Source organism: Salinivibrio sp. AR640 (assembly GCF_001995405.1).
In the GTDB taxonomy this organism is placed as follows: domain Bacteria; phylum Pseudomonadota; class Gammaproteobacteria; order Enterobacterales; family Vibrionaceae; genus Salinivibrio; species Salinivibrio costicola.
Genome location: NZ_MUFD01000006.1, coordinates 57,465 through 114,357, shown reverse-complemented (window position 1 = coordinate 114,357; position 56,893 = coordinate 57,465). Strand labels below are relative to the sequence as shown.

Here is a 56,893-nt window from a genome sequence, read left to right as displayed (position 1 = left end):
TATTAGTGCCGGGTCTGATTATTTTATGGTCACCGAAAGGTAAGCAATGGCATGCCAAAGTGGTAAAAAGCTAAATAATCAATAAAACAACGTCTCAGTTGGCAAACAATAATAAGACGTGCAAAACGCAGGGGTCTCGACAACCCATCATCCTTTTGCGCTGGCCTCGGCCAGCGTTTTTTTATTTTGCTAAACGTGCGTGGTTCAGAGTATATTTACTAAGCAAATCGAATTAACGCTCATTCCTTTTCGTTTTATATCCAAAGGTCAGTTATACACTATGTCATTATCGACAATCGAAATGGCGCGCGTCCTTGAACAACTTGAGGAATCGCCGGAAAAAATCATGTTTGGTAAATTATTGGTAGAGCTAGGCAGCCAAAGTGAAGAGCGTGTCCGTAGCGCCGCCCATCAAGTGCCGCTCAAATATTTACGCGAGCTGGTTTATCAATTTAATCACGTGATTGAAGATCGTCGTGCTGAGCGTATCGAGGAAATCACCCAAGGTTTGGAGCAAGATGGCCTGTCGGCTGACGAGCTATACCAATATATGATCCAGCGTAAGATGGGTTAATGCCGATTGACGCCGTGCAACGGGCGCCGTGCAACGGGCGCCGATCATTGTGAGCGGCATTGGCAACCCTTAAGCAATACAGATTACGCGCTCGCGGCAGGTTGTTTGCGCTTTTTCGGGGTACGCTGTTGGATCAGTAACCCCACTACAATAAAACTTAGCCCAACCAAGGTACTGATATGAATTGTCTCGCCAATAATGGTGGCCAGTAACACCAAGGAGATAAAAGGCGAAATAAAAATCAGATTACTGATCCGAGAGGTGTTCTGGGTATATTTCATCGCGTTCAGCCACAGCATAAAGGTTATTCCCATTTCGAATAGCCCGACATAACCGACTGCCAGCCATCCTTGCCAAGGGATCCCTTCCCAAGTACTTGTTAATCCTGCTAATAGCAAAGATACAGGCAGTGACAGAATAAAACAGAGCAAAATGCCGAGCACAGGATCAGCGCGATTTTTAGTATTAAGGACCCAAAAACCTGCCCACAATAACGTTGAGAGTAACGCCAAACCAATGCCAAGCGGGCTATCGAACTGGAGCGATAAAAGCTGGCCTTTGGTAGCGATCACAACCACGCCAAAATAGCCCAACGCCGCCGCAATCCAATCTTGACGACGAATCGTTTGGCCTAAAAACAATGCCGCCAATAATGTCAGAGTGATAGCCCAGCTGTAATTTAAAGGCTGGGCTAATGAAGCGGGTAACAGATCGTAAGCTTTAAAAAGCACCAAGTAGTAAATGAATGGATTAATCATCCCCAACACGCAATAGTAACCAGGCCGACGCCGAAAAGTCGGCCACAGCGCGTGAAGCTTTCCTTGCACGGCGGCAATCACGGTTAAAATTACTACCGACACTAAGCTGGCCGCTGCCAGCATTTGAATCGGTGTCATGTAGCTCAGGGTGATTTTGAATGCGGTTGCAACCGTTGACCATAGCAGTACAGCAGACAAGGCAAAGATCAGTGCCTTACGTTCGTTATGCATGTTGCCTCCTTGCCAATATGCCTGTCGTTCCAGGCAGTCTACGCCATTGTAACTAACTGAGATAGACTGGACATCTATCCAGTATCCCATTAGCCTTTGCTGATACCAATGACCGCACAATAGAGAACGTTTTATGCTTGATGGCTTGTCATTTTCCGCTTTACCTATTCTCACGTTTTGTTTTGGCGCTGTCAGTGCCTTTGGACTCGGTTATGGCCTACACCGACGTGTCGTTGCGCAATACCAGCAATGGTATGAAACGCAATATGCGCAGCAACAAGCCAGTGCTGACATGCAACACCAACAACTGCAGCAGCAGCTTGATCAGCAACAGCACGAGTTAGATAGCTTAGATGTCGAGCGCGATCGTCTGACGCAAGAGTTACGCCAGTATTATGGAAAGTTGACGTCGGCGAGCGAGAAACTGCGCCAATTGGAACAATTACGCCAAGACAATCATGCACTGTCAGATAAACTCGATACGGTACGTGAGGAAAAGTCTGAACTGTTGGCAGAGTTGCGAGAAGTCAAAGCCAGCGCGGAGCAGCAGTTAAACGCGGCGAAGGAAAAACACGCACTGCTAGAAAACGCGGAGGAGCGATTACGCACCCAGTTTGAGCAACTTGCCAATCAAGTATTTGAGCAAAAAGTCCACTCGGTCGATGAGCAAAATAAAATGAGCTTAGAAAGCCTGCTTGGACCGCTTAAATCGCAGTTGGAAGGATTTAAGAAGCAGGTGACCGATAGCTTTGGCGAGCAAGCCAAAGAGCGCCATACCTTGATTCATGAAATCAAAAATCTACAACAATTAAACGCGGACATGACCCGTGAGGCCCATAACCTGACTCAGGCGCTAAAAGGCGATAATAAGCAACAAGGTAATTGGGGCGAAGTGGTCCTCGCGCGCATTTTAGAAGAGTCTGGCTTGCGAGAGGGGCGTGAGTACCAAACCCAAGTCAGCTTTGAAAATGAACAGGGCAAGCGCTATCAGCCGGATGTGGTGGTTAAGTTGCCACAAGAAAAAGATGTCGTCGTTGATGCCAAAATGGCCTTGGTCGCGTATGAACGCTATTACAACGCTGAGACACTGGCCGAACAAGATGCCGCGCTTAAAGAGCACGTCCAGGCAATTCGTCAGCATATTCGTGGTTTGGGTCGCAAAGATTATCATCAACTCCATGGAGTACGCTCACTGGATTACGTACTGATGTTTATTCCTGTTGAGCCGGCTTTTCAGGTCGCGGTTGAGGCGGATGCCAGCCTGATTCGGGACGCCATGGACAACAACATCATGCTGGTGAGCCCGACCACCTTGTTAGTGGCTCTCAGAACAATCAATAATTTATGGCGCTATGAATATCAAAATCAAAACGCCAAACAAATCGCCGAGAAGGCCAGCAAGCTTTATGACAAGGTGCGACTTTTTGTTAGCGATATGGAAGGGCTGGGCAGCGCGCTAGGTAAAGCCAGTGACAGTTATCAAGGAGCGATGAACAAACTTAGCCAAGGGCGCGGCAATATCTTGCGCCAAGCGGAGAGCTTTAAAGCCCTAGGTGTCGAGGTTAAACGCGATATAAGTCCGGCGCTGGCCAGTGTGGCCACGGAACCTGGACCGGGAGAGTCGGTCAATGTCATGCAGACGGACCCAGGCACCACCACGCAAGAATGAGAATAAACTGGGTTGCGCGCTTGGAGTCAGGATGGGCGATAAAGTAAACTGGAGCCAATATGTTAGGGGAATACAATGACAGAGAAAAATTCGCACCAGGACCAAGAAACGATTGATTTTGGCTACCAGAAAGTCAAACGCCAAGAAAAAGAAAGCCTCGTGGCTGATGTATTTCATTCGGTCGCTGCTAAATACGATCTGATGAATGATGTGATGTCGATGGGCATTCATCGGGTATGGAAGCGCTTCACCATTGACTGTAGTGGTGTACGCCCCGGACAAAAAGTGTTGGATTTAGCCGGCGGCACCGGTGATCTGACCGCCAAGTTTTCTCGCATCGTCGGTGAGCAAGGTGAGGTGGTACTCGCGGATATCAATAACTCGATGCTGAAAGTGGGTCGCGATAAGTTGCGCGATAAGGGTATTGTTGGCAACGTGAGCTATGTGCAGGCGAATGCCGAGCAGCTACCTTTTCCTGACGATCACTTTGACTGTATTACCATCGCGTTTGGGCTTCGTAATGTCACCGATAAAGATGCGGCGCTGCGCTCGATGTTTCGTGTACTCAAACCGGGAGGGCGCCTTCTGGTCCTAGAGTTTTCTAAACCGGTGGCGAAGCCGTTATCGAAAGTATACGACGCCTATTCGTTCCACATTTTACCTAAGATGGGGCAGCTCATTGTCAATGACCCAGATAGCTATCGTTATCTTGCTGAATCAATTCGTATGCACCCTGATCAAGAAACCTTGAAAGGCATGATGGAACAAGCCGGCTTTGAACAAGCCAGCTATTATAATCTCACCGGTGGCATTGTCGCGCTGCACCGTGGGTATAAATTCTAAGGAGCCGGTATGGCGTTTGACTCACTCGTGTGTGCAGGACTCGAGACCGCCTTAAATGGCGTGATTAATAAAGATGCAGATAGCCAGCGCCGTTTAGCGCGACTAAAAGGGCGCAGTATTGGCGTCACGCTGCAAGAATATAATCGACAGTGGGTCTTTGTTTTTGGCCAGCAGATCGTTGTACTGAGCCATTACGAGGGAGAGCTTGATTGTGCACTATCCCTCTCGCTTTCTGCGTTGCCGCAATTGCAGCAAAAAGCCAATCTTACTGCGTTAATAAAAGCCGATAAGCTGACACTTGATGGTGATATGGACGTGGCCCAGCAGTTTTCTCAATTGTTGAGCGGCATTCAGTTTGATGTCGCCGAATGGTTATCGCCTTATACCGGAGATGTGGTTGCCCATACCCTCGTCACTCAGGCACAGCAGCGTTGGCAGCAATTACAACAACTGGCTCAGCGTCAGCAGCGCTATGCTGGGGAAGTGATCACCGAAGAGTGGCGCTTGGCGCCGGGGCCGTTAGAAGTGGCGGCATACAGTGATCAAGTGGATGAATTGCGCAGTGACGCGGCGCGGTTGGAAGCCAAGGTTAAGCAGTTAGTAGAACGGATGGAGTCCGCATGACACTCAGTGAGATTCGTCGCCTGTATTTTATTATTCGTACTTTGTTATTGTACGGTGTTGATGCCCTACTACCCAGGCAACCGCTGACTCGACTCGCCCATCTTGGGCGTAAATCGCTGTTTTGGCTTAAAAACCAACACCCAGACAAGCCTGTGGGTGAGCGCTTGCGTTTAGCGATGCAAAGTTTGGGGCCGGTATGGGTAAAGCTCGGGCAAATGATGTCGACCCGCCGCGATCTTTTTCCTGCTCATATCGCCAATGAACTCGCCCAGTTGCAAGATAAAGTCGCACCCTTTGATGGCCACAAAGCAAAAACGCAAATTGAAGCGTCACTGGGTGGGCCTCTGGAAACTTGGTTCAGTGATTTTGAGCCCAACCCATTAGCCTCTGCATCCATCGCACAAGTCCACACCGCGACATTAAAAGAAAATGGCCGTGAAGTGGTGATTAAGGTGATCCGTCCCGATATCTTGCCGGTTATTCAGGCCGACTTGCGTCTGATGTATCGCGTGGCACGGCTGGTGGCGCGTTTTCTCCCTGATGCACGTCGCTTAAAGCCGGTAGAAGTGATTCGCGAATATGAAAAAACCTTGCTTGATGAACTGGATTTAATGCGCGAAGCGGCGAATACCATTCAATTGCGTCGCAACTTTGAAAACGATCAAGCCTTGTATGTGCCCGAAGTGTTTAGTGACTATTGCCGCAAAGACGTGATGGTGTCTGAGCGCATTTACGGTATTCAAGTGTCAGATATCGACGCGCTTGAGGCGAACGGTACAGATATGAAGCTGCTCGCCGAGCGGGGGGTTGAAGTCTTTTTCACCCAGGTCTTCCGCGATAGTTTTTTCCATGCGGACATGCACCCAGGCAACGTATTTGTGTCGTATGAACACCCGCACGACCCGCAGTGGATTGGGCTTGATTGCGGTATTGTTGGTACGTTAAACCGCGATGATAAACGCTATCTAGCGGAAAACTTTATTGCCTTCTTTAACCGTGATTATCGCAAGGTCGCTGAGCTTCATGTCGATTCAGGTTGGGTGCCGCATGACACCAATGTCGACGATTTCGAATTTGCTATTCGTACCGTATGCGAGCCGATTTTCGAAAAGCCGCTGTGTGAAATTTCGTTCGGTAATGTGTTATTAAACCTCTTCAACACCGCGCGCCGCTTTAATATGGAAGTGCAGCCACAGCTGGTCTTACTGCAAAAAACATTGCTCTATATTGAAGGGCTTGGACGTCAGCTTTATCCGCAACTTGATTTGTGGACCACAGCAAAGCCGTTTTTAGAGTCGTGGATGAAACAGCAAGTCGGACCGCAAGCGGTATGGGCGGCGGTCAAAGAGAAGGCACCGTTTTGGGCCGAAAAGCTGCCAGAAATCCCCGAGCTAATCTACGATGGCCTCCGCCAGGGGCGGCAAGTCAATCAGCGGTTAGACACCTACTATCAAAGCTATTTACAGACCAAACAGCGCCACTCGCGCGCCACATATCTACTGGGTATTGGTGCCACCTTACTACTGACTGCGACTATCTTGTATGCCAACCGGATCGATACACTACCGAGTGTTGCGACAGCGGGGGCGGTCGTTTTCTGGTTGTGTGGCTGGCGACTTTGTAATAAAACCTGTAACAAATAGCAGTTACACTGCTGCGCACATAACATTAACCAAGCGGAATAAAGGGAACCGGTATGGGTGGAATTAGTATTTGGCAGCTGCTGATCATTGCAGTCATCGTGGTGTTATTGTTTGGCACCAAGAAGTTACGCAATATGGGTGGTGATTTGGGCTCTGCGGTAAAAGGGTTCAAAAAAGCGATGCATGATGACGAGGGTAAGCGCGCTGATCAAGATGCTGACTTCGAGCCAACGTCGCTTAATGCGCGTGCTGAACCGTCGAAAAGCGAAAAAACGCAAAAAGACAAAGAGCAGGTATAAGCCGTGTTTGATATTGGTTTCTGGGAGCTGGTACTGATTGCCGTCATTGGCCTTGTGGTGCTTGGCCCAGAGCGGCTGCCCATTGCGATACGTAATGTGTCACGTTGGGTGGGCGCGGCCAAGCGTATGGCAGGTTCGGTCCGTGACGAGCTCGAGCAAGAGCTCAAGATCAAAGAGTTGCAAGATAATTTGCACAAAGCCGAGCAAGCAGGGATGAAAAATCTCTCCCCTGAACTGCAAGAGTCGGTGGAGACGCTGCGACAGCGAGCCGCCGATGTGCAGCATCCTTATGCGTCTTCGTCAACATCAACCTCTGCAGCGCATGATACCGAGAGTGCGGACACGGCCACCAGTCCCTCGTCCACCTCGTCGACCGATAAGTGATAACGAGCGACGCCTTATGTCTCTGATGAAAAAACCACTATGTCTTCTGTAAACGATTCTCAGCCACTCATCAGTCATCTGATGGAGCTCCGTAACCGCCTGCTTCGCGCCATCGTTGCCATCTTAGTGGTCTTTGCCGGGTTAGTGTATTTTGCCAACGACATTTATAGCTTGGTCGCTCAGCCACTGATTGACAAGCTGCCTGAAGGGGCGAGCATGATTGCCACCGATGTGGCGTCGCCCTTTTTCACCCCCATCAAACTGACGCTGGTTATCTCGGTATTTGTTGCCATCCCCGTGGTGCTTTATCAAATTTGGGCCTTTGTTGCCCCTGGCCTGTATAAGCATGAGCAGCGCTTGGTGATGCCGCTTTTGGTATCGAGCTCGTTGTTGTTTTACGCGGGCGTGGCGTTTGCCTACTGGGTGGTATTGCCCTTGGTGTTTGGCTTTTTTACCTCGATTGCGCCAGAAGGGGTACAGGTGGCAACGGATATTGCCAGTTATCTCGATTTCATTTTGGCTTTATTTCTAGCATTTGGTATTGCTTTTGAAATCCCTATTGCGATTATACTGCTGGTCTGGACGGGCGCGACAACCGCGAAAAGCTTGACCAGCAAGCGTCCGTATGTCGTGGTGGCGGCCTTTGTCGTTGGCATGATGTTGACCCCGCCCGATATGATTTCGCAAACCTTGCTCGCCATTCCTATGTGTTTGCTGTTCGAGCTGGGTGTGTTGCTGTCACGTTTTTATGTCCCGCGCGACGCATCGGCATCTGAAGAGGCCAATGAATGATTGATATTGGTGTCAATCTCACCAGCTCACGATTTGATAAAGACAGAGACGAGGTTGTTGCTCATGCGCAGCAAGCCGGCGTCTCTGGGATGATTTTTACCGGCACCAACGTTGAAGAAAGCCAAGCAGCGGCGGATTTAGCGGCGCGGTACCCTGGCTACGCCTATGCCACTGCCGGGGTGCATCCGCACGATGCCAAATCTGTCGATCCAGCCAATTTAACCATGATTCGGCAACTGGCGCAGCGCGCCGAGGTGGTGGCGATAGGGGAATGTGGCCTCGACTTTAACCGTGACTTTTCGCCGCGCCCGCAACAAGAAGCGGTCTTTGAGGCGCAACTCGCATTAGCCGCTGAGCAGTCAATGCCGGTATTTATGCATTGTCGAGAGGCTCATGACCGTTGGCTGGCGATATTGCGTCCTTGGTTAGACAAGTTGCCGGCGGCGGTACTGCACTGTTTTACCGGTGAGGATCAGGCACTGCGAGATTGCTTGGATGCCGGGTTATACATAGGTGTCACCGGTTGGCTCTGCGACGAACGGCGCGGACAGCAGCTTCAGCAACAGGTAAGCTGGCTGCCCGATGATCGCTTGATGATTGAAACGGATGCCCCGTATTTGCAGCCGCGCGATCTGCGCCCGCGGCCCAAACGTAGCCGTAATGAGCCCAAGTACTTACCGCATATTGCACAGGCGGTGGCGCAACTTCGCCAACAGCCTGTTGAACAGATTATTGATTGTACAATAAAAAATACCCAGCGCTGTTTCTCGATACAGTGAGGGGTGCATAACGATAGCGAGGCAGTACGCTGCCCCAAAGCCCAGGTCTGCAACATTAAGGAGGATACCGTGGCCGTATCCATTCAAAGCGCCTTTCCTGCACGACGCCTGCGTCGTACACGCAAAACTGATTTTAGCCGCCGCTTGGTGGCAGAACATACACTCTCTGCCAATGATTTAATTTATCCGGTCTTCGTCCTGATGGGCAAAAACCGTCGCGAGCCAGTGGCTTCAATGCCAGGTATTGAACGACTGTCTATCGACTTGCTGTTACATGAAGCGGACTACCTTGCCAAATTGGGAGTGCCCGCGATCGCCCTGTTTCCGGTGATCCCCAAAGATGCTAAAACGCTCTGTGCATCGGAAGCCTTTAACCCGGAAGGGTTAGTGCCTCGTGCTGTGCGCCTGCTCAAAGAGCATGTGCCACAAATGGGCGTGATTACTGATGTGGCGCTTGACCCTTATACCATTCATGGTCAAGACGGTATTATCGACGACGACGGCTATGTGATGAATGAGCCAACCACTGAGGTACTGATCAAGCAAGCCCTGTCTCATGCCGAAGCTGGTGTCGATATTGTCGCCCCGTCGGATATGATGGACGGGCGAATTGGACGTATTCGCGAAGCGTTGGAAGCAAACGGCTATATTAATACCCAAATCATGGCATATTCAGCCAAGTATGCTTCCAACTACTACGGGCCTTTCCGTGATGCACTTGGTTCAGCCGCTAACCTTAAAGGCGGTAACAAAGCCAACTACCAAATGGATCCGGCCAATAGTGACGAAGCCCTCCATGAGGTTGCAATGGACATTGCTGAAGGTGCCGATACCGTGATGGTGAAGCCTGGAATGCCGTATTTGGACGTGGTGCGCCGAGTGAAAAGTGAGCTCAATGTGCCAACGTTTGCCTACCAAGTGTCTGGTGAGTATGCCATGCATAAAGTAGCGTTTGATAACGGTTGGCTGAAAGAGCGGGAAACGGTAATGGAATCACTTCTGTGCTTTAAGCGAGCGGGTGCGGATGGCATTTTAACCTACTTTGCCAAGCAAGTTGCCGAGTGGTTAGCCGAAGACGCGGGCGCGCCATTACCACCGCGGCCGGAAGATACCGTCGGCTAAATGACCACACAGTGTCTCTACGCCCTTGCCATTGGCAGGGGCGTTTTTTTAGTAAGGGCATGAATTACCCCACAAAATTCAAGGGATAACATTGCGGTTAATCGGGTTCTGTAGTGAGATCAGTGTCTCTGTCGATTGGACCTCATCGATGGCCTGCAGTTTATCAATCAATACAAACTGTAACTCCTCGATAGAGCGACACATCAGCTTCACGAAGATGTTATAGGCCCCTGTCGTATAGTAAGCTTCGACTACCTCATCGAGTTGGTTCAGCTTTTCTAGCGCGGAGTGGTAATCGCGCGCCGCTTTCAGATTGATACCAATAAAGCAGCATACGTCATAGCCTAGCTTTTTAGTATTTACCAATATCTCGGTGCCTTCGATAATGCCAGCGGCTTTCATCTTTTCGACACGAACGTGCACGGTGGCAGGGCTGACATTAAATCGCTTTGCCATTTCTGCGTAAGGAACGCGTGCATCATCCAGTAAGGTAGAAAGAATTCGACGATCAAGGTCATCCAGTTTCGGCAATTCGTTCATTGTTTTCGTCTTTTTGTTATAGCGAGGTCTTGTTTTTCGTTAACACGATTGCTTGACCGTTCGGTTAACACCTAATGTAGGGTATCGCGTTGTTTAGTGCGATACCAATCAACCAACAGGAAGTAGATGTGGGGATCAAATACCTTTTAGGCGGTTTACTGTTCTGGGTAGCATTGAGTGTCAGCGCCGCACAAAAAAACGTGCTGGTGGTGCATTCCTATCATCCCAACTTCTTTTGGAACCAAGCTCTGGTCGAAGGACTCGATACTGCCACCGCGGGAGAAGACATTGCGTTTCAACATACTTATCTAGAAATTAAACGTTATCAGTCAGAGGCGTATCGAGAGCAACTCAAAAAACTCTATATCCAAAAGCTCGGGAACCATCAATTCGATGCGATCTTAACCACGGATAATGCCGCACTTTGGTTAATCCATCAGTTGCATGAATATGTTGGTGAAACGCCAGTTGTTTACGCGGGCCTGAATAACTTTGGTCGCCAGCATTATCCGTTGCTCCCTAAGCTAACCGGCGTCAAAGAGGAAGTGGATCTACCGCGCAACTTGGCGTTAATGAAGCGGTTGCACCCTGGTTTAGAGCGCGTTTATGTGTTGCTCGATAATACCTTCTCGAGTCGTCAATACTGGAATGTCGTGCAAGCGCAACTGGCCAGAAACGGTGATTCTGGCATCGACGTCGTGCGCCTTTCTAGTCTCACCTTTTCGGGACTACGCGATAGAATTCAAGCCATGCATGACGGTGAGGCGGTGTTTTATCTTTCCTATTTTAGGGATAGCAACGGACAATTTCTCGATAAACTCAGTGGTATCCGAACGCTCACTCACAATACGCCCGTGCCCATCTATGGTGCCATGAGTTTTATGCTCGGTCAGGGTGTGGTCGGCGGCGTGGTGATAGATGGTAAAAATCAAGGCTACCATCAAGGGAAGCTCCTTCTTAAGACCCTGAGTGGTCAGCTACCCGCCGAACGTGATGGGACCAATATCACCATGTTTGATTACCCGGCACTCAAGCGCTGGCAGTTAGATATTAGCGCGTTTGATGATGTGACGATCACCAATCAACCCGAACCAATATGGCAAACTCATCCGGTGGCTGTGCAAGCGGTCGCCTTGGCTGTTTTGGTACTGGGCAGCGTGATTGTCATGCTAGCCGCGAATATTCGTCAGCTTCGACGCAGTGAGGCATCGTTGATGCGTCACCGGGCGATGCTCAAAGGGGTGTTTGATCAAAGTAATCAACTGATCGCGTTGTTGGATCAAAATGGCATCGTCGTTTCAGGCAACACCAGCTTTTATCAGCTGATCACCGACAGGCAGGCGTATGAAGAGCGTCCTTTATGGCTGTGGCCAATTTGGCGTAATCCGGCAAGTTTGGAGCAACACCTAAAACAGATTGGAACCACCCAGCCAAAGCGGTTTGAATTATGTTTAAGCGAAGCCCACCGTGAAGTGATCTTGGACGTGGCAGTGAAAAGCTTTCCCGGTGAACGAGGCCAGCCACGCGTATTACTTGAAGCGCGAGATGTCACCCAACGCAAACAAACTGAAGAGAAGCTACAGCGCAGCGAAATTGAATATCGCATGCTCTATGAGCAACAACCCGTTATTTTGTTAACGGTGGACTACCAGGCGCGCATCCAGTCACTGAACCAATACGCCGCAGATTTATTCGGCCATGAAAAATCGTGCTTACTGGGCCATAAAATCACTGAGCTGTATGTGAGCGACCAGGCGCCACCCCATCGGATGATTAAACGGGATCAGCATAACCAAGAGCAAGTCTGGCGCCGTGAGATTCCGTATCGAGCCGGCAATGGACACACCTTATGGGTTCGAGAAACCATCCGCGCTATGCACAATCAAACCCAGCTAATGGTCGTGGGTGAAGATATTACCGCGCACCGAGAAATGGAAAACCAGCTGACCTATCAAGCGCATCATGACTATTTGACCGGTCTTTACAACCGTAGCTACTTTGAACAAAAACTGGCCGCGGCATTATTACAAGCTCGAGAAGATGGTGAGTGCCATGCGATGTTCTACATCGATATGGACCAGTTTAAATTAATTAATGATACCGCGGGCCATGAAGCGGGGGATGAGGCGTTAAAACAAGTGGCTCAGATTATCCGTCAGCACTTGCCGGAAGGGGCGGTACTCTCACGCTTAGGTGGTGATGAGTTTGGCGTTATCGCGTATCATCACGCCGCGGAGCAGTCAGTGAACTGGGGAAGATCTTTGCTGGCGGTGCTTGCTGACAGTGAGTTCTTCTGGCATGGCAGCCGGATGCGCTTAGCGTGCTCGTTGGGGATACGTCTGCTTGACCGTACCGCGGGTTCGCCTCAACAAGTTCATGCCCAAGCAGACACAGCGTGTTATGCCGCTAAAGATGAAGGCCGCAATCGACTCCACATTTATCACCCCGATGATGAAGAGCTGCAACGCCGAGAGCAAGAAATGGCTTATGTCAGCCATATTCATGAGGCGATCGCGCATGACCGCTTTGACATCTATGCACAACAAATTGTGGATATCCAATCAGATGAGCAAGACACGCTCTACATTGAAGCACTGGTCAGAATGCGCGACACCAAAGGCGGTTGGTTACCTCCTAGTATGTTTATTCCTGCCGCCGAACGCTACAGCATGGCGCATCAACTGGATACGGTGGTGGTAACCAAAACGCTTGCCTGGTTTGATGCGAATCCCGAGCAAATTGCGAAGTTGGGCAAGGTATCGATTAATCTATCGGGCCGGTCGATTACCCAAAGCGCGTTCGTTGCTTTTCTCCTTGATGCCATTAAACAGACCCAGGTTCCCAGCGAGTGCCTCTGCCTGGAGATCACGGAAACCGCAGCGATCAGTAATATGAGCAGTGCGATCGATCTGTTTTCTCAGCTTAAAGCACTGGGCTGTACCATCGCCTTAGACGATTTTGGTGCCGGCATTTCTTCGTTTGGCTATCTGAAGCGTTTACCGGTCGATATTATAAAAATTGACGGACAGTTTATCCGCGATATTGAGACTGATGAAACCGACTATGCCATGGTGAAAGCCATTCATGATTTAGCTAAGCAAATGGGAAAACAAACCGTGGCTGAATTTGTTGAAAACGCAGCTATCTTGGACAGAGTCAAAGCGCTTGGCATCGACTATGCCCAAGGTTATCACTTTAGTATCCCGGCGCCGTTGAGCGATCAGGTAAAAAAGTGGCGTCCCAGTCGTGAGACAGTGAAGGAAAAAAACCATCTCTGATATAATCGGACCAGCCCCAGCTGTGGAGATCCGATGTGCAACTCAGTTTGATTTGTGACGCTCTTGAAAAAGACGAAGAATTTGAAAGGCTAAAGTCGAAGTGGTCACTCACTCACGATCCTGATTCATCGTTTGCCCTGGTAATGACACAAACGCATCTTGAACTACGCAAGCGCGATGAACCTAAATTAGGGGCAGTGTTTGTTGACTTTGTGAGCGGTGCGGTCGCCCACCGTCGTAAATTTGGCGGGGGGAAAGGACAAGCGATAGCGAAAGCGGTTGGGCTCAATAAGGGGATCACCCCGCGCGTACTCGATGCCACCGCTGGACTGGGGCGCGATGCGTTCGTATTGGCGTCTTTAGGCTGCTCCGTGCAAATGATAGAAAGGCACCCGGTTGTTGCCGCCTTGCTTGATGATGGCTTACAGCGAGCCTATCAGGACCCCGATATTGGTGCATGGATGCAATCACGGATGACGTTATTGCATGCCAATAGTGAGCAAGCACTGACTGACATGGCAAACATGCCAGGTTTGGTGCGACCGGATGTGATTTACCTTGATCCCATGTATCCCCACAAGAAAAAAGCCGCCTTGGTGAAAAAAGAGATGCGCGTTTTTCAATCTTTAGTGGGGGCAGATAGCGATGCAGATGCCTTATTGCTGCCCGCACTTCAACTGGCCCGCAGTCGCGTGGTGGTTAAGCGGCCGGATTATGCGACGCCGTTAGCGGATAGACCACCGCATTCGACCATCACCACCAAGAAAAACCGTTTTGATATGTACATTAACGCAGCGTTAGGCGCGGAGGCGTAAGTGGCCAAAGCTTTATGTAAATGGCGCCGAGGCGAGGTTGAAGCTAACCTATCCTCCTTGGCAATCATCACCACACCGCCACGCGTGGCTTGTAGTAAATGTGCGCGGGTCGCGAGTGAAAAAGGCTACGTCTGTCGTCCTATTTCGCTAGTGAGTGGTGAAGAAAAGAAAGCGAAGAAAGCGTCTGATCACGCCGCTAAAAAAGCTAAAAAAGCCAAACAAAAAGCAGCCAAGAAAGACAAAAAGGGTAAAGCGGATAAAAAGGCCAGAAAGAAGGCTAAGTCGGATAAACCCTAAATCAATATAAACAGCGGACAAGCAAAAACTCCATGGCGTACCATGGAGTCTTTCAGATTTAATCGAGGCCTTTTACCATCAATACGGTTAATAGTCCGGTGATGACTGAAACAATCAGACCGGAAACGATTAGCCAAGGCAACATATCCATCATGATTTGCACTCACTTCTGTTGTTATGATTTGGGGGAAAAGCGAGCATGATTGGACCTGAGTTTAACCACTATCTCAACAGGATAAACGCAGCTGGTTAACCTTAGTAACAGCTAGAAATAAGATGACTACAAAGCATTCAAAAAGCCCATGTGGCGCATAGGTCTATCAGTACAAAGGATCCAACATGAGTGTCAATCAAGGAAAGGCCGACCTATCGGTTTGGGATAAAGAAGAAGCGTTAAGTCGGTTAATGGACAGTCCGGCGCTTCTTGACGAAGCCTGCCGTATTTTTGTTGAAGAAAGCGAGCAACAGCTTCCGATGATGGAAAGGCAGTTAGCGGAGGCTAATTACGCCGATTTAGTCCGAGAAGCGCATAAAATGAAAGGCAGTGCCAGTAATTTGGCCGCACTAGAGCTGTATCAGAACGCGTTGACACTAGAGCAAGCGGCCAAGCAAGGAGAAGCCGATCAAGCCACGGCGGCACTGGCGAGTCTTAAAGAAGGCTTGGCCCGCTTCTGTGCGCAGTTGACAGGCTAATTGCTGTAACAAACAATGAATCCCCATAAAAAACGCCGTGTATCGACACGGCGTTTTGATATGAACCTATCTCGCGCGGCTTAGCGCATGGTAACAAATTCTTCTGACCCGGTCGGGTGAATCGCAACCACGCTATCAAAGTCTGCCTTAGTGGCGCCCATTTTCATCGCCACCGCAAAGCCTTGAATCATCTCGTCGACCGTAAAGCCGATCCCGTGCAGGCCCACCACTTTTTCTTCATCGCCAGCACACACCAGCTTCATTTTGCAGGGTTGACGGTGCTGAGTAACAGCGGTGTACATGGCCGCAAAGCTGGACGTGTAGACTTTTATATTGTCATCGCCATACTTGGCGCGTGCTTCTGGCTCACTCAAGCCAATGGTGCCGATTGGCGGGTGGCTAAATACCACGGTTGGCACCAACTCATAGTCCATTTTGGCATGCGTTTGGCCGTTAAATAGGCGCTCTGATAATAGACGTCCCGCCTTCACCGCAACAGGGGTGAGCTCAATGCCGCCATCCATGATATCGCCGACACAGTGAATATGTGGCACGCTGGTGGTTTGGTATGGGTCGACTTTGATGTAGCCATCTGCCGTGGTTTGGACATCCGTCGCACCCAGGTTGATTTTATCTGTGGTGGGATGACGGCCAATTGCCCAAATCAAGGTGTCTGTATTGTGGGTGGTGCCGTTTTCAAATGATAGCGTCAGGCTGCCATCGTTCTCTTTGGTAACGGAAACCGGAACATGCTGGGTATGAAGGGTTGGCCCCTCTTTTTCCATTACCTCGACCAAGGTATCTGTCACCATAGGATCGAATGTCCGTAGTGGACGGTCTTTACGTACAAACAAGTGGGTGTCAGAGCCGAGCGCATGTAACACGCCTGCAATCTCCACCGCGATATAGCCGGCACCGACAACAGCCACCCGCTTAGGCTGCTCGGGGAGAGCAAAGAAGCCATCAGAATCGATGCCAAGTTCAGCGCCCGGAATTGTTGGAACAGTGGGCGTGCCACCGACCGCAATTAAGAAGTTATCGGCGGTGTAATGCTCACCATCAACCTCAACCGTGTTGTTGTCGACAAAGCGCGCAAACCCACGGATGACATCGATGTTGTTTTTATCTAAAACATTGTCGTAGGCCTTATGGATGCGGCCGATATAGGCTTCACGGTTATTAACCAGTGTTGACCAGTTAAAGCCTTTCACATCCACATCAAAACCGTAGTCTGACGCGTAGAGGTTAAGCGCTTCTGCGACTTGGGCGCCATGCCACATCACTTTTTTTGGGACACACCCTACGTTGACGCAGGTGCCGCCTAGGTGTTTTGCTTCAATAAGGGCGACTTTAGCACCGTGCATCGCGGCACGGTTGGCAGAGGCAATACCGCCACTACCGCCACCGATACAGATATAGTCGAAATGCTTCGCCATGTCTTTCTCCATCTTATAGGCACAGGGTGCCACTGGCTTTTATGTCGAGGTCAGCTTGTCCTGTTTGGTGGCGCTTGTAAAGCCACCCACTCTGACCTTCTGAGTCTTAGCATACCAAACCGGCAGTGAGGCAGCAGTCTCAGAATCATTTTGTAACGCTCGCAATACAACTTGCTTGAGTCCAAAGGATTGAAAAGTCCCCCTCGAGACGGCATATACACCGTATTGTTTATATATTCCTAGGGCTCGCTTCGTGAGCACCTTATCAGCAAAAAGGAAGGCACTATGTCCAACCCGCTACTTCAATTTGAGGATTTACCTCCGTTTTCGGCGATTAAGCCTGAGCATGTTAAGCCGGCAGTGGAAGCCGCTATTGCTGACTGTCGCCAAGCTGTCGATGCCGCTGCAGGCACTGACCAAGCTAACTGGGCCACTGTTTGCGTACCGGTGACTGAGGCCGAAGATCGGCTAGGCCGGATCTGGTCACCGGTCAGCCATATGAATGCGGTGGTCAATAGCCAGCCATTGCGTGAAGCCTATGAAAGCTGCTTATCGTTATTATCTGAGTATTCAACATGGCGCGGGCAGCACAAAGGTTTGTATCAAGCATACAAAGCGATAAAAGAGAGCGCCGAATTCGAGACCCTAGAGATTGCTCAGCAAAAAGCCATCACCGATGCGCTGCAAGATTTTGAACTCTCGGGCATTGCCTTGCCGGTGGATCAGCAGCACCGATTTGGTGACATTCAAAAGCGTTTGTCTGAGCTTTCCTCTTCATTTAGCAATAATATACTTGATGCCACCATGGGGTGGACCAAGTTGATTTCTGACGAGAGTGAACTCGCAGGCTTGCCTGAGTCCGCGCGCCAGGCGGCGAAAGCGCAAGCAGAGGCAAAATCGCAGCAAGGCTATTTATTTACCCTGGATGTCCCCTCGTACCTGCCTGTGATGATGTATTGCGATAATCGTGCACTGCGTCAACAAATGTATGAAGCCTTTACCACGCGTGCTTCTGACCGCGGCCCGCAAGCGGGGCAGTGGGATAATTCCGAGCTGATGAATGAGTCGTTGCGCTTAAAATACGAACTGGCACGTTTGTTGGGCTTTAATAGCTACAGCGAACTGTCGTTGGCGACCAAGATGGCAGAAACACCAGACCAAGTGATGGGCTTTTTGAATGATTTGGTCGACAAAGCCCGCCCTCAAGGTGAACGCGAGTTTGCCGAAGTGAAGGCGTATGCCAAGCAAGAATTTGGCGTCGATACCCTTGAGCCTTGGGATATTCCGTATTACAGCGAGAAACTCAAGCAAGCGCGTTATACCATCTCCGATGAGGCACTCCGCCCTTACTTCCCTGAAGCGCGAGTGCTCAATGGTTTGTTCGAAGTGATGAAACGTGTGTTCGGTATGACGATTACCGAGCGTAAAGGAATCGACACGTGGCATGAAAGTGTGCGCTTTTATGACATTCATGACAGCCAAGGGACGCTGCGTGGCAGCTTCTATTTGGATTTATACGCGCGGGAGCATAAACGTGGTGGCGCGTGGATGGATGAATGCCGGGTGCGTCGTCGCAAAGCGAACGGTGAACTGCAAACACCGGTGGCGTACTTAACCTGTAACTTTAATCCGCCAGTGGGTGACGATCCGGCGTTGTTTACCCATGATGAAGTGGTCACCCTGTTCCACGAATTTGGTCATGGCATTCATCATATGCTGACGCAAGTCGACGTGGCTGATGTCTCCGGCATTAATGGTGTGCCTTGGGATGCGGTAGAGTTGCCGAGTCAGTTTTTGGAAAACTGGTGCTGGGAGCAAGAGGCGCTGAGCTTTATTTCGGGGCATTACCAAACCGGAGAAGCGCTTCCTGAAGACATGCTGGAAAAAATGCTCGCGGCGAAAAACTTTAACTCAGCCATGGGAATGTTGCGTCAGCTCGAGTTTAGTTTGTTTGATTTCCGTCTATTCAGCGAGTTTGATCCGGATGTGGGCCCGCGGATCATGGAAACGCTAAATGCGGTGCGTGAGCAAGTCTCAGTGGTGCCGACGCCTGAATGGAACCGCTTTCCGCATGCTTTTGGGCATATCTTTGCGGGCGGATATAGTGCAGGTTATTACAGCTATAAATGGGCTGAAGTACTCTCGAGTGATGCCTATTCGCGTTTTGAAGAGGATGGGATCTTTAACCGTGACACCGGTGAAGACTTCTTAAACCATATTCTTAGCCGCGGGGGCAGTGAAGCACCGAAAGACTTGTTTGTTCGCTTTAGAGGTCGCGAGCCAAGCCCTGAGGCGTTATTGCGCCATAGTGGGATTGCAGCGGCTTAATTGCCCGCTGAGCTGATTGACAGCGGCAAGGATGAAAAGGCTCACACCATCAAGGTGTGGGCCTTTTGTTTTGCTAAAGGTGTGTGTGCGATAGAGCGTGAGCGTCTTGAGCGTGCACGACGAGTGGCTGTCCAAGGCTTGATTGACGCAGCGCCTCTTGCTCTAGCTCCGCGCGTAACAGTGGGCTAGCGTCAAGCAGTGTGGTATCTAATGCCAAAGTGAGTGCGTCGCCCTCAGCATTGAGTCCGATCATTGGCCGAACGCGACTGTCGCGACGATGGCATAAAATCACAGCTACGCGTAGTAGTCGGAGGAGACGGTTGGCACTGGTGGTGGACAAGGCATGTTGGCCATCAATGCATACCAGTTGTTCACGGTAATAGCGTAACAAGGTGGCAACCAGTTGTTTTTGTGCACGGGTAAAGCCAGGTAAATCGAGATGAGTAATTAAATATGCAGCATGGTCGCCATCATGTTTAAAGCCAATGCTCAACCCAATTTCGTGCACGCAGGCTGCCGCATGGAGCAGGCTACCGGCTTCCGGCTCTGGAATCCATGACGCGGGACATTGATGAAGTAATTCAAGTGCGGTCGCAGCCACATTGATCCCGTGGTCCTCATCAAGCTGATAGCGGGATTGGATACTAGCTATGGTGCGCGCACGAATATCACTGTGACGCATCGCGGTCATCATTTCGTACACCAAACCTTCACGTAGCGCCCCGCCGGCGAGGGTCATGCGAGTCACCTCTAAACACTCAAAAATGGCAATCAAGATGGACAGGCCACTCGGAAAAACCAAGGCCCGCTCGAGCGTTAACCCCTCAATATCCAGTGCGTCCATTTGCCCGCAGGCAATCGCTTGATCGCGCAGTCGGTGAAGCTTTTCCAAGGTGATCACTTCATCCATCCCTTGGGTCACCATAATTTCTTGCAGCGCTTGTACCGTGCCGCTGGCGCCAACACAACAGTCCCACCCCAGCTCGCGATACTGAGCTACCAACGGGGCCAACTCTGCTTTCGCACCGGCGATCGCATTCTCAAAAGCGGCTTGGTTGAGTATGCGATTGGCAAAGTAGTCTTCTAAAAAAGTCACGCACCCCATATTAAGGCTTTGTAACAAGGTCGGTTCAAACTGCTCACCGATAATCAGCTCGGTGCTGGCCCCGCCAATATCGACGACCAAGCGTTTACCCGGACCACCTGAGGTGTGCGCCACTCCTTGATAGATGGTGCGCGCTTCTTCTTCGCCCGAGATAATCTCGATAGGGTAACCCAGTAAAGTATTTGCCTTGGCTAAAAAGGCATCAGCGTTACTGGCACGGCGCAGCGCAGCGGTCGCGACCACGCGAATATTGTCCGTGTTAAAGTCTTGCAAGCGTTCGGCGAACAGAGCCAAACAATCCCAGCCGCGTTGCATGGCTTCATCGCTGAGCTGTTGTTGGTTATCCATCCCAGCGGCGAGACGTACTTTTCGCTTTATTTTGGCAAGGGTTTGAACACTGCCGGCCACTTGGCGCACCACCAGCATATGAAAGCTGTTGGAGCCTAAATCAATCGCGGCGTACAGCGTCGGTGTTGATGTTGTATTTCCGTGACCACTCATGATGCGCTCTGACCTATGTTTCTTTTCTGTTATGCCGACTTTTGTGGACGGCGGCGCTGCCGGTTGCGGTTATTGCTGCTGCCTTTATTATTGCTACTGCCGCTCTTGTTGTTACTACGACGCTGTGTATTCGGGCGTTTAGCCATTTTCTTTGGCGGCGGCAGATCCTTCAATAGCGCGTTACGATCAAATTCGCTGACCGGAATACTGTGCTCAATGTACTCTTCAATCGCCGGTAAGTTTATCGCGTACTCTTCACAGGCAAAGCTAATTGAGCTGCCACTGGCGCCGGCTCGTCCTGTACGGCCAATGCGATGGACATAGTCTTGCGCATCATCGGGAAGATCATAGTTAAAAACGTGGGTAACCAAAGGAATATGTAATCCACGTGCTGCCACATCGGTGGCAACGAGCAGGTCCAGTTCGCCGTTAGTAAACTGCTCTAAAATTTTAACCCGCTTTTTCTGAGGGACGTCGCCAGTGAGCAGACCTACGCGATGATTATCGGCGGCTAAATGGGCCCAAATGGATTCGCAGCGATGTTTGGTATTGGCAAAGATGATGGCGCGCTCGGGCCACTCTTCTTCAATGAGGGTTTGTAGCAGCGGCATTTTTTCTTTGTTGGATGGCTGGAAAAGCTCTTCCTTAATCCGATGTCCTGTGATTTGCTCAGGCTCCACGACCACGTGTTCAGGGTTAGTCATGTGCTCAAAGGCCAGCTCTTGTACACGATAGGACAAGGTCGCCGAAAACAGCATGTTTAAGCGCTGGTTGGGGGCCGGCATACGGTTAAACAAAAAGCGAATGTCTTTGATAAAGCCCAAATCAAACATACGGTCGGCTTCATCCAGCACCACTGCCTGAATGCTGTGCAAGTCGATAATTTTCTTTTTGTGGAAGTCGATGATACGACCACAGGTGCCGATTAATATATCAACCCCTTGTTCCAACGTTTGTTGCTGTTTATCGTAACCTTCACCACCATACGCGAGACCGGCGGTGATTGAGGTATTCGCCAAAAGCGGTTCAGCATCGTTATAGATCTGAATCGCCAACTCACGCGTAGGAGCTAGTATGATGGCACGCGGTTGATTTTGTTTACGCGATGCGGGGACATCGGTCGTGAGGAGGTGATGAAACGTCGCAGCGAGGAACGCCAGGGTCTTTCCTGTCCCTGTTTGCGCCTGCCCTGCAATGTCTTGGCCGGTGAGCAGGACCGGCAATGCCAATGCCTGGATAGGAGTACATTCAGTAAACCCCTTGGCATCCAAGCCTTTAAGAACATCGGCGTGCAAGCCGAGCTCGGCAAATTTCTGCTCTGTGATATGCGTCATTTTCATCCGGATAGAATATCAGCTTAGGCTTGCAATACGGAAGCGAATCCAGTCAAATAGTCCCATAATTTACTGGTCGCAATTTAGCCAGTAACTAAAACATGTATTGGAGTAAAAGATGAGCGACAAAATTATGCAGCTAACCGACGACAGCTTTGAGGCAGACGTTCTAAAAGCTGCAGGACCTGTTTTGGTTGATTTTTGGGCAGAATGGTGTGGTCCATGTAAAATGATCGCACCGATTTTGGACGAAATCGCCGAGGAGTATGCAGGTAAAGTCACCATCGGAAAACTGAACATTGACCAGAACGCAGGTACTCCGCCTAAGTTCGGCATCCGTGGTATCCCAACACTGCTACTCTTTAAAGATGGCAGCGTGGCAGCAACTAAAGTTGGTGCTGTGTCAAAAACTCAACTGAAAGAGTTTCTTGACGCTAACCTGTAATGTTAAAGTAACCGTCGCTGCCTCACAGCGGCGGTTGTTTTTCTGTCAACTAGACGATACCCCATTTAGGTGCTACCTTATTGCACGGAATTTGTACTTCTGTTCATCTCTCGAACATGCCACTGGTCTCGACACGCTAACTAATTTCAGACCTCAACTTTGACAAACAAGACACTCACCACTATGAATCTTACCGAACTGAAGACTCAACCCGTCTCGACGCTGGTTGCGCTTGGCGAAAGCATGGGACTTGAAAACCTGGCTCGCTTGCGTAAGCAGGACATTATTTTTTCGATCCTCAAACAGCACGCAAAAAGCGGTGAAGATATTTTTGGCAATGGCGCGCTGGAAATTCTTCAAGACGGGTTTGGCTTCTTGCGCAGCGCAGACAGCTCGTATTTGGCCGGCCCTGATGATATTTATGTCTCGCCCAGCCAAATTCGGCGCTTTAACCTGCGCACAGGCGATACCATCGCGGGTAAAATTCGGCCGCCGAAAGACGGCGAGCGCTACTTCGCGCTACTAAAAGTTAACCAAGTTAACAGCGACAAGCCCGACAATGCCCGCAGTAAAATCCTTTTCGAAAACTTAACCCCATTACACGCGAGCGAGCGGATGGTGATGGAGCGCGGTAACGGCTCTACCGAAGACATCACCGCCCGTGTCCTCGACTTGGCATCGCCTATCGGTAAAGGCCAACGTGGTTTGATTGTGGCACCGCCGAAAGCGGGTAAAACCATGTTGCTGCAAAACATTGCTCAGAGCATTGCGTTTAACCACCCTGATTGCGAACTGATGGTGCTTTTGATTGACGAGCGTCCGGAAGAAGTGACCGAGATGCAGCGTCTGGTTAAAGGGGAAGTGGTTGCCTCGACCTTTGATGAGCCAGCTAACCGACACGTGCAAGTTGCCGAAATGGTGATTGAGAAGGCAAAACGTCTGGTTGAACATAAAAAAGACGTGGTGATCTTGTTGGATTCGATCACGCGTTTAGCCCGCGCTTACAACACGGTTGTGCCATCATCGGGCAAAGTGTTGACCGGTGGTGTGGATGCCAATGCTCTCCATCGTCCTAAGCGTTTCTTTGGTGCGGCGCGTAATGTGGAAGAAGGCGGGAGCCTAACCATCATTGCTACCGCGCTGGTGGATACGGGATCGAAGATGGATGAAGTGATCTACGAAGAATTTAAAGGGACAGGTAACATGGAACTGCACCTTTCGCGTAAGATTGCGGAAAAACGTGTTTTCCCTGCCATTGACTTCACCCGTTCAGGCACCCGCCGTGAAGAGCTACTTACTAAACCCGATGAACTGCAAAAGATGTGGATTTTAAGAAAGATCATGCATCCAATGGGCGAGTTTGAAGGGATGGAGTTCTTGATTGGTAAATTGGCGATGTCCAAAACCAATAATGAGTTCTTTGATGCCATGCGGCGACAAAACTCGTAACGGCTAACGCAATAGTGTTAAGCACTGCGCATTCGCAGTGCTTTTTTATTGCTCACCCAAGGCCCAGCTCGCACAATAGACGTGACCAAGGAAAGGTGGCGCCGAACGCGTGACACTGGGCATAGGATTGCAACGGATGGCAAGACGTTACTGTACGACACTGTTGGCTATAGGGCTTGGGATCATGAGCTTGTCGAGCCCGGCGGCCTTGGCGGCTAATGCGCCAGCCGCGGATGGTCAGATCGTCACCCAAACCTTTATTGAACAGGTGCTAGATAACGCGAACACGGCTAAAGCCATGCGTACCATGTCTACTCTGCTCGCGAAAGACGATGTCGCTGCGCTCAAAGCGCATATTCGTCAGCTTCCGCCGCTCACACGTGAAGCGACACTCTACCGTTTACTCTCTTCACCCTTGCCACTGAACAACGATCATTGGCGACGTTATCTGGCTGAATTGAGTCAGCAACAACCCCATTTTTTGTTACGTCACCAGCAAGACGGTTATTGGGTCACGACCCCTGCCTTCCATTACGCGGCAGCAGCACGCCAACAGTTAAACCGTTATCGGGAGCAACAACTGACCCAAGAGTTAGGCATGTTACTCAGTTATCGCCAATTGGTGATTGCTGACTGGATTAAGCCATCTCAGCCGGGTTATCGACAACGCCGTGATGCATTGGTCGCGATGATTGATGAGTATGACAGCGATGGCTTAGCCTATTTGGTCGAACAATACCTCACTGATCCCACCTTAATGTGGCTACCAGATAACGCGATTTTGGCTGCACTTGCACAAGCGACGGACCGGCCGGCACTGTATGATCGTCTTTGGCGGCGCGGTACCGATCAATACAGCCTCAATGCACTGCATGCTTTGCGTCAACGAGCTAATGATGGGTTTGCGTTGCAACAAATGATGGCCGCCGCAGATAACCCATCGCTGCGTGGCCCCGCGATTCGACAACTGGCGAATCTTTCTCCATTACCCGCGCCAGTCGCTGACTTTTTGATGTCTCAGTTATCATTACGCCAAGGGCAGCAGGTGGCACAATTATTGGTCGAAGCTGGAAAAGATGAGTGGTTAAGTGGATTAGGTGACGAGCTTGGCCCCCTTGGCCGCCAGCACATTGCATCTGCGTTGTCGTCGCGCTAATGTCGACCCTTTACCGATCCGGATACCGGTTTACTTGGTATCATAGAGGCGTCCATTAACTCATTGAGCCTGATATGAAACTTTCCGATCTGCGCGATTTTATTGATTACCTTGAGGCCCAAGGTGAGCTTAAACGCATTACGCAGCCAGTGGATCCTGACCAAGAGATCACTGAGATATGCGACCGCACCCTAAGAGCGGGCGGGCCGGCCCTTCTGTTTGAAAATCCCATCGGGTATGACATGCCGGTATTAGCGAATCTGTTTGGCACCCCTAAGCGTGTGGCGCTCGGTATGGGCCGACACGATGTGCTTGAGCTACGTGAAGTCGGCAAACTGCTGGCCTACTTAAAAGAGCCTGAGCCCCCTAAAGGGTTTCGCGATGCGCTCGACAAGCTGCCTGTGTTTCGTCAGGTGTTAAATATGCCCGCCAAGACAGTCCGTCGTCCGCGTTGCCAAGAAGTTGTGCTTAGCGGCGATGACGTTGATTTGGATAAAATCCCAGTGATGCGCTGCTGGCCGGGCGATGTGGCGCCATTGCTGACGTGGGGGCTGACCATTACGCGCGGGCCGAATAAAAAGCGCCAGAATCTTGGTATTTATCGCCAGCAAAAAATCGGCAAAAACAAAGTGATTATGCGTTGGCTCGCACACCGCGGTGGCGCACTTGATTTGCATGACTGGATGCAAACCCATCCGGGTGAACCTTTTCCTATCAGCGTTGCTTATGGCGCGGATCCGGCCACCATTCTCGGCGCCGTCACCCCCGTGCCCGATACCCTGTCTGAATATGCCTTTGCAGGGCTGTTGCGCGGCAGTAAAACCGAGGTGGCAAAGAGCATCAGTAACGATTTGGATGTGCCGGCGAGTGCCGAGATTGTGATGGAAGGGTATATCGATCCGAACGAATATGCTGACGAAGGGCCTTATGGCGATCATACTGGCTATTACAACGAAGTAGAGCGTCACCATGTATTCACTGTGACGCATCTGACCATGCGCAAAAAGCCGATTTATCACAGCACCTACACGGGGCGGCCACCGGATGAGCCTGCCGTACTGGGTGTGGCCCTGAACGAAGTGTTTGTGCCCATTTTGCAAAAGCAGTTCCCGGAAATTGTCGACTTTTATTTGCCTCCGGAGGGTTGCTCGTACCGGATGGCGGTGGTCACCATGAAAAAACAATACCCAGGGCATGCGAAACGCGTGATGATGGGCGTGTGGTCTTTCTTGCGCCAGTTTATGTACACCAAGTTTGTGATAGTGTGTGACGACGATGTGAATGCGCGTGACTGGAATGATGTTATTTGGGCAATCACCACTCGCATGGATCCCGCGCGCGACACCGTGATGGTGGAAAATACACCGATAGATTCGCTCGACTTTGCGTCGCCAGTGGTTGGCGTTGGCTCGAAAATGGGGCTCGATGCCACCAATAAATGGCAAGGAGAAACCGCTCGCGAGTGGGGCACACCGATCGCGAAAGACCCGGATGTGGTCGCACGTGTCGATGCGATATGGGACGAATTAGGGATCTTAGACTAATCCGGTTGGTATGCGCTAGCATTCACCGTTAATGATAAAAACACAGCCTGAGGCGGTAGTGATACCGCCTCTCATAACCTCAACGGCTGTAGCAAAACGAACAGAGGAACAGAATGTCGATACTATGTGAAGTGACCGCCGTTGAGTCGCTGGCGTGTCACACTTACCGCATTGTCCTAAAGCCTCAGCAGGCGGTGAGCTATCACCCTGGGCAATATGTGATGGCGGTAATGGGCGAAAAAGATAAACGCCCGTTTTCACTGGCGAGTAGTCCATGTCGCCAAGACGGCGGTGAGCTCGAGCTCCATGTGGGCGCCGCCGATGAAAATCCGTTCGCGCTGGAAGTGGTCGAAAAAGCCAAAGCCGTGCTAGAAAGCGGTGAAGCGAGCTTTGAAATCACCGAACCGGCCGGCGATGCTTGGTTGCGTGAGAGTGAGCGTCCCTTGCTGTTGATTGCCGGCGGAACCGGTTTTTCGTATGTTCGCAGCATGGTCGATCACTGTATTAATCAAGGAATACAGTCTCCGATCTTTATTTATTGGGGGGCACGCAACCCGTGCCAGCTTTACGCGCATGACGAGCTGCAAGCACTGTCTGAATCGCATCGCAATATTACCTTTATGCCTGTGGTTGAACAGGCGGAAGGCGAATGGCGAGGCAAAGTAGGGAATGTATTAGAAGCGGTGATGGAAGATTTTGTTAGCCTCGGCGCTTACGATATCTATATTGCCGGGCGCTTTGAAATGGCAGGCGTGGCACGTGATATGTTCTGCAAAGAGCGCGGCGTGAGTCGTGATCATCTCTACTCAGACGCGTTTGCCTTTATCTGATTAGGGTTGGCTCTCGGGTAAATAAACAGGCAGGGGTTTCCCTGCCTGTTTTACGTTCGGGTTACTGAGGCTTTGGGGCGGCATTCCGTTGGGCGTCGACGCGGCGCTTGACCCAGGTTTGGTTAAACCACAGCGCGGCTAAAATCAGCACCCCGCCGCTGAGTAACGGCAAAATATCCGCGTCGCGGTTCCAAATCAGCACGTTCACCACAATGCCGGCTGGGATCAGCGCGTTGTTCATCACTGCGAGCGCCCCAGCATTGACCAGGGTTGCACCCTTATTCCAAAAGAAATAGCCCAGCCCAGAGGCGATGGTGCCTAGATAAATCAACACTCCCCACTGGGTTGGCGTAGAAGGCAGATTATCACTGTTTCCGAGCAAGGCGAAAGCCAGCACGCCCACCACTAAGGCGCCAAGATAAAACCAACCGAATACCGCATGCTGAGGTAGCTGAGTTTGCTCTTTCTCAATCAAGTATTTGTAACCAACCTGCCCAATCGCAAAGCACAAATTTGCACCTTGTACCACTAAAAAACCAACCAGAAAGTCCGGATTGACAGTGGCATAGCGGATCACTACGGCGCCAAGCACCGCGATGGCCGCGGTGAGCAGGTACCAAGCGCTGAACTGCCTTTTCAACGCATCGTAAATTAAGGTGACATAAAGCGGAGTAAAAACGGTAAACAACAGCACTTCTGGTACCGATAAGAATAAGAAGGACTGATAGAAGAAACAGTACATGATGCCAAGCTGAAACGCGCCGACTAACATCAATTTGGCGGCAAACGCCGGGCGCACTTGGCGAGGACGTAAGAAAGGTAAAAACACCAATCCTGCCAGCACGATACGCATCAATACAGAAAAGTAGCTGTCGACTTGGCCGGCTAGATACACGCCAATTAGGCTAAACGAAAAGGCCCACAGCAGTGTCACGCCGCTAAGATACCCCATAACTCGGTTCCTTCGATAAAGAGAGTAAAAGGGCAGTGTACCGTTTCGCTTCTAGGACGCAATCGGTTCCCAGTCAGCGTATGGTTAAAAGCGCAGAAGGCAGAATGACCCGCCTTCTGTCGAGAGTGGTTAGCGAAGAGGGTTTAGTCGCGGATGGGCACCATCAAAAGATCAACGGGCGTTTTATTCAGCAGTTGTTTAGTTGACGACAACAACGAGCTCCAGAAATCTTGATGATGGCCGACGACCACCAAATCAATCCCCATGTTTTGAATCGACTCGGTGATCTCTTCCGCTAAATCACCGCTACTGACCAAGGTGTGTGTGACCGTGCTTTGTGCGTCGCTGGCCAGTTGATTGAGTTTTTGCTGGGCTTCTTCAATCACTCGGTTACGTGATTCGACTAAGTTAATATCAATCAGTCCGGTATAGAGCTCGGCATAATTGACGTCAATATGAACCAACGACAGTTGTGCGCCCAAGGCGAAGGCAAGTGCGTCAGCTTTCTTCAACAGTCTTTCACTGTCATCTGACAAATCAACCGCAACCAAAATATGCTTGTATGACATAGAGTTATCCTTTTTATGCGAGGTTATAAACGCAGTTTAACCAGCTTGAGAGGCAAAATCCGTCACTGTGATCGCATTCCGATTAAGAATTCGACAATGAGGCGGGTCATAAATTCGATATAAGAATCGGTCACGCTGGACATTACCGGCGTAATCCGCTTGAAAACCGACGTGCTGCTGGTCAGAATGGCAGCTAACCCCCAATAAAGAGGACGTTTTATATGCTAGCACCTGCCATGGTTGACAGGCTCAATGAGCAGATCAATTTGGAGTTTTTCTCATCAAACCTATACTTACAAATGAGCGCTTGGTGTGAGGATCAGGGTTTCGAAGGCGCGGCAAAATTCTTACATAAACACGCACAGGAAGAAATGCAGCATATGCAGCGCCTGTTTACTTATGTGAGCGAGACAGGGGCCATGCCTATCTTGGGGTCGATTGATGCACCGCGTCACGAATTTTCCTCGTTAGGTGAAGTGTTTCGCGAAACGTATCAGCACGAGCGCTTAATCACGGAAAAAATTAACAGCTTGGCGCATGCCGCGTTTACCACGCAAGACTATTCTACCTTTAACTTCTTGCAGTGGTATGTCGCGGAGCAACACGAAGAAGAGAAGTTGTTTAAAGGCGTACTCGATAAGATCGAGTTAGTCGGCGAAGATGGCAAGGCTCTGTTCTTTATCGACAAAGACTTGGCATCCATGGCAGTTGAAGAATCAACGTCAGTGATGGACAGCTCAGCGGGGCAGTAATTACGTAACCTCTCCCTCTGAAGCGCCATCCAGTGTAGTGAAGGGAGAGGATTATGAACGGTGATATCCTAATTGTGGCTGTGTTCACAGTGACAGTGATAAATATCGCACGCTATGTATCGTCATTGCGGGCATTGGTGGTGATGTTACGTGATGCCAACCCGTTGCTTTACCAGCAAATCTGTCGTCGTGAGAGCAACTTCTTCACTTTATCGCCCCAAGGCGATATCTCGCGACAAAAACGTTTATACCAATATATTCGCAGCCAAGAGTACCTTCATCATCACGATGCGGCATTTGTGGGTAAATGCAATAAGGTACGTCATCTGTTCACGCTTAATGTTGCCCTGTCCGGTGCCTTGCTCGCGACCTTTTTTCTTGTCGCTTTTGCGGGCTGGTAAACGGATAACCATTCTTTAGACAAAATGCTGACCTTGGTCAGCATTTTTTTTGTTAGTCTGACAAGCATAAACGCCTAGACACCGTAATCGTGAGGGAAGCATGCAAAGCCTAATCCAATGGTGGCAGTCACTCTATCAAGCCGCCGCGTGGGACTGGATCTCAGATATTGTCATTTTGATGGGGCTTGGAGCCGTCGTCTGGGCGATATGGCGTGTGTTGATGGGGCGCTTAAAGGCACTGGCAGAGCGCACGCAAACACGTTGGGATGATGTGTTGTGGCCCGCGATTGATACGCCATTTTCCCTCTTAATCTGGGGCTGGCCTGCGTTTCATGCGCTAGAAATTTTTCTTGATAATACCGCAGGTCACTTGAATTTAAGCTGGGTGAGCGTGATCAGAGAGCTGCTGGTCGTGTTCTTATTGATCTGGTTTTTGCTCCGATTGGTCAACAGTGGTGAGCAGCTGTTATTTGACGAAGGGCGCCGTGATCACACCACGATTAACGCCATTGGTAACGTCTTACGCGCACTCGCCGTCTGCATTGGCGTGATTACGCTGCTACAAAGCCTGGGTGTCAGTGTCTCCGGGTTACTCACGGTTGGTGGTGTGGGGGGCTTAATTGTCGGTCTTGCCGCCAAAGATTTGCTCTCCAACTTCTTCGGTGGGGTGATGATCTACTTTGATCGGCCATTTAAAGTGGGCGACTGGGTGCGCTCCCCCGATCGCAACATTGAGGGCACGGTGGAAAAAATTGGTATTCGCATGACGGTAGTGCGCACCTTTGATTTGCGCCCTTTATACGTGCCCAACTCGGTATTCAGTAACGTGGTGGTGGAAAACCCCTCGCGGATGCTGAACCGTCGGATTTACGAAACCATTGGGCTGCGTTATCAAGACGCCGATAAAATCAGTACGGTAATTGATGATGTGTATGCGATGTTAGAAGCGCATGCAGATATTGAAACGCGGCAAACCTTGATTGTGAACTTCAACAGTTTTGGCCCGCATTCACTTGATTTCTTTATTTACACCTTCACCAAAACGGTCAACTGGCAGCGTTACCATCAGGTAAAACAAGACGTGTTATTAAAAGTGATTGAAATTATTCATCAGCACGGTGCGGATATTGCCTTCCCAACCCGTATGTTGCATATGGACCCTAGTATGATTGAGCAAAACGCAGGTGCCATGATGGCACCGCCTGAAGCGCAGGCGCGTTAAATCGCGCTTGCCGCTCACGTGCGGGCTGCTACAATGCCGCTCCCACAGGGTGAGCAGAGAATAAACAGGTAAGCGTGTGACTGAGTATGATGTAATTGTGATTGGTGCCGGTGCCGCCGGATTGATGTGTGCGGCACAAGCCGGCCAACGTGGCCGCCGCGTTTTGGTGGTGGACCATGCCAAAAAGCCGGGTCGCAAGATCCTGATCTCGGGCGGCGGGCGCTGCAATTTCACCAACTATGACGTCACCGCCAATAATTTCCTGTGTGAGAACCCGCACTTCGTCAAATCCGCATTGGCGCAATACAGCCAATGGGACTTTATTGGCCTGGTGGCGACCCATGGCGTGGCCTATCACGAGCGTGACCATGGCCAGTTGTTTTGTGATGACAGCGCCAAAGATATCGTTAACCTACTTTTGGCCGAATGCGACCAAGCCACCATCAGTCAACGCTATCGCTGTGAAGTGCATGATATCGAGCAAGAAGAAGCTGGCTTTCGCCTCAAACTCAATGGTGAGCCGGTACGCTGCCAGTCTTTGGTAGTCGCCACGGGCGGCCTTTCCATGCCCAAGCTTGGTGCCACCCCCTTTGGTTACCAGCTTGCCGAGCAATTTGGTCTAAAAGTGCTGCCCACTCGCGCCGCCTTGGTGCCGTATACCTTGCACCAAGAGGACAAAACGCGCTTTGCCGATATTTCCGGGGTGTCGGTGCCATGTTCGATCACCACCGAGTCTGGCGTTTGCTTTAGCGAGAACCTGCTCTTTACCCACCGCGGCTTATCGGGACCGGCGGTGTTGCAAACTTCCTCGTTTTGGCAACCGGGCGAAGCGGTCACCATCGATTTACTCCCCAGTGAGTCGCTAAAAGACGTGCTGGTGGCGATGCGTGATAAGCACCCCAACCAAACCTTAAAAACCTCACTGTCTCGCCTATTCCCCAAACGCTTGGTCGAGGTCTTGATTGCGCGCGATAGCTTGCCGGATAAACCGCTCAAGCAGCTCGATGACAAGCAGCTCGATCAGCTTCATTACTACTTTCACCAGTGGTCCATTGCCCCAAATGGCACTGAAGGTTACCGCACCGCAGAAGTGACGCTTGGTGGGGTGGATACCCACGCAATTTCCTCGAAAACCCTTGAAGCGCGAGATATTCCCGGCCTGTATTTTATCGGTGAAGTGCTTGATGTCACCGGCTGGCTCGGCGGCTATAACTTCCAATGGGCTTGGAGCTCCGGCTGGGTAGCCGGGCAGCATGTATAAAAAAACATGCTTGGATGCACATTATCTTACTGAATTTATTGCTTAATCGCTAATCACGTAGAGAATCTGCTGCGGGGTGGATAAAGGATGAAGACTCCCCGTTTTTCCTTAAGTAGAGCCAAGGAGTGGTGAGTGATTTCTTTTCTAAGCGTGAGAGAGATATGCCGTGGTGTATCGAATAAAAACACGCTCTATACGTTTCTATTTGTGCTGCTTCACCAGTCATCGATTGCTTTTTCTATTTTCGCCTCTGTGATGGTTTCAGGCTATATTCTTGAAATTAATCAACATTATGAAGCATTGAAGCTCTGGGTATTCCTCTACATTGTCGCGATGATTCTTCCCTATATAATCGGCTACTTTTCTGATGTGTATAAAGAAAAGTGGTTGTGTGAATCACTGAGTCGATTTTGGCAATCCGCGACTAAACGCTATCAATCTTGCACTGACAGTCGCACAGTCGACCATACGCTGGGCGTGTACGTTTCTCAGGGAAAGAGTGCGATTTCTGACTTTATTGGCTATGCCTTTTGGGGGATGTCGTCTGGGCTCAACTTCTTCCTGAGTCTGCTAATGATCACCGCTTTTATTGATTGGCGTTTTTTTGTCAGCGTTATGATCAGTGTGCTGCTTATCTTGGGGTTCAATAAACTCATTTCCTCGCATCTGGAAAATAACGCCGTCACCACCCATAAAGCGGGTTCATCACTGACGTCAACGTTATCGACTATCCATGACAATGTACATTTTGGTTCGTCGGTGAATGCATTGGCTTATCAAACGCGGTTCGAGGAAGGGAAAGCGAAATACTTAGGGCTGAGAATCAAAGAGGCTGTGTTTAGGTATAAGGCATTGTTGGTTTCTTCCTTGCTCGCGCTTGCGCCAACTTCCTGTGTATTACTGTTCATTTTTACGTCTAGCAGTGTCCCGATGGAGGTAAAGGTGGCGTCGATTGTTAACCTCACACGCATTTATCATCTTTTAAATTCTGCGTCGGATATTGTTAGCTTGTTAATCTCTTTTCCGTCTATCAAAGGCCAGCTGTCGGTGATGACGTGTTTTTCGAAAAATAAGCCGCTTTACCAGCCACAATGGAATATCGCGATCCTTAAAGATAACGAGAGCGTTGATACCGTGAACCTTGCTCAAGCGCAGGAGGGCCGTTTTCGCGTTGTTGGAGAAAACGGATCTGGAAAAACTTCTTTCTTAAGGCACCTCTGCGCCAAAAATGATTATCTCTACTTCAACCCGTCTAAGCGCTTACTGTGGCCTTGGGATGATTCAGCAATACTGTCTGATGGTATGTACTCCGCCAAGAGTATTCAGTGGTTACTGGAAAATAGCTCGGGTCACTTGATTCTGGATGAATGGGATGCGTTTCTCGACTCAGAGAATACGAAAAAGATAGGTGCGCTGATTGATTCATATGCAGATAGCCGAGTTATTATTGAGGTCCGCCAATAGGCCGCGTTTCTGTCGGTCTTGCGAGGAATCCCCAATCCTCAGATGCTTGCTTTTGTGTTATTTACAACAAACTGCATATCATAAGCGATGATTGGTTTATGTGATCTTTATTCTAAATATTCTCTAGTTGACTGTTTTTTGTCTAAAAAATAGCAATCTTTCTTGCGCGCTGTTACATTAGCGCGCGCTTGCCATGTCGGATAAAAATTATCCGGCGCTGTGAACCCGCGACGCGCTGGATAAGCTCGCGGTACCCTAGGGACGGGGTGACGGCTGTTCACTATTGCTACCTCGGTTATCGGGGAGTTTGGAATTAACCTGTCGTTGCTTTGAGAGCCGTTCCCATGCAGTTATCACTAAAACAAAAATTAATTGGGGCATGCTTATCTGCTGTATTGCTGATGGCCGCCTTTCTCACCTGGCTTGCTGTAAGCCAAATTCAAGCCCAAACCCAGTCGAGCATCTATAGCCGCGTCAGTGGTATCGCCGATGCGGCGACTGAATCGATCAGCGGTTGGGTGCAAATCCGTGCTGATATCACCAGCGCCTTTACCGATTACACCAGCAGTAGCCATCGTGTGAGTTATTTACAGCAAGCGCGTGAGGCCGGTGGGTTTGACGATATCTACTTTGGTACCCCAAAAGGTGCCATGTATCGCTCGCGCCCAGAGCGCAACCGCGATGATTATGACCCTCGCCTCCGTCCGTGGTACAAGCAAGCCGTGAGTGCAGGTAGCCCGATGATTACCACCGCTTACAGTGATGCGATTACCGGTGCGATGTTGGTGACTTTGGCCGAGCCGGTGCGTCGTAATGGCGAATTGATCGGTGTGGTGGGCGCAGATGTGTTGATTGACCAGCTGATCCGTGACGTGACTCAATTAAACGTGGGCAAAAATGCGAACGCGATGTTGTTAGGCGCCGATGGCACCTTCCTTGCCCACAAAGACAAAGCGCGCCTGCTAAAACCGTATCGCAGCCTGTCTCCTGAGCTGAATGAAAACCGCGTGCGTCAGGCGTTGGCACAGCAATCGCTGGTGGAACTGCCTGTCGATGGGGTTGATAAACTGTTTTATTTTGCGTCGGTTCCCAACACCGATTGGGTGCTGGCGATTGAACTGGATAAGCGCACCGAATACGCCAGCCAGGGTGATGCCTTGTTCGATCTTATACTGACAGCCCTCGTTATCACCTTGCTGGTGGCCGGTGCTGTGACGTGGTTGATGCATGTGTTGTTCCGTGACTTGCTCAATGTGTCCGCCGCGCTAGAAGAAATTGCCTCCGGTGAAGGGGACTTAACCCAGCGCCTTGAGCCACACAGTAATGATGAAATTGGTAAACTGGCCAATAACTTCAACCGCTTTGTCGGCAACATGCACACCATGGTGTCGCATTTGCGCCAGCTGTCTGGCTCGCTCAAGCAACAAGCCGAGCTGACCGCGGCGCAAGCGGAAGAGCGTTCCACCCGTATTGGTCATCAGCAAGATGAAATCAATATGGTGGCGACCGCTATCCATGAAATGGCCTCGGCGACCCAAGATATTGCCGGCAATGCCGATAACACCGCACGCACTGCCCAAGAGACCGAAAGCGTTGCCAACGATGGCGGCCAACAAGTGGAGCAAAGTAAGCACGCTATCACCGAGTTGGCGCATGACGTCGAGGCGGCCACCGGTGTGATTGGTGAGTTGGATCAACACGCGCACAGCATCACGAGTATCTTATCGACCATTCAGAGTGTGGCCGAACAAACGAACTTGTTGGCGCTGAATGCCGCGATCGAAGCGGCGCGTGCGGGCGAGCAAGGCCGAGGCTTTGCGGTGGTGGCGGATGAGGTGCGTATTTTGAGTCAACGCACCCATGCCTCAACCACCGAAATCCAGCAAATGATTGATACCTTGCAGCAAGCGACCGGTAAAGCGGTGACCATGATGCAAAATAGCCAACAACGGGCACATGCCAGTGTCGATGAGGCGAGCGTTGCGCATGAAAGCCTGAGCCAAATTGTTGCGGCGGTGAGCCAAATTAGCGATATGGCCACCCAAATTGCCTCGGCGGCGGAAGAGCAGTCGAGCGTGACCTCGGAAATCACCCGCAACTCAGAGGGCATTCGCGATGTGTCGAATGAGCTATCGACAGAAGCCGATGAAGCCGCGCGTCAAGCCGCGACGTTATCCGAGCTTTCTCATAGCCTCGAGCAAGAGATCAGTCGCTTTAAGCTGTAACCTATAAACCGCTTAAACGCCGAGCATGGCAGCGCGCTGTGCTCGGCGTTTTTTTGTTCATTCTTTTGGCGTCAGCACCTTGGCGGCGGGGAGAGGCTCGGTTTGATGATGGCGGTCGGCCTCGTAGCTCTCGATAAAGTGGGCAAGAAAATGGTCCAGCTGCGTGGCGGCATCCACGTCGCCTCGGCTTCGTAGTAATGCACTCACCGCTTCACTGGTACACAGGTGTCCAGGTGGCTGGTTGCGCCTGAGCGTATATTGCGAGGCGGCTGTCGACGGCAAACTGACCCGCGGCAGACGATTGAGCCATGGGCTTTTATTGAGTATTTTTCGCGCCTGCTGCCAAGTCGCATCCAGCACCACAAACTGTAACGGCGCGCGAGGCGCATTCGTGGCGGCTAACGTCTCCGCGCAAGAGACTGACCTATCCGCGCAAGAGACTAACCTATTCTCGCAAGAGACAGACCGAGCCGGGCCAGCGAAGAGTCTATCTGCCGGGACGGCATCATCACTGGGAAACAACAACCAAGGTGACACATCACCGCGTGCCCAGCTGTCGAGCAAGGCTTGCGGTGGTTGTTTGCGTTGCCAAATCTCTATCTGAGTGTGGGGCAGCGCTGCTTTAACCAGTTTGCCGGTGTTGGATTGGCGCGCCGCTTCGTTTTCGTGCATCACCAGCACGCATTGCAATTGGCTTTCAAGCGGCCAATAGCAGTGACAGATACAGTGATAGGTAAAACCGCATTGGCGGCAGGGCGAACGGGCCATGATTGTCTCCTTGGTTAATAGCGCGCTATTGTGCGCAAGCCCAGCCACGAATACCAGGTCATTGTTGTCTGCTGTCCGCGCCATCGACCTGACGCTTAAGTGTTAACCCTTCAGGGCCCAAAGGATACGTATTGCCATTAAATGTCTCTTCGGTTGCGGTCAAGGACAAGCCGTTGCGTTGATAAATACGCTCAGACACTACCATTTGTTCGCCGCTACGAGTGGTCAGTACTTGTACCTTATTGTTAGCGACCGGCTGCCAAACCCCGGTTTCTTTAGTCACGGCTTCCCCTTGCGGGTGATAGGTAGTGATGGCGCTGTGGTCAGGCAGTAACGTCAGTTGGGTGGTCAGTGTTGGTTGGCCCGAGTGCTGGCTAATCCCTTGATACTGTCCCGTCCAATGTTGGCTGGTATCGGCTGAAGGCAGAACCGCGCAGCCTTGGAAGGTATTTTGGGCTGTTTTTAAACGAGCCTGCCAGCCATAAAGGGTGTGTTCGCTTTGTTGGCAGCCGTTGAGGGTGAGAGTGAGAACGGCCTCTTTACTGCTAAACTGTGCCTGTTCATCGTCCAACTGATAGTCGGATAGGGGAACCTCTTGGGTATCATTGTCACTTTCCCACGCTACATGTCCTTTTCCTACCGCGGCGGACCAAAGTTGGGGATCACTGCCTTCGGCCAGCACAGTATTACGCGGTTGAGCACAACCTTTTAGCTCACTTGTCAGCATGTTTAAGCGCGAAACGGTGACGGCGGCGGGGTAATCGGCACTAAAACCTCGGCGAGAGACAGGGGTGAAAAAGCCTTCAAATTCGGCATAAACCGACGCCTCATGCTGGTCAAGTGCCGCGCGCTGTTCGCTGGTTAAATCGAGCCAGTACTGTTGTTGGCTGCCGCAGGGGGTAAAACTGGCTGTTTCGGGACTCACGGCGATGCGACCGCTTTGTATAAAAGGAATCGGCGACTGACTGAGTCCCGAGGCAACGACATCGCTACGGTGCCCAAGCTCTATAGGGCCAGAAGATTGGCTGCATCCCACCAAACTGAGCACACTCACAGCGGTAATCACGAACAGATGACGAGTGGATGGCACGATAAACTCCTTGTGATAAACGATAGACAGACTTGCGCCGATTCAAGCTGGCGGGCAAGATTGCCGTTAGGGTTGGATGAAGAGCAAGCTAGCATGCGTTATTGGTTATTTAAAACCGAGCCAGATACGTTTTCCATAGACACCTTAAAGCAGCAAAAGGTTTCATGCTGGGAAGGGGTGCGCAATTATCAAGCACGAAATATGCTGCGTGATGAGGTGACGGTCGGTGATCAGGTGTTGATTTATCACTCATCCTGCAAGCACGTTGGGGTAGTCGGCGTGGCGACCGTGGTGCGTGCGTGTTATCCCGATCATACCCAGTTTGAGCCACAAAGCGGCTATTTTGATCCGAAATCGACGCCACAGATACCGAGGTGGTTTATGGTGGATGTGGCCTATCAGCGTCATTTACCGTTAATTACCTTGGCTGAGATGAAAGGTAATCCGGCCTTGGCTGAGATGCCCTTGGTGAAAAAAGGCAACCGTCTAAGTGTGATGCCGGTGACGGATACGCAATGGCAGGCCATCCTCGCCATGGTGGGGGAGTAACCACAGCGAGGCTGGCGCCAAAAGTAAGCCCAATGAAGCTGTCACTGATCCAATAAATGGGCTTTTAAATAGCGAGCGACGGCTTCGTCGGCATGGCTGCCAATGATTGCCTTGTCTGAAAGAGTCGCTTTTACCCGTGCCTGTGCCGTTGCCATCACCAGCCCTTGGCCGGCGGCATTCAGCATTTCGACATCATTCATGCCATCGCCAAACGCAATACAGTCACTGAGATTGAGCTGGTGGCGACGGGCGACGGCCTCTAAGGCTGCGCCTTTTGACACCCCACTCCCCATGACTTCGAGACAGAAAGGGGTAGAGAAAGCAATGCTGACTTGATCCCCATACTGCTCAATAAATTGATGCTCATACTGCAGTAGGTAGTCATGATCATGGCGGATAAAGAAAATCTTGGCCACGTTATCAACCGGGGGATTATCGACGTCAAATTCACGGGCCTGGAACCCTGAGTCTTGATGGTAACGGGCGAGTTCTTCGTCCATTTTACTCAGTAGCCATTCATCATCACGGTATAAGTGAATGGTGACAGTTGCATCATCTTTGACGTCTTGAATCAGACTCGCGACGATAGCAGGGTCAACATTATGCTGGTAAACCAACTGGTTATCACTGTCGTGCACACGGGCGCCGTTCGAGGTGATCATGTAAGCTGGAATACCAACCGTTTCACGAATGCTAGCAACGTCGACATGATGGCGACCTGTCGCAAACACAAAGTGAATACCTTGCTGATGAAGGTGCTCCAGCACTTGCTTGGTATAGGGGGCGATACGATGCTCAGGCGTCAGCAAGGTACCGTCGAGATCAGAAGCGACAAGTTTGTACATCATGTCCTCATTAGTTTGGCGATCACAATCACAGTATCCTTTGAGTCTACTGCAACTCGTAGCGGTTAAAAAGGGAACACTATCACTGTTTGATTTCCGCTTTTAGTGACCCCATGGATGAGCCGAGAGCTTGCATTAGCGATCCTCGCATTGGCGATCAAAAAAGTCGCGTATCGCGGATAAAGCGGCAATACGATGGGTGTCGGTTTCAAATAGGATCTCATGCCGTGCCCCCGCAAAAAACTGCCATTGGCTGGGTTGATTGGCCTGTTGGCGTAAAAAATGAAATTGCGACATGGCTGGATTAGAGACGATTTGCTCGCCACCAGCTTGGCAGATAAATGTTGGCGTCGTTAATTGTGATGCGACCGCTAAGCATTGTTCGCCTGCGGCCATGCCTTCGGCAATCCAGCGCGCGCTCGGTCCACCGATTTGTAACTGGGGTTGGTTGATATATAGCTGGCGAAACCAGGCATAGCGTGCTCGCGAGTGAGTCAGGCGGTTTTGCTCAAACGGCACATGACGATAGCCCACTTGCCCTGGCCCAAAACGCGGTGGGTGTTGATAGCGTGCCATCGAGCGACAAAGCCAAGGCGCGATACGGCCGAGCCAGGGACTCACTTGTACGCCAAACATGGGCGCGGTCATGGCTAATCCTGCAAGCGCGTTCGGATACTGATGCGCATAGAGTGTGGCAACGGCGCCCCCCATCGAGTGACCTAGCATGAAGGTCTGATCATAATGACGATGCGCCCGAATGGTTTGCATGAAGGTCGCGAGATCGGTGACATAATCGTCAAAACGTTCAACATGTCCCAAATCGCGCGGTTTAATGACTAAACGCTCTGATAAACCTTGGCCGCGATGATCAAAGCTGTAAACGTCATAGCCCATTTGAAAGAGGTCATAAAAGATCTCTTGGTACTTCATTACGCTTTCAATGCGGCCATTTACCACCACGACTGCACGCGTGTGTTGTGGGTGCGTAAAGCTACACCAATGCAGACGCAAGCCACTTTCTCCATGGAAAAATCCATGCTCACGTTGCTGCCAAAAGGGCGTAATATTGTGTTTAAACGTCTCACTCAGTTGTGCCTCGCGGGCAAGAGAGTGAGCGTCGCAAGCCGGTTGGTCCTGACTGTCGGCAAGAGTTGTCATTTGTTGGCCACCATCATTGAGATAGCGTTACTATAACCGTCTTCGAGGAAGGATGAAAATCCCACTTAAGAGGGAAAAAAGGCAAGCGTGATCGGCTTGCCTGGTAAAGAATCAAAGACGATTATTGGTTAAAGTTGTAATACGTCTCTGCGCCCGGGCCGACCGGTAAACCGAGAACAAAAACCCACACATAGAACAAGATACTCCACCCGACCATAAAGATCATCGAGTAAGGCAGCATGGTGGCTATTAAGGTACCAATCCCCAGGTTTTTCACATAGCGGCAAGCTACCGCCAAAATCAGCCCAAAGTAACTCATCATCGGGGTAATAATGTTGGTCACTGAATCGCCGATCCGGTACGCCGATTGGATGGTCTCTGGGGCATAACCGACCAGCATTAGCATCGGTACAAAGATGGGGGCGGTGATGGCCCATTGTGCCGATGCCGAGCCGACTGAGAGGTTAATCAGGCCACACATCAAGATGAAGGCAAAGAATAACGCAGGGCCGGTTAAACCAATGGTTTGCAGAAAGTCTGCGCCGCCGACGGCAATCACTTGGCCGAAGTTGGTCCACTTAAAGAAGGCGACAAACTGAGCGGCGAAGAACACCAGTACGATGTACATCCCCATCGCACTCATCGATTTCGACATCGAGTCAATCACATCACGATCGTTGTTGATGGTACCAACCGTACGACCAAACACGATACCCGGTACCGCGAAGAACACCATGATAAAGGCGACAATCCCTTTCAAGAACGGAGATCCCGCCACGTCACCGGTCTCGGGATGACGCAGTGCTCCCCACTCTGGGACAATGGTGAGCGCTAAAATACCACTGACAATCAGCACCGCAATCCCCGCATTACGCAGGCCGCGTTTTTCGTCATCATTAAGCTTACTGGCCGAGGCCGCAGAAATGTCTTCAGACGCTTGGCTTTGGTCATAAGGTCCAAGCTTAGGCTCAACAATCTTATCGGTTATCCAGGCGCCGACAAAGGCAATAAAGAAGGTGGAGACAAACATAAAGTACCAGTTCATCTCTGGGCCCACGGTGTACTCGGGATCAATCATTTGTGCAGCAGATTCGGTGATCCCGGAGAGCAATGGGTCGACGGTCCCCAGCAATAAATTAGCTGAATAGCCGCCCGACACCCCGGCAAATGCTGCTGCCAAGCCGGCAAGTGGGTGGCGGCCTAACGAGTGAAAGATCATCGCCGCGAGCGGAATTAAGACCACATAACCGAGCTCTGAGGCGGTGTTAGAGATAATACCTGCAAAGACAATGGTAAAGGTGACGGTACGGCGAGAGGCGCCCATCACTAAACCACGCATTGATGCTGAGAGTAAGCCAGAATGCTCGGCTACTGCGACACCCAACATAGCAACCAATACGGTGCCTAATGGCGCAAAGCCAGTAAAGTTTTTCACCAAATTGGTGACGATCATTTGCAAACCTTCGGCATTAAGCAAGCTTTGCACGTAGATCATGCCATCGGCGGCACGCCCGCTTGCGCCTTCTGGACGCGGATCCGCCACTGAAACATCAAAGTAACCGGCGACACCCGATGCCAGCAGAATGGCGACGCAGAAAATTGCGAATAAGGTCACAGGATGGGGTAATAAGTTGCCGAGCCACTCGACGGTATCGAGAAAACGCGTAAACAGCGTGCGTTTATGTGGGCCGCCCCGTTGCTCGGAGGTGTTTGAGTGCATGTCATTCGTCTCCATGTTAGTACTGCACTTCCCGTCAATGGGAAAGAAGGCCGGATGTTAATTGTTTTTTAAACTAAATATCAACATTAAATACTAACTTTTAACGTAATAAGCCGATCTGTGTGCTAGTTTTTGGCATAAAAATTGACATACTTGACTGTAAGTTGTCGTGAATGAGCAGTCTTTTGACTTCAATTTGGCGTATTATGAAGTTCGTCTTGTTCACTCAGATGGTTAAAGGTGTTAACAAATGCAACCAGCGCAACATCAAGAGCATATTGCGTATCTCGATGTACTTCGCGTGTTGGCCGCATTATTTGTGGTCGCGATTCATGTCTTGGGGCCGTATCGCACGGAAATTGGTCAGATCGCTTTATCAGATTGGAGCGTGGCGGTTGGACTCAATAGCGCCAGCCGCTGGGTGGTGCCGATATTTATTATGATTTCAGGGGTGTTGCTGTTGTCGTCCTCGCACCGGTTCACGCTTAGACACTTTATTCAGCGTCGGGTGATGAAAGTGGTGGTGCCTTTTGTGCTTTGGTCGCTATTGTTCGCGGGCTTGTCTGGACTTACTGCTGAAGGCTTTTCTTGGCAGACGGTAGCGCAAACATTACACGCTGCGCCCGACCATGAAACCTATTATCACCTGGGGTTTTTTTACTATTACATCCCGCTATTACTTTGGATTCCGATACTGCGTCCCATTGTCGCGCATTTATCGGCACCGGGCGTGGCAGCGGTGGGGCTTGCGTGGATGGGCGTCACCGCCTGGTATTTATCGGGCGCGCAGGGGTGGTGGCGGAATGACTTTATTCTTTATGGCGGTTATTTGTGGCTGGGATTTTGGCTTCATTATTACCCTCGCGCGCGGCCTCTTTGGTGGTTTTTAGGGTTACTCGCCGTGGGAATGACCGGATACCATGTGCTTGGTACCAGTATCCAATACCAGCGTTATATCACCGAAGGCTGGTTATCTTACACGACGATCAACACGGTACTGATCAGCGCCGCGGTCTTTTTGGCGGTTCGGCAGTGGCGGCAGGGACGAACCACACCATCATGGGTGGCCACGCTAAGTCGTTATAGCCTCGGCATTTATTTGATTCATCCGATTTTCCTTTGGCCGGTGCGCGCATACTGGCCCACTTTATCGCCATCGTGGCTATGGATCCCGGCTCTGACGATTTATGCGTTTGCAGGCGCGGCGTTGATAACGGCATTATTACAGCGTCAGCGCATCACCGCGTGGCTGGTTCCCTAGTGGATGACACTTTTTGCGATAAAAGCAGTCATAAGTAATTGAAAGCATGTATACGGAGTCAGATCCCAATCATGAAATCGCGAATCCCTAAAGGGCGTAAAAACCGTCATACTAGAAAGATGGCAGTGAGCCAGCAAGGAGAGAGATCATGGATGATGTAGCAGTGGTTATTAAGCACAGTAAGCGCCTAGAAAGCTTACTGCGCCAGCACTACCACGCGGAAGGGAAAGGGCTCCACCAGCTTATCGACAGCAGTCAAAAACGGCTTCCCCATGATGTGGTCAAAAAGCTGCGCTTCGTGGCGACCATTAGGAATAAAGTGGTGCATGAAGACGGTTACCAAGTCGATGATATACGTAAATTTATATCGGTAAGCAAGTATTGTGAGTCGGAACTGGTACCGCGAAGCAACCGCTTAATATGGCGCCTTGCTGCTGCCCTTATTCTGCTGTTTACCGCCGGGGCGATAGGTTTTTACGCGCAAGTTTGGCCGCAATGGAGCGGCTAACGAACGACGCGCCGCGACTGTCACCCCTCGTTAACGTTACGATTTTTTTAAACTGGATCTTGTTCTTATCAAGGTACACTGGACATCTTCGCTAACCTGCCTAGACTTGGCGTCCTTGTTGTGAAAGGAATGATAATCATGTGGAGCTGGTTCGCTGTCTGTTGTTCTGGACTGCTGCATATCTCCGCAGCCTACCGGGGCCCGCGTTGGCAGTTTTATCTTTTTAAACCGCTGACCATTGTGCTGCTGATGCTCATTGTTGGTGCACACCTTAGCGTCTCCCATTATGCGCAATGGGTATTCGTTGCACTATTACTGTCAGTGGTCGGTGATGTCTTTTTAATGCTACCCAAAGACAGATTTGTCCATGGGTTAACCAGCTTTTTATTCGCACATCTCGTTTATATATTTGCGTTCTGGGCACAATTTGACGGCCACATGGTGTGGTGGTTACCCGCCATGCTCTCAGGCCTTGGAGTGATCGTCTTTCTTTTGCTACTTCCCAACCTTGGGCGTTTTGCCTTACCGGTTGCTTTCTATATTGCCGTGATCACACAGATGGTATGGGCCGCAGGCGAGTACTGGTTGAACACCCATTCTCTCGCAGCAGGGATGGCGTTTGCGGGAGCAATATTATTCATGTTCTCAGATACGGTGCTTGCCTTTGCGCGTTTTAAAGGTGAGTTCCGTGCAGCACAAGCGATGGTGATGTCGAGTTACTTTGTGGCGCAAGCATTGATTAGCGCCTCAGTGGTGATCGCCCAAGGAGGATAACCATGGAGCAAGTCTATCAAGCGATGAACCTCTTAGAAGCACACAGCCTAAAAGGGTTACTGGTCAGCCACCAGATTGATTGCGTGTTAAAAGGTGAAACATTGAGTGCCGCGGTGGGAGAGCTACCCCCGGATGTTCAGGGGGTCACCTTGTGGGTCGAGCCAGAAAAGGTGACTCAGGCGCGGACGTTGCTACAGGAATACGAAGCCCAAAGTCACACCCATTGGATTTGCCAAGCATGCGGTGAAGAGAATGCCGGTAGCTTTGAACTATGCTGGCAGTGCCAGCATAGTCGCGAGTGATTGCGTTACACCATATACTTACGGCGAATATCGAGCAGCGCAAAGATCCCAAAAATCAGAATTGACCACTTCTCCCAGCGGCTCATGGCAACTTTATCGCCAAAGGCCCCTAAAAAGATCAGCATTTGTAAGCCGTGCATGACCAACAAAAAGCCCGTCATGATGTACAGTGCCATGGCGGCGACACCAGGAAAAGGATGGACAATATTGGCAATCAACACCAGCCACACAAAGGCGATGGCGGCTTTCGCCAATAAGATTAACACTTTCATAGTTTTTCTCTCACGGGTCTTGTTTGCTTAATGATCGGGTTCAGTAAAATATAACCGGTAGTTGACTTGTCCTGCGCGTTTTTCACGGTGACAGTGCCAATGCGCGGGGATCTGATAGGCCTCTAAATCACTCTCGGCTTCGACATAAACACAGGCGTTTGGCGCAAGCCAATGATTGGCGTCTAACGCGGCCAAGGTGTCCTCGAGTAGGCCTTGATGAAAAGGCGGATCGACAAACACAATATCATACGGACCGTCTTTGGGGGCGGTGGCAAGTAGGGCGAGCGCATCGCCGTAATCAATGTGTGCGTTTTGCGCCCCAAGGTGATCTAAATTAGCCCGTAATTGTTTGGCTGCCGCGGGATGTTTCTCACAAAAATGGACCCAGCTTGCGCCACGAGAGAGCGCTTCAAAGCCGAGTCCGCCACTTCCTGCGAAAATATCGAGGCAGCGAGCCTCTGGCAAATAAGGCGCGAGCCAGTTAAAAACGGTTTCTTTCACCCTGTCAGTGGTGGGGCGGAGCCCTTGCGCGTCTTGTACCGCAAGCTTACGGCCACGCCAGCGGCCAGCAATAATACGGACAGACCCAACCCCACGAGAAGGGGTAGGCGATGAGGGTTTGCGGTTGGCGCGTTTAACCATAGATTTTTTGACCGTTAAGAAGGTGGTAGACTATGCCGATTCGGTATTGTGCCGCTGATTGTATCAAGCATGCTTTAGGATTTGCCAATGGCAGAAAAAAAGAAACGTGGATTTATGTCATGGTTGGGCTTGGGTCGTAAAAAAGACCAGGCACAGCCGGACCCAGAACAAGAATCATCAACGCATTCGCCAGACGTGGCGGACGATACGGTGGCGTCAGTGACGTCGACGGATACGTCTGTTGAAACTGCTTCACAAAATCAACAAGAAAGCCTTGCACCTGAGGGCGAAATCAACACGGGTAGCTTGCCAGAGCCAGAGCCAGAGCCAGAGCCAGAGCCAGAGCCAGAGCCAGAGCCAGAGAGCCAGAGCCAGAGCCAGAGCCAGAGCCAGAGCCAGAGCCAGAGCCAGAGCCAGAGCCAGAGCCAGAGCCAGAGCCAGCGGTGCGCGAAAAACCGCAACGTGAAGGCTTCTTTGCGCGGTTAAAACGTGGCCTGCAAAAAACCAAAACCAACCTCGGCTCCGGCTTCTTTAGCTTGTTTAGCGGCAAGAAAATCGATGAAGAGCTATTTGAAGAGCTTGAGGAACAGTTGCTGATCTCTGATGTAGGGATGGAAGCCACGACCAAAATCATTGATAACCTCACCGATAAGGCCAGCCGTCGCGATCTCAAAGATGGTGAAGCCCTGTACGGCATTCTCAAACAAGAAATGGCGCACATGCTGGAAAGCGTTGAGCAACCCTTGGTGCTGACGGATCAAAAGCCTTATGTGATCTTGATGGTTGGCGTTAATGGCGTGGGTAAAACGACCACGATCGGCAAAATGGCACGCCAATTTCAGGATCAAGGCAAATCGGTCATGTTAGCCGCCGGTGACACCTTCCGTGCTGCCGCCGTTGAACAACTGCAAGCTTGGGGTGAGCGTAACCACGTGCCCGTGATTGCCCAGCATACCGGCGCTGATAGCGCGTCTGTGCTTTATGATGCGATTGAAGCGGCCAAAGCACGAAATGTCGATGTGGTGATTGCCGATACCGCCGGACGCTTGCAAAACAAAGCCAACTTGATGGAAGAGCTACGCAAAATTGTCCGTGTGATGCAAAAACTGAACGTAGGTGCCCCGCACGAAGTGATGCTTACCCTCGATGCAGGCACCGGGCAAAATGCGATCAGTCAGGCCAAGTTATTTAATGAGATAGCACCGATCACCGGTATTACCCTCACTAAATTAGATGGCACCGCAAAAGGCGGGGTGATTTTTGCGGTGGCTGAACAATTTAATATTCCGATTCGCTATATTGGTGTCGGTGAAGGCATTGAAGATTTACGCACCTTTAACGCCAATGACTTTATCGAGGCGCTGTTTAGCCGGGAGGAATAACCGTGATCCAGTTTCAGCAAGTCAGCAAAGCCTATCGCGGGGGACGTCAGGCCTTACAAAAGGTTAATTTTGAATTGCCTAAAGGCGACATGGCCCTGCTCACGGGTCATTCAGGCGCAGGGAAGAGCACCTTGTTGAAACTAATTTGTGCCATTGAACGTCCCAGTGATGGACACATTTATTTCAACGGCCACGATATATCGCGCCTCCCGCGTCAAGATATTCCCTTTTTGCGTCGTCATTTAGGGATTATCTTTCAAGATCATAAACTGCTGATGGACGCGACCGTGTTCGAAAATGTCGCCTTGCCCTTACGGATTGAGCAGCAGTCAGACAATGAAATCAAAAAGCGGGTTTCAGCCGCGCTCGATAAAGTTGGTTTGCTTGATAAAGCGCGTTGTAACCCCATACAACTGTCCGGTGGTGAGCAACAGCGGGTAGGGATTGCGCGTGCGGTGGTCAATCGTCCCCAAGTGCTGTTGGCTGATGAGCCGACCGGAAATTTAGATGCGGCGTTGTCTGCGCAAATCATGGAATTATTCCGCTTATTCAATCAAGTCGGGGTGACCATCTTGATGGCAACGCATGACACCAGCCTGCTCGAACAATACAACCATTTACGGCGCTTTGACCTTCAACACGGAAGCTTAGCGGAGGTGGGGCATGGCTGAATCATTTATTCAGACCCAGCAACGTCACGCATTGACGGCTTGGCGTGATCTTTTTCAGCGTCCGATGGGTAATTTACTCACGCTGATGGTGTTGGCCGTTGCCTTGTCTTTGCCGGCGACCTTCTATTTGCTAGCTAAAAATGTGGTCGCGGTAAGTGCGCAGTGGCAAAGCCCAGCAGAGATCAATGTTTTCTTGTCGCCGACACAATCTGAGCAACAGGGACAGGCGCTGGCGGACACACTGAAAACGTGGCCAGGTATTGATAGCGTCACCTATGTGTCACCGTCTGAAGGCATGACCGCGCTTAAAAAGCAGCGTGGCTTTCATCAAGCGGTCACTTTATTGGAGGACAATCCTCTTCCCAGCGTGATCGTGGTGGTTCCCAGGGGAGATGCTGATAATGACAGCACTCGGACACTGTCGGATCGCGCGAGTGGATTAGCAGAGCAATTAAGGCAACGGGATGAGGTCGCTGAAGTGCGGCTCGATACCGACTGGCTCGCGCGTCTTGATGCCATTAAGACCTTGGCGATGACGATGGCGTGGTTATTTTCTATTTTAATGCTGGCGGCTGTTGTTTTGCTGGTCGGGAATACGCTGCGCTTACAGGTCCTGCATCATCAACCCCGGATCCAGGTGATGAAAATGGTGGGCGCAACGGACAGTTTTATTCTGCGTCCCTATTTATATATGGGCGCTTGGCTGGGGAGCTTAGCCGCAGTCGTGGCCTGGATTCTCACTGCCATGAATACGTGGCTGATGGATGGTGCCGTCCACCAATTTGCACAGCTATATGACAAGCCCTTTACCCTCAGCGGACTGAGTTGGGATGAGTCTTTGCTATTATTGATGGGATCCGTTTTGCTTGGCGTAGGCGCTGCCTTGCTGGCGACGCGCCGTCACTTAAAAGAGATTGAACCTGTATAGGAATAATACGGTCATAGAACAACGAGAGAGACATCAGGGCTTGCAGTTTTCCCCCGCTTGGGTATATTTTTGCATGCTTAATAGCAATTCGGTCTTCGACGATTCGGAAACGAGGTTTGAATGACAAAAGAGATGAACGCATTGGCACCGATTGTACAAGGTAACATCGATGGTTATCTGCAAGCGGTTAACAGCCACCCTATGCTCAGCGCGGAAGAGGAGCATTCGCTGGCCGAGCGTCTCCATTATCATGGTGATTTGGAGGCGGCAAAGTCGCTGATCTTATCTCACTTGCGTTTTGTTGTTCACATCGCCCGTGGATACACCGGATACGGCTTACCCATCGCGGATTTGGTTCAAGAAGGCAACATTGGCTTAATGAAGGCGGTCAAACGTTTCAACCCTGAAGTTGGCGTACGTCTGGTGTCATTTGCCGTCCATTGGATCAAAGCCGAAATTCACGAGTACGTATTACGTAACTGGCGTATCGTTAAAGTGGCAACGACCAAAGCGCAACGTAAGCTGTTTTTCAACTTACGTAAAAATAAGAAGCGCTTGGGTTGGTTTAATAACGACGAAGTGAATATGGTCGCGGAGCAGCTTGGCGTTGAGGCGTCAGAAGTTCGTGAGATGGAAGCCCGTTTAGCGGCACAAGATCCGACCTTTGAAGCGCCCGCATCGGCAGACGATGAGCGTGAAAATGGCCCAATGGCGCCGGTTTACTACCTAGAGGACAAAAGCTCAGATATTGCCGAGTCTCTAGAGGCAGAAAACTGGGAAGCGCACGCTAATCGTCGCTTGGCGAATGCGTTATCAGGCTTGGATGAACGTAGTCAGCATATTGTTCGTGCTCGTTGGTTAGAGGACAATAAGGCAACGTTGCAAGACTTGGCAACGCATTATCAAGTCTCCGCAGAGCGTGTGCGACAATTAGAAAAAAATGCGATGAAGAAATTAAAGCAAGCCATTGGCGATGCGCTATAGCGCCTCCTGATCCTTGTATTGGTTTCGTGAAGAAAAACCGGTCCGTTGGCCGGTTTTTTTTATGCCTGAAAACCAGGCGGTACTCATCGCCATAGCAAGTTATACACAGCTTATCCTGGATCCATACTATATGTAGTGGATCCTTAGATACGATCATCGCTTATCAACGCAATTCACACCTTTGTCCACAAACGATCAAAAATCAAACAAAGCGAGTATTGCTAGACAGGCGGGGGGAGACAAACTCAGGTACAATGCGGGTTCATCTCGAGGCGCACGCGATCCTCGTGTAACATCAGCTGGGAATAACTTTGTGAGTGGAGAGGTATAAGGTATGGATCAGTTCGCACATATCTCTGTGACCGATGCGTGGGAAATGCTGAACGATGATCAGCAAAATGCAGTATTAGTGGATATTCGTGATCCTCAAACCTTTCAGGTCGCGCATCCTCAAGAGGCCTATCACCTCACCAACGACACGCTGGTGGCGTTTATGGATCAGGTCGATTTTGATCAACCCGTCTTGGTGATGTGTTATCACGGGATCAGTAGCCAAGGGGCGGCACAGTATTTGATCAATCAAGGCTTCGATGCGGTTTATAGTGTCGATGGTGGGTTTGAAGCCTGGCATCGACAGTCACTGCCGACCGCATCAGGGATCGATATAAAATAGGACAGCCCATGCAAAAAATCGCGGTATTGCCCAATGCGCGCTTGGCACAAGCTTTTATCGATTACGCGGCCGCGCATGATGTTAGCCTTGAGCTCGCGCCAGAGCCAGACGCACACGTTGCGGTTTGGTTGATTAATGACGACGACAAAGCATGGGTCGACAACGAGCTTGAACGTTTTATTGCCGATCCAACACATAGTCGTTATCAAGCGGCGTCTTGGCAAGTTGCCGAGACGCGCCAAGCACGCTTTCACTACCCCTCAGCTCGATTATGGCAAACGGTAAAAGAGAAATCTGGCCCGGTTACCTTGAGTATCATGTTTATCTGTGTGGCCTTGTTTACGCTGATGACCCTCGGCGGCTTTGATGTGGTGGCGCGTCGTCTGCTGTTTCCTGCAGACAGCAGCCAACAATGGCAATTATGGCGTTTATTCAGCCATGCGCTGCTGCATTTTTCTGCCTTACACATCATCTTTAATTTGTTGTGGTGGTGGGTACTCGGAGGTCGAATTGAGCGTCTCGATAGTAGCAGTAAGCTGGTGCAGATCTTTCTCTTTGCCGCACTTTTCTCAGGCTTAGGCCAATATTGGTTAGACGGCCCGTATTTTGGTGGGCTTTCCGGCGTGGTTTATGCGCTACTGGGCTATTTATGGTGGCTAACTTGGTTGGCTCCCGAGCGTGGATTAACCATCGAAAAACCCTATGTGATCTTTATGCTGGCATGGCTTGTGATTGGATTTTTCCAGCCTATGGGCATGAACATCGCCAATATGGCGCATTTATTTGGCTTAATCATCGGTTGTGTCCTGGGTTTATGGGACGCAAAACGCCACGCTTGACTATCCGCTAACCCCTCGTTCATCGACAGATACCACTGTGCCCTAAAAAAAGAGCAATGAATTGCTCTTTTTTTGTTCGAACGCATACCCTTTTTGCGTCAGATCTATGTTTTTATGTTCGCTTTCACGGTTTTGGTTTTCATTTTGAGTAATTATTCCATTTGTTGAGCGAAATCGAAATTTTAGTTGCTCACTTGTTTGATTTTTATCTTTTTAATTAATCCATCGCGTACATCTTACTGAGGACCCTCCCATGTTTGGAATCTTTCGGCCGGCAGCTCACCGGCAAAGATTGCCAGAGTCACAGATCGGTGACACTTATACCCGACTGCGCTGGCAATTATTTTTTGGTATTTTTATCGGCTATGCCGGTTATTATCTGGTGCGTAAAAACTTTAGCTTGGCGATGCCGTTTCTGATTGATGAATATGGCTTTAGTCGCGGCGATCTAGGTGTCGCATTGGCGGCGGTATCCATCGCTTATGGTTTGTCCAAGTTCCTCATGGGCAGCGTGTCTGATCGCTCAAACCCAAGATATTTCTTAAGTGCCGGTCTGTTAATGTCATCACTGGTGATGTTCAGCTTTGGCCTTTTGCCATGGACGACAAGCAGTATTGCCATCATGTTTGTGCTGCTGTTTATCAATGGCTGGGTGCAAGGTATGGGCTGGCCGGCTTGTGGACGCACCATGGTGCACTGGTGGTCACGGAAAGAGCGTGGTGAGCTAGTCTCCGTTTGGAACGTTGCCCATAACATTGGTGGCGGACTGATTGGTCCTTTGTTCTTACTGGGTTTATGGCTGTTTAACGACGACTGGCGCGCTTCTTTCTATGTGCCGGCATTCTTTGCTGCGTTGGTCGCTGTCTTTATCTGGTTTACCTTGCGAGATATCCCACAATCGTGTGGCCTGCCGCCGATTGAAGAGTACAAAGACGATTATCCGGATAACTACGACGAAGAAGCATTTGAAAAAGAAATGTCTGCCAAAGACATCTTTGTCACCTACGTGATGAAAAACCGTCTGTTGTGGTATATCGCGATTGCCAATGCCTTTGTTTACTTGATTCGCTATGGCGTGCTCGATTGGGCGCCGGTTTACCTGGATGAAGCCAAAGGCTTTACCGTGGATAAATCGTCTTGGGCCTACTTCTTGTATGAATGGGCCGGTATCCCAGGCACACTGTTGTGCGGTTGGATGTCCGATAAGTTCTTTAAAGGGGCTCGTGCGCCAGCCGGGGTGCTATTTATGGTGCTGGTGACGGTCGCTGTGTTGGTGTATTGGTTTAACCCCGCCGGCAACCCGGGTATCGATATGGTGGCACTGGTTGCGATTGGCTTCTTAATTTATGGCCCCGTGATGCTCATTGGTCTGTATGCCTTGGAGCTAGCACCGAAAAAAGCGGCGGGTACCGCGGCAGGACTGACCGGGCTATTTGGTTACCTAGGTGGCGCGGTTGTCGCAAACATTGCTCTGGGTTATACCGTGGATCACTTTGGCTGGGACGGTGGCTTTATGCTGCTCACCGGTGGCTGTGGCTTGGCCATCTTCTTCTTGTGCCTTGCGTGGGTGGGAGAGCATCGTGTGCGCCGTGACGCGGCTGTGCACGCTGCCTAAATGATCTGTCTTGGCATTGCCTAGTGGCTATGCGTAAACTAGGAAGCCCTCGTGATCGCGGGGGCTTTTTTTGTAAGGGGAGATGCAGTGAAGCAAAACAAACGTCATCAGCAAATCATTGATCTGGTTAAATCACAAGGATACGTGAGCACGGAAGACTTGGTTGAGCGCTTCAATGTCAGCCCACAAACGATTCGACGTGATCTCAATGAGTTGGCAGCAGAAAATCAAATTCGCCGCCATCACGGTGGCGCCACCGTGCCCTCCAGCTCTGAAAACACCGCGTATGCGACCCGCAAAGTATTGCAACAACAGGAAAAAGATACCATCGCTCAGGCGCTGGTGCAGCACATTCCCGACGGCGCAACGTTATTTATTGATATTGGGACCACCCCAGAGGCGGTGGCGCGCGCATTGCTGGATCATCATAACTTACGGGTAGTCACCAATAACCTCAATGCGGCGGCGATCTTAATGCCGAAACAGGATTTTACGGTGATTATTGCCGGTGGTGAGGTACGCAATCGTGATGGTGGGATTGTGGGAGAGGCCACGCTCGATTTTGTCTCTCAGTTTCGACTCGACTTTGGCATCTTAGGGATCAGTGGTATTGACGATGATGGGTCATTACTGGACTTTGACTATCATGAGGTGCGGGTTAAAAAAGCCATTTTAGACAATAGCCGCTGTGTGATGTTGGCCGCTGACCATACTAAATTTGGTCGTAATGCGATGGTGAACTTGGGCAATATTACCCAACTGGATATGGTCTTTACCGATGTCACTCCGCCCGCGCAAATTCAGGAGATGTTAGCGGCACAAGGCAGCCACCTAGAGGTGATCAGCCATGCCGTCCCTGAGGATATGCCGTCAGTTGGGTGATTACTGATAGAGGTACTTGGTAAATAAAAGGTCGGCCAGCATTCTGCGATTGGTTTCGGCAAGAAGAAGCGCGTTGACCTTTTCTAGGCATGCTTTGCGAATCGCTTCGCGTCCCGACAGCGATTTAATTTTGCTCGCGGTCTGTTGCGCCAAGGTTTCTATGATGACATCGCGGATAAGCGGCGAGTGGTATTCCAGCTCGCTGACCCACTTAGGATCATCGACCATCAATTCAACTTTCACCTTGATAAAACCGAGCTGCGGGCCTTCGGTGACATAATTGGTGGTAATTTCAGGCTCTAAGGAAAAGTAACTGTACTTTGCTTGGTTGCCGTTACTGCCTTCTTCTTGTGCCTGGACGGCGGTACTGACCCATAACAACAGGCTCAGCAGTACCATCAATAGGGGTTGTCGTTTACTCATAGCCACCCAAAAATTCGGTTGATGATGTGATAGGAGTAGGCCGTGCGCATTCTCCAATCGCGGTCAGCCTGATACAATTACCCGCCGAGTATAGCAACATTGTCCGCCTCATAGGGGGACGGACAGGCGAATTTTGCGCGATGTGGCACAGGAAATAATGTCAGACTTAAATCATACCTATCTAGAGGCGCTGCAACAGGCACGCTGGGAGCGACCCGATATTGCGGCGTTAAAGCGCACCGCAGAAGGCAGCTGGTTGTTAGAATCACACTCCATGACGGCACGACTCAAACGCCACTGTCAGGATTTCGATGTCGACGTGCTCCAGGTCTATCAACTGACGCCGGACAAATTGACCGATCATGAAACCGCTTTGATTGGCCCAGAGGCCTGTGTGGTACGGGAAGTCGTCCTCAAAGGTGACGGACAAGCTTGGCTCTGTGCGCGAACGCTAATGCCGGCTTCCACCTTAGAAGGGCAAGGAGGACATTTGCACGCGTTGGGCACCGAACCACTGGGTCAGCATGTGTTTAAACAGCGCGCCTCTCGCCGCGATGCGATTGAAACCGCGCATGTCTCTTGCTTGTCACACCAGCTTTATGCCCGTCGCTCACGTCTTTGGCTCCATAATCGACCCATGTTAGTGGCCGAACTCTTTTTGCCTCACTCGCCCTTATATGGCAAGGAGGCGCCTGCATGAGCACGAAATTGGCTGCTTATGGCCAGCTTGCACGTTTAGACCGTCCCATTGGCACTTTATTATTACTCTGGCCAACATTATGGGCGTTATTTTTAGCCGCCGATGGCATGCCGGCGTTGCTGACCCTGGTCGTCTTTGTGCTCGGGGTGTATATGATGCGTGCTGCCGGCTGCGTGATTAACGATTATGCGGATCGCCACTTTGATGGTCACGTCAAACGCACCAAAGCGCGCCCTTTGCCCTCAGGGCGGATTGGCGAGAAAGAAGCGCTTGGTTTCTTTATTGCGCTAGTGTTAGGCGCATTTTTATTGGTATTAACCCAAAATACGCTCACCATCCAGCTCTCGTTTGTTGGGGTGGCGCTGGCGTTTATTTACCCGTTTATGAAGCGCTATACCCATCTTCCCCAGCTGGTGTTGGGGCTGGCGTTCAGCTGGGCGATCCCGATGGCGTTTGCCGCGGCACAAGGGGCACTCCCTCCGGTGATTTGGCTGCTATTTATGGCCAATATTTGCTGGACTATTGCTTACGACACCTTGTACGCCATGGTGGACCGCGATGATGATCTAAAGATTGGGATTAAATCGACCGCCATCTTGTTCGGACGTTGGGATAAAGCCGCGGTTGGTGTATTGCAGTTATTGACGCTTGCGCTATTGATGCTCGCCGGGCAATGGCTAGAGCTGGCGGCCGGTTACCAATGGAGCCTATTAGCGGCCTTTGCGCTATTTGTTTATCAACACTATCTTGCCCGTGAACGGGAACGCATGGCATGTTTTCAGGCTTTTTTAAACAATAACTATGTCGGTTTAGTGGTATTCATTGGTGTTTTGGTCGGTATTTACGGTTAATGTTATCGCTCTTATCATCAACAACGAGACACTAAAAAGGCGCTTCTGAATGAAGCGCCTTTTTTAAGTATCTAACTGTTTCTGGCCGTCAATAGCTTTTTAATCAATATCTTATGTTAACCAAGAGCTTATGAAAACCAAGAGCTTATGGGCACTACAAGCTGACGGTACCCTGTTAGCTATCATCAGGCTGGCTTTCATTCAGCGGCTGATTTAGCACGGCTTGAATTGTTAATTGCACTTCTGGTGAGATCAAACCACAGACAAAGTCATTTAAGGCCTGGATGCGCTCAGCATTGGCTTTGGCATCATCGTCTAAATAGCCTTGCTCGCGCAGGGTATCGATAAAGATAGTAAAGACCTGTTTATCGAAAAACTCAGGCGCATTGATACCATGCAAACGGCTGAGTCGTTGCGCTAACATTTGGCTGTGTTTTTCCAAATCGCGCTTATCAATGTGTGGCTGATGGGTGAACAAGGTCAAGGTAATGGCATAGCGCTGCAGGGTTTCGGCAATGGTACGGCCGAGTAATTGTAGCTCGCCGAGCTTGGCATTATTCATGGTGACTTTGTCGCCCTCACAGCACAACAAGGACTGCGCATGCATGGCATGTAAGAGTGCATCAAAGTAGCTGTCGAGTCCGGCATCATCAAAGCTCATAAAGAGTTCTGCTTTGAGCAAGGGATACAACTGCTGCACACAAGCCCGCAAGCCGGATTGACTGATGGTTTGGTGGGTTA

Annotated in this window: 58 protein-coding genes and 1 pseudogene (2 of these 59 only partly in view); 43 read left to right on the top strand and 16 right to left on the bottom strand. The window is 50.6% G+C overall.

What is annotated here, in order from left to right:
* Window positions 1-74, top strand: partial view of a multidrug effflux MFS transporter gene (locus BZG75_RS05475; RefSeq protein WP_077576404.1) — the 3' portion only. The gene continues 1,132 nt to the left of window position 1, outside the view; only the last 74 of its 1,206 coding nucleotides appear in the window; the start codon falls outside the window, past its left edge; its stop codon occupies window positions 72-74.
* A gap of 206 nt (window positions 75-280) precedes the next feature.
* The gene (gene tsrA, locus BZG75_RS05470) at window positions 281-574 is read left to right on the top strand and encodes an H-NS-like global regulator TsrA (RefSeq protein ID WP_021022191.1); all 294 of its coding nucleotides are present in this window, start codon (window positions 281-283) and stop codon (window positions 572-574) included.
* An 83-nt stretch (window positions 575-657) separates the two neighbouring features.
* On the opposite strand, the gene BZG75_RS05465 is transcribed toward tsrA, so the two are convergent.
* Complete coding sequence (locus tag BZG75_RS05465; RefSeq protein ID WP_077576403.1) at window positions 658-1,563, bottom strand: DMT family transporter; 906 nt, start codon at window positions 1,561-1,563, stop codon at window positions 658-660.
* A gap of 133 nt (window positions 1,564-1,696) precedes the next feature.
* Between BZG75_RS05465 and rmuC the strand changes: the two genes are divergently transcribed.
* The 9 genes from rmuC (at window position 1,697) to hemB (ending at window position 9,718) form a co-directional block, all read left to right on the top strand.
* Window positions 1,697-3,232, top strand: coding sequence for a DNA recombination protein RmuC (rmuC, locus tag BZG75_RS05460; RefSeq protein WP_077576402.1), 1,536 nt, complete (start codon window positions 1,697-1,699; stop codon window positions 3,230-3,232).
* 75 nt (window positions 3,233-3,307) lie between these two features.
* Window positions 3,308-4,075 (top strand): bifunctional demethylmenaquinone methyltransferase/2-methoxy-6-polyprenyl-1,4-benzoquinol methylase UbiE, encoded by a 768-nt coding sequence (ubiE, locus tag BZG75_RS05455; RefSeq protein ID WP_077461854.1) that lies wholly within the window; start codon window positions 3,308-3,310, stop codon window positions 4,073-4,075.
* A 9-nt stretch (window positions 4,076-4,084) separates the two neighbouring features.
* A complete protein-coding gene (locus BZG75_RS05450; protein WP_077576401.1) occupies window positions 4,085-4,699 on the top strand; it encodes a ubiquinone biosynthesis accessory factor UbiJ in 615 nt (204 codons plus the stop codon).
* Window positions 4,696-6,342, top strand: coding sequence for a ubiquinone biosynthesis regulatory protein kinase UbiB (gene ubiB, locus BZG75_RS05445; protein WP_021022196.1), 1,647 nt, complete (start codon window positions 4,696-4,698; stop codon window positions 6,340-6,342). Before BZG75_RS05450 ends, ubiB begins: the two co-directional genes overlap by 4 nt.
* A 53-nt stretch (window positions 6,343-6,395) precedes the next feature.
* Window positions 6,396-6,641, top strand: a complete 246-nt coding sequence (gene tatA / locus BZG75_RS05440) for a Sec-independent protein translocase subunit TatA (protein WP_077576400.1) — start codon at window positions 6,396-6,398, stop codon at window positions 6,639-6,641.
* A 3-nt stretch (window positions 6,642-6,644) separates the two neighbouring features.
* Window positions 6,645-7,025 (top strand): Sec-independent protein translocase protein TatB, encoded by a 381-nt coding sequence (gene tatB, locus BZG75_RS05435; RefSeq protein ID WP_077576399.1) that lies wholly within the window; start codon window positions 6,645-6,647, stop codon window positions 7,023-7,025.
* Window positions 7,026-7,064: 39 nt separating this feature from the next.
* A complete protein-coding gene (gene tatC, locus BZG75_RS05430) occupies window positions 7,065-7,817 on the top strand; it encodes a twin-arginine translocase subunit TatC (RefSeq protein WP_021022199.1) in 753 nt (250 codons plus the stop codon).
* Window positions 7,814-8,596 carry a TatD family hydrolase gene (locus tag BZG75_RS05425; protein WP_077576398.1) on the top strand — a complete coding sequence of 261 codons (783 nt, stop codon included), beginning with the start codon at window positions 7,814-7,816 and terminating at the stop codon, window positions 8,594-8,596. Before tatC ends, BZG75_RS05425 begins: the two co-directional genes overlap by 4 nt.
* 69 nt (window positions 8,597-8,665) lie before the next feature.
* Window positions 8,666-9,718: a porphobilinogen synthase gene (hemB, locus tag BZG75_RS05420; protein ID WP_021022201.1), complete on the top strand. Its 1,053-nt coding sequence runs from the start codon at window positions 8,666-8,668 to the stop codon at window positions 9,716-9,718.
* A gap of 78 nt (window positions 9,719-9,796) precedes the next feature.
* Here hemB and asnC read toward each other — a convergent pair whose 3' ends face one another.
* Window positions 9,797-10,258 carry a transcriptional regulator AsnC gene (gene asnC, locus BZG75_RS05415; protein WP_021022202.1) on the bottom strand — a complete coding sequence of 154 codons (462 nt, stop codon included), beginning with the start codon at window positions 10,256-10,258 and terminating at the stop codon, window positions 9,797-9,799.
* Between the two features lie 128 nt (window positions 10,259-10,386).
* On the opposite strand from asnC, the gene BZG75_RS05410 reads away from it, so the two are divergent.
* The 4 genes from BZG75_RS05410 to BZG75_RS05395 all read left to right on the top strand — a co-directional run bounded on the left by BZG75_RS05410 (window position 10,387) and on the right by BZG75_RS05395 (window position 15,341).
* The gene (locus BZG75_RS05410) at window positions 10,387-13,536 is read left to right on the top strand and encodes a bifunctional diguanylate cyclase/phosphodiesterase (protein ID WP_242413579.1); all 3,150 of its coding nucleotides are present in this window, start codon (window positions 10,387-10,389) and stop codon (window positions 13,534-13,536) included.
* A 35-nt stretch (window positions 13,537-13,571) separates the two neighbouring features.
* A complete protein-coding gene (locus tag BZG75_RS05405) occupies window positions 13,572-14,351 on the top strand; it encodes a class I SAM-dependent methyltransferase (RefSeq protein ID WP_077576397.1) in 780 nt (259 codons plus the stop codon).
* Window positions 14,352-14,648 carry a hypothetical protein gene (locus BZG75_RS05400; protein WP_077461860.1) on the top strand — a complete coding sequence of 99 codons (297 nt, stop codon included), beginning with the start codon at window positions 14,352-14,354 and terminating at the stop codon, window positions 14,646-14,648.
* Window positions 14,649-14,987: 339 nt separating this feature from the next.
* Complete coding sequence (locus tag BZG75_RS05395; RefSeq protein ID WP_077576396.1) at window positions 14,988-15,341, top strand: Hpt domain-containing protein; 354 nt, start codon at window positions 14,988-14,990, stop codon at window positions 15,339-15,341.
* 80 nt (window positions 15,342-15,421) lie between these two features.
* Here the strand turns inward: BZG75_RS05395 and gorA are convergent, their stop codons facing one another.
* A complete protein-coding gene (gene gorA / locus BZG75_RS05390) occupies window positions 15,422-16,777 on the bottom strand; it encodes a glutathione-disulfide reductase (protein ID WP_021022207.1) in 1,356 nt (451 codons plus the stop codon).
* A gap of 285 nt (window positions 16,778-17,062) precedes the next feature.
* Between gorA and prlC the strand changes: the two genes are divergently transcribed.
* Window positions 17,063-19,105, top strand: a complete 2,043-nt coding sequence (prlC, locus tag BZG75_RS05385; RefSeq protein WP_077576395.1) for an oligopeptidase A — start codon at window positions 17,063-17,065, stop codon at window positions 19,103-19,105.
* A gap of 73 nt (window positions 19,106-19,178) precedes the next feature.
* On the opposite strand, the gene gppA is transcribed toward prlC, so the two are convergent.
* Together gppA and rhlB are read right to left on the bottom strand one after the other, a co-directional pair.
* A complete protein-coding gene (gppA, locus tag BZG75_RS05380; RefSeq protein ID WP_077576394.1) occupies window positions 19,179-20,711 on the bottom strand; it encodes a guanosine-5'-triphosphate,3'-diphosphate diphosphatase in 1,533 nt (510 codons plus the stop codon).
* 29 nt (window positions 20,712-20,740) lie between these two features.
* Window positions 20,741-22,051, bottom strand: a complete 1,311-nt coding sequence (gene rhlB / locus BZG75_RS05375) for an ATP-dependent RNA helicase RhlB (RefSeq protein ID WP_077461864.1) — start codon at window positions 22,049-22,051, stop codon at window positions 20,741-20,743.
* Window positions 22,052-22,163: 112 nt separating this feature from the next.
* Here rhlB and trxA point away from each other — a divergent pair, with 112 nt between their 5' ends.
* The 5 genes and pseudogenes from trxA to fre all read left to right on the top strand — a co-directional run bounded on the left by trxA (window position 22,164) and on the right by fre (window position 27,469).
* Window positions 22,164-22,490 carry a thioredoxin TrxA gene (trxA, locus tag BZG75_RS05370; RefSeq protein ID WP_021022211.1) on the top strand — a complete coding sequence of 109 codons (327 nt, stop codon included), beginning with the start codon at window positions 22,164-22,166 and terminating at the stop codon, window positions 22,488-22,490.
* A gap of 183 nt (window positions 22,491-22,673) precedes the next feature.
* Complete coding sequence (rho, locus tag BZG75_RS05365; protein WP_021022212.1) at window positions 22,674-23,939, top strand: transcription termination factor Rho; 1,266 nt, start codon at window positions 22,674-22,676, stop codon at window positions 23,937-23,939.
* A 136-nt stretch (window positions 23,940-24,075) separates the two neighbouring features.
* A complete protein-coding gene (locus BZG75_RS05360) occupies window positions 24,076-25,095 on the top strand; it encodes a hypothetical protein (protein ID WP_131825132.1) in 1,020 nt (339 codons plus the stop codon).
* A gap of 74 nt (window positions 25,096-25,169) precedes the next feature.
* Window positions 25,170-26,591 (top strand): annotated as a pseudogene (gene ubiD / locus BZG75_RS05355) (4-hydroxy-3-polyprenylbenzoate decarboxylase); the annotation flags it as partial.
* Between the two features lie 161 nt (window positions 26,592-26,752).
* Complete coding sequence (gene fre / locus BZG75_RS05350; RefSeq protein ID WP_021022215.1) at window positions 26,753-27,469, top strand: NAD(P)H-flavin reductase; 717 nt, start codon at window positions 26,753-26,755, stop codon at window positions 27,467-27,469.
* A gap of 61 nt (window positions 27,470-27,530) precedes the next feature.
* Here the strand turns inward: fre and BZG75_RS05345 are convergent, their stop codons facing one another.
* Both BZG75_RS05345 and BZG75_RS05340 read right to left on the bottom strand, forming a co-directional pair.
* A complete protein-coding gene (locus BZG75_RS05345) occupies window positions 27,531-28,421 on the bottom strand; it encodes a carboxylate/amino acid/amine transporter (protein ID WP_077576393.1) in 891 nt (296 codons plus the stop codon).
* A 143-nt stretch (window positions 28,422-28,564) separates the two neighbouring features.
* Window positions 28,565-28,990: a universal stress protein gene (locus BZG75_RS05340; protein ID WP_021022217.1), complete on the bottom strand. Its 426-nt coding sequence runs from the start codon at window positions 28,988-28,990 to the stop codon at window positions 28,565-28,567.
* Between the two features lie 221 nt (window positions 28,991-29,211).
* Between BZG75_RS05340 and ftnA the strand changes: the two genes are divergently transcribed.
* The 6 genes from ftnA (at window position 29,212) to BZG75_RS05310 (ending at window position 36,315) form a co-directional block, all read left to right on the top strand.
* Complete coding sequence (ftnA, locus tag BZG75_RS05335; RefSeq protein WP_021022218.1) at window positions 29,212-29,742, top strand: non-heme ferritin; 531 nt, start codon at window positions 29,212-29,214, stop codon at window positions 29,740-29,742.
* Window positions 29,743-29,795: 53 nt separating this feature from the next.
* Complete coding sequence (locus BZG75_RS05330) at window positions 29,796-30,143, top strand: universal stress protein UspB (protein WP_021022219.1); 348 nt, start codon at window positions 29,796-29,798, stop codon at window positions 30,141-30,143.
* Between the two features lie 100 nt (window positions 30,144-30,243).
* Window positions 30,244-31,365 carry a mechanosensitive ion channel family protein gene (locus BZG75_RS05325; RefSeq protein ID WP_077576392.1) on the top strand — a complete coding sequence of 374 codons (1,122 nt, stop codon included), beginning with the start codon at window positions 30,244-30,246 and terminating at the stop codon, window positions 31,363-31,365.
* 76 nt (window positions 31,366-31,441) lie between these two features.
* Window positions 31,442-32,626 (top strand): NAD(P)/FAD-dependent oxidoreductase, encoded by a 1,185-nt coding sequence (locus tag BZG75_RS05320; protein ID WP_021022221.1) that lies wholly within the window; start codon window positions 31,442-31,444, stop codon window positions 32,624-32,626.
* A gap of 132 nt (window positions 32,627-32,758) precedes the next feature.
* On the top strand, window positions 32,759-34,090 hold the full coding sequence (locus tag BZG75_RS05315) for an ATP-binding protein (protein ID WP_077461867.1): 1,332 nt from the start codon (window positions 32,759-32,761) through the stop codon (window positions 34,088-34,090).
* 344 nt (window positions 34,091-34,434) lie between these two features.
* Entirely contained in the window at window positions 34,435-36,315 is a 1,881-nt protein-coding gene (locus BZG75_RS05310) for a methyl-accepting chemotaxis protein (RefSeq protein WP_077576391.1), read from the top strand.
* Between the two features lie 57 nt (window positions 36,316-36,372).
* Here BZG75_RS05310 and BZG75_RS05305 read toward each other — a convergent pair whose 3' ends face one another.
* Together BZG75_RS05305 and BZG75_RS05300 are read right to left on the bottom strand one after the other, a co-directional pair.
* Window positions 36,373-37,083 (bottom strand): tRNA-uridine aminocarboxypropyltransferase, encoded by a 711-nt coding sequence (locus tag BZG75_RS05305; protein ID WP_158009965.1) that lies wholly within the window; start codon window positions 37,081-37,083, stop codon window positions 36,373-36,375.
* Window positions 37,084-37,141: 58 nt separating this feature from the next.
* Window positions 37,142-38,173 (bottom strand): hypothetical protein, encoded by a 1,032-nt coding sequence (locus BZG75_RS05300; RefSeq protein WP_077576389.1) that lies wholly within the window; start codon window positions 38,171-38,173, stop codon window positions 37,142-37,144.
* A gap of 93 nt (window positions 38,174-38,266) precedes the next feature.
* Between BZG75_RS05300 and BZG75_RS05295 the strand changes: the two genes are divergently transcribed.
* Window positions 38,267-38,722 (top strand): EVE domain-containing protein, encoded by a 456-nt coding sequence (locus BZG75_RS05295; protein WP_077461871.1) that lies wholly within the window; start codon window positions 38,267-38,269, stop codon window positions 38,720-38,722.
* Window positions 38,723-38,763: 41 nt separating this feature from the next.
* Here BZG75_RS05295 and BZG75_RS05290 read toward each other — a convergent pair whose 3' ends face one another.
* The 3 genes from BZG75_RS05290 to BZG75_RS05280 form a co-directional block, all read right to left on the bottom strand.
* Window positions 38,764-39,567: a Cof-type HAD-IIB family hydrolase gene (locus BZG75_RS05290; protein WP_077461872.1), complete on the bottom strand. Its 804-nt coding sequence runs from the start codon at window positions 39,565-39,567 to the stop codon at window positions 38,764-38,766.
* Window positions 39,568-39,702: 135 nt separating this feature from the next.
* Window positions 39,703-40,725, bottom strand: coding sequence for an alpha/beta fold hydrolase (locus BZG75_RS05285; protein ID WP_077576388.1), 1,023 nt, complete (start codon window positions 40,723-40,725; stop codon window positions 39,703-39,705).
* Window positions 40,726-40,846: 121 nt separating this feature from the next.
* A complete protein-coding gene (locus BZG75_RS05280; RefSeq protein ID WP_077461874.1) occupies window positions 40,847-42,445 on the bottom strand; it encodes an AbgT family transporter in 1,599 nt (532 codons plus the stop codon).
* Window positions 42,446-42,695: 250 nt separating this feature from the next.
* Between BZG75_RS05280 and BZG75_RS05275 the strand changes: the two genes are divergently transcribed.
* The 4 genes from BZG75_RS05275 (at window position 42,696) to BZG75_RS05260 (ending at window position 45,290) form a co-directional block, all read left to right on the top strand.
* Window positions 42,696-43,706, top strand: a complete 1,011-nt coding sequence (locus tag BZG75_RS05275; RefSeq protein ID WP_077576387.1) for an acyltransferase — start codon at window positions 42,696-42,698, stop codon at window positions 43,704-43,706.
* Window positions 43,707-43,854: 148 nt separating this feature from the next.
* Complete coding sequence (locus BZG75_RS05270) at window positions 43,855-44,214, top strand: DUF4145 domain-containing protein (RefSeq protein ID WP_077576386.1); 360 nt, start codon at window positions 43,855-43,857, stop codon at window positions 44,212-44,214.
* Window positions 44,215-44,352: 138 nt separating this feature from the next.
* Window positions 44,353-44,988, top strand: a complete 636-nt coding sequence (locus BZG75_RS05265; RefSeq protein ID WP_077576385.1) for a lysoplasmalogenase — start codon at window positions 44,353-44,355, stop codon at window positions 44,986-44,988.
* A 2-nt stretch (window positions 44,989-44,990) separates the two neighbouring features.
* Complete coding sequence (locus tag BZG75_RS05260) at window positions 44,991-45,290, top strand: putative signal transducing protein (protein WP_021022232.1); 300 nt, start codon at window positions 44,991-44,993, stop codon at window positions 45,288-45,290.
* Window positions 45,291-45,295: 5 nt separating this feature from the next.
* On the opposite strand, the gene BZG75_RS05255 is transcribed toward BZG75_RS05260, so the two are convergent.
* The gene (locus BZG75_RS05255) at window positions 45,296-45,562 is read right to left on the bottom strand and encodes a DUF1145 domain-containing protein (RefSeq protein WP_021022233.1); all 267 of its coding nucleotides are present in this window, start codon (window positions 45,560-45,562) and stop codon (window positions 45,296-45,298) included.
* A gap of 27 nt (window positions 45,563-45,589) precedes the next feature.
* Window positions 45,590-46,204, bottom strand: a complete 615-nt coding sequence (gene rsmD, locus BZG75_RS05250) for a 16S rRNA (guanine(966)-N(2))-methyltransferase RsmD (RefSeq protein WP_077576384.1) — start codon at window positions 46,202-46,204, stop codon at window positions 45,590-45,592.
* A gap of 87 nt (window positions 46,205-46,291) precedes the next feature.
* Here rsmD and BZG75_RS15535 point away from each other — a divergent pair, with 87 nt between their 5' ends.
* The 9 genes from BZG75_RS15535 to BZG75_RS05210 all read left to right on the top strand — a co-directional run bounded on the left by BZG75_RS15535 (window position 46,292) and on the right by BZG75_RS05210 (window position 54,178).
* On the top strand, window positions 46,292-46,690 hold the full coding sequence (locus BZG75_RS15535; RefSeq protein ID WP_242413578.1) for a hypothetical protein: 399 nt from the start codon (window positions 46,292-46,294) through the stop codon (window positions 46,688-46,690).
* A complete protein-coding gene (gene ftsY / locus BZG75_RS05245; RefSeq protein ID WP_242413577.1) occupies window positions 46,648-47,586 on the top strand; it encodes a signal recognition particle-docking protein FtsY in 939 nt (312 codons plus the stop codon). The genes BZG75_RS15535 and ftsY overlap by 43 nt, the downstream gene beginning before the upstream one ends.
* A 2-nt stretch (window positions 47,587-47,588) precedes the next feature.
* On the top strand, window positions 47,589-48,257 hold the full coding sequence (gene ftsE / locus BZG75_RS05240) for a cell division ATP-binding protein FtsE (protein ID WP_077576383.1): 669 nt from the start codon (window positions 47,589-47,591) through the stop codon (window positions 48,255-48,257).
* Window positions 48,250-49,185, top strand: a complete 936-nt coding sequence (ftsX, locus tag BZG75_RS05235) for a permease-like cell division protein FtsX (RefSeq protein WP_077576382.1) — start codon at window positions 48,250-48,252, stop codon at window positions 49,183-49,185. The genes ftsE and ftsX overlap by 8 nt, the downstream gene beginning before the upstream one ends.
* A gap of 132 nt (window positions 49,186-49,317) precedes the next feature.
* Window positions 49,318-50,169, top strand: coding sequence for an RNA polymerase sigma factor RpoH (gene rpoH, locus BZG75_RS05230; protein WP_394329765.1), 852 nt, complete (start codon window positions 49,318-49,320; stop codon window positions 50,167-50,169).
* Window positions 50,170-50,503: 334 nt separating this feature from the next.
* A complete protein-coding gene (gene glpE, locus BZG75_RS05225) occupies window positions 50,504-50,842 on the top strand; it encodes a thiosulfate sulfurtransferase GlpE (RefSeq protein WP_021022239.1) in 339 nt (112 codons plus the stop codon).
* 8 nt (window positions 50,843-50,850) lie between these two features.
* Window positions 50,851-51,681 carry a rhomboid family intramembrane serine protease GlpG gene (gene glpG / locus BZG75_RS05220; protein ID WP_077576381.1) on the top strand — a complete coding sequence of 277 codons (831 nt, stop codon included), beginning with the start codon at window positions 50,851-50,853 and terminating at the stop codon, window positions 51,679-51,681.
* A 253-nt stretch (window positions 51,682-51,934) separates the two neighbouring features.
* On the top strand, window positions 51,935-53,296 hold the full coding sequence (gene glpT, locus BZG75_RS05215; protein WP_077576380.1) for a glycerol-3-phosphate transporter: 1,362 nt from the start codon (window positions 51,935-51,937) through the stop codon (window positions 53,294-53,296).
* Window positions 53,297-53,383: 87 nt separating this feature from the next.
* Complete coding sequence (locus tag BZG75_RS05210; protein ID WP_077576379.1) at window positions 53,384-54,178, top strand: DeoR/GlpR family transcriptional regulator; 795 nt, start codon at window positions 53,384-53,386, stop codon at window positions 54,176-54,178.
* Here BZG75_RS05210 and BZG75_RS05205 read toward each other — a convergent pair whose 3' ends face one another.
* Entirely contained in the window at window positions 54,179-54,601 is a 423-nt protein-coding gene (locus BZG75_RS05205) for a flagellar basal body-associated protein FliL (protein WP_077461466.1), read from the bottom strand.
* Window positions 54,602-54,758: 157 nt separating this feature from the next.
* Here BZG75_RS05205 and BZG75_RS05200 point away from each other — a divergent pair, with 157 nt between their 5' ends.
* Together BZG75_RS05200 and ubiA are read left to right on the top strand one after the other, a co-directional pair.
* Window positions 54,759-55,301 (top strand): chorismate lyase, encoded by a 543-nt coding sequence (locus BZG75_RS05200; RefSeq protein WP_077576378.1) that lies wholly within the window; start codon window positions 54,759-54,761, stop codon window positions 55,299-55,301.
* Window positions 55,298-56,152: a 4-hydroxybenzoate octaprenyltransferase gene (gene ubiA / locus BZG75_RS05195; protein ID WP_077576377.1), complete on the top strand. Its 855-nt coding sequence runs from the start codon at window positions 55,298-55,300 to the stop codon at window positions 56,150-56,152. The genes BZG75_RS05200 and ubiA overlap by 4 nt, the downstream gene beginning before the upstream one ends.
* A gap of 175 nt (window positions 56,153-56,327) precedes the next feature.
* On the opposite strand, the gene plsB is transcribed toward ubiA, so the two are convergent.
* Window positions 56,328-56,893, bottom strand: the end of a protein-coding gene (gene plsB, locus BZG75_RS05190) for a glycerol-3-phosphate 1-O-acyltransferase PlsB (protein WP_077576376.1). The gene runs 1,885 nt beyond the window's last position; 566 of the gene's 2,451 nt are visible here — the last part of the coding sequence; the start codon falls outside the window, past its right edge; the stop codon is at window positions 56,328-56,330.

What these genes read in the sequence shown, in the direction of transcription:
- glpE (WP_021022239.1), top strand. Translation starts at nt 50,504, where the DNA reads ATGGATCAGTTCGCACATATCTCTGTGACCGATGCGTGGGAAATGCTG.
- ubiB (WP_021022196.1), top strand. Translation starts at nt 4,696, where the DNA reads ATGACACTCAGTGAGATTCGTCGCCTGTATTTTATTATTCGTACTTTG.
- rpoH (WP_394329765.1), top strand. Translation starts at nt 49,318, where the DNA reads ATGAACGCATTGGCACCGATTGTACAAGGTAACATCGATGGTTATCTG.
- rho (WP_021022212.1), top strand. Translation starts at nt 22,674, where the DNA reads ATGAATCTTACCGAACTGAAGACTCAACCCGTCTCGACGCTGGTTGCG.
- gppA (WP_077576394.1), bottom strand. Translation starts at nt 20,711, where the DNA reads ATGAGTGGTCACGGAAATACAACATCAACACCGACGCTGTACGCCGCG.
- tatA (WP_077576400.1), top strand. Translation starts at nt 6,396, where the DNA reads ATGGGTGGAATTAGTATTTGGCAGCTGCTGATCATTGCAGTCATCGTG.
- BZG75_RS05275 (WP_077576387.1), top strand. Translation starts at nt 42,696, where the DNA reads ATGCAACCAGCGCAACATCAAGAGCATATTGCGTATCTCGATGTACTT.
- BZG75_RS05425 (WP_077576398.1), top strand. Translation starts at nt 7,814, where the DNA reads ATGATTGATATTGGTGTCAATCTCACCAGCTCACGATTTGATAAAGAC.
- BZG75_RS05395 (WP_077576396.1), top strand. Translation starts at nt 14,988, where the DNA reads ATGAGTGTCAATCAAGGAAAGGCCGACCTATCGGTTTGGGATAAAGAA.
- BZG75_RS15535 (WP_242413578.1), top strand. Translation starts at nt 46,292, where the DNA reads ATGGCAGAAAAAAAGAAACGTGGATTTATGTCATGGTTGGGCTTGGGT.
- BZG75_RS05450 (WP_077576401.1), top strand. Translation starts at nt 4,085, where the DNA reads ATGGCGTTTGACTCACTCGTGTGTGCAGGACTCGAGACCGCCTTAAAT.
- BZG75_RS05285 (WP_077576388.1), bottom strand. Translation starts at nt 40,725, where the DNA reads ATGACAACTCTTGCCGACAGTCAGGACCAACCGGCTTGCGACGCTCAC.
- BZG75_RS05295 (WP_077461871.1), top strand. Translation starts at nt 38,267, where the DNA reads ATGCGTTATTGGTTATTTAAAACCGAGCCAGATACGTTTTCCATAGAC.
- tatC (WP_021022199.1), top strand. Translation starts at nt 7,065, where the DNA reads ATGTCTTCTGTAAACGATTCTCAGCCACTCATCAGTCATCTGATGGAG.
- glpG (WP_077576381.1), top strand. Translation starts at nt 50,851, where the DNA reads ATGCAAAAAATCGCGGTATTGCCCAATGCGCGCTTGGCACAAGCTTTT.
- BZG75_RS05280 (WP_077461874.1), bottom strand. Translation starts at nt 42,445, where the DNA reads ATGCACTCAAACACCTCCGAGCAACGGGGCGGCCCACATAAACGCACG.
- BZG75_RS05340 (WP_021022217.1), bottom strand. Translation starts at nt 28,990, where the DNA reads ATGTCATACAAGCATATTTTGGTTGCGGTTGATTTGTCAGATGACAGT.
- BZG75_RS05325 (WP_077576392.1), top strand. Translation starts at nt 30,244, where the DNA reads ATGCAAAGCCTAATCCAATGGTGGCAGTCACTCTATCAAGCCGCCGCG.
- BZG75_RS05330 (WP_021022219.1), top strand. Translation starts at nt 29,796, where the DNA reads ATGAACGGTGATATCCTAATTGTGGCTGTGTTCACAGTGACAGTGATA.
- glpT (WP_077576380.1), top strand. Translation starts at nt 51,935, where the DNA reads ATGTTTGGAATCTTTCGGCCGGCAGCTCACCGGCAAAGATTGCCAGAG.
- rsmD (WP_077576384.1), bottom strand. Translation starts at nt 46,204, where the DNA reads ATGGTTAAACGCGCCAACCGCAAACCCTCATCGCCTACCCCTTCTCGT.
- fre (WP_021022215.1), top strand. Translation starts at nt 26,753, where the DNA reads ATGTCGATACTATGTGAAGTGACCGCCGTTGAGTCGCTGGCGTGTCAC.
- asnC (WP_021022202.1), bottom strand. Translation starts at nt 10,258, where the DNA reads ATGAACGAATTGCCGAAACTGGATGACCTTGATCGTCGAATTCTTTCT.
- ubiA (WP_077576377.1), top strand. Translation starts at nt 55,298, where the DNA reads ATGAGCACGAAATTGGCTGCTTATGGCCAGCTTGCACGTTTAGACCGT.
- ubiE (WP_077461854.1), top strand. Translation starts at nt 3,308, where the DNA reads ATGACAGAGAAAAATTCGCACCAGGACCAAGAAACGATTGATTTTGGC.
- prlC (WP_077576395.1), top strand. Translation starts at nt 17,063, where the DNA reads ATGTCCAACCCGCTACTTCAATTTGAGGATTTACCTCCGTTTTCGGCG.
- tsrA (WP_021022191.1), top strand. Translation starts at nt 281, where the DNA reads ATGTCATTATCGACAATCGAAATGGCGCGCGTCCTTGAACAACTTGAG.
- BZG75_RS05360 (WP_131825132.1), top strand. Translation starts at nt 24,076, where the DNA reads ATGGCAAGACGTTACTGTACGACACTGTTGGCTATAGGGCTTGGGATC.
- rmuC (WP_077576402.1), top strand. Translation starts at nt 1,697, where the DNA reads ATGCTTGATGGCTTGTCATTTTCCGCTTTACCTATTCTCACGTTTTGT.
- BZG75_RS05270 (WP_077576386.1), top strand. Translation starts at nt 43,855, where the DNA reads ATGGATGATGTAGCAGTGGTTATTAAGCACAGTAAGCGCCTAGAAAGC.
- rhlB (WP_077461864.1), bottom strand. Translation starts at nt 22,051, where the DNA reads ATGAAAATGACGCATATCACAGAGCAGAAATTTGCCGAGCTCGGCTTG.
- ftsX (WP_077576382.1), top strand. Translation starts at nt 48,250, where the DNA reads ATGGCTGAATCATTTATTCAGACCCAGCAACGTCACGCATTGACGGCT.
- ftnA (WP_021022218.1), top strand. Translation starts at nt 29,212, where the DNA reads ATGCTAGCACCTGCCATGGTTGACAGGCTCAATGAGCAGATCAATTTG.
- trxA (WP_021022211.1), top strand. Translation starts at nt 22,164, where the DNA reads ATGAGCGACAAAATTATGCAGCTAACCGACGACAGCTTTGAGGCAGAC.
- BZG75_RS05200 (WP_077576378.1), top strand. Translation starts at nt 54,759, where the DNA reads ATGTCAGACTTAAATCATACCTATCTAGAGGCGCTGCAACAGGCACGC.
- gorA (WP_021022207.1), bottom strand. Translation starts at nt 16,777, where the DNA reads ATGGCGAAGCATTTCGACTATATCTGTATCGGTGGCGGTAGTGGCGGT.
- BZG75_RS05255 (WP_021022233.1), bottom strand. Translation starts at nt 45,562, where the DNA reads ATGAAAGTGTTAATCTTATTGGCGAAAGCCGCCATCGCCTTTGTGTGG.
- BZG75_RS05290 (WP_077461872.1), bottom strand. Translation starts at nt 39,567, where the DNA reads ATGTACAAACTTGTCGCTTCTGATCTCGACGGTACCTTGCTGACGCCT.
- BZG75_RS05345 (WP_077576393.1), bottom strand. Translation starts at nt 28,421, where the DNA reads ATGGGGTATCTTAGCGGCGTGACACTGCTGTGGGCCTTTTCGTTTAGC.
- BZG75_RS05205 (WP_077461466.1), bottom strand. Translation starts at nt 54,601, where the DNA reads ATGAGTAAACGACAACCCCTATTGATGGTACTGCTGAGCCTGTTGTTA.
- BZG75_RS05260 (WP_021022232.1), top strand. Translation starts at nt 44,991, where the DNA reads ATGGAGCAAGTCTATCAAGCGATGAACCTCTTAGAAGCACACAGCCTA.
- BZG75_RS05310 (WP_077576391.1), top strand. Translation starts at nt 34,435, where the DNA reads ATGCAGTTATCACTAAAACAAAAATTAATTGGGGCATGCTTATCTGCT.
- BZG75_RS05265 (WP_077576385.1), top strand. Translation starts at nt 44,353, where the DNA reads ATGTGGAGCTGGTTCGCTGTCTGTTGTTCTGGACTGCTGCATATCTCC.
- BZG75_RS05305 (WP_158009965.1), bottom strand. Translation starts at nt 37,083, where the DNA reads ATGGCCCGTTCGCCCTGCCGCCAATGCGGTTTTACCTATCACTGTATC.
- BZG75_RS05465 (WP_077576403.1), bottom strand. Translation starts at nt 1,563, where the DNA reads ATGCATAACGAACGTAAGGCACTGATCTTTGCCTTGTCTGCTGTACTG.